60 protein-coding genes (2 of these 60 only partly in view) are annotated in these 54543 nt (G+C 61.9%); 32 read left to right on the top strand and 28 right to left on the bottom strand.

From position 1 onward, the window contains the following. The 6 genes from ATY76_RS25790 to ATY76_RS25815 all read left to right on the top strand — a co-directional run. A protein-coding gene (locus ATY76_RS25790) for a P-II family nitrogen regulator (RefSeq protein WP_003543684.1) crosses the window boundary here: on the top strand, positions 1-162 show its 3' portion. Its footprint begins 189 nt before the window's first position; 162 of the gene's 351 nt are visible here — the last part of the coding sequence; the start codon falls outside the window, past its left edge; its stop codon occupies positions 160-162. A gap of 28 nt (positions 163-190) precedes the next feature. Next, the gene (locus ATY76_RS25795) at positions 191-1615 is read left to right on the top strand and encodes an ammonium transporter (RefSeq protein WP_088677502.1); all 1425 of its coding nucleotides are present in this window, start codon (positions 191-193) and stop codon (positions 1613-1615) included. Between the two features lie 270 nt (positions 1616-1885). Further along, positions 1886-4567 carry a DNA translocase FtsK gene (locus ATY76_RS25800; protein ID WP_088677503.1) on the top strand — a complete coding sequence of 894 codons (2682 nt, stop codon included), beginning with the start codon at positions 1886-1888 and terminating at the stop codon, positions 4565-4567. A 140-nt stretch (positions 4568-4707) separates the two neighbouring features. Then, positions 4708-5373 (top strand): outer membrane lipoprotein carrier protein LolA, encoded by a 666-nt coding sequence (locus ATY76_RS25805; protein ID WP_088677504.1) that lies wholly within the window; start codon positions 4708-4710, stop codon positions 5371-5373. 124 nt (positions 5374-5497) lie between these two features. Beyond that, positions 5498-6301 carry an exodeoxyribonuclease III gene (locus ATY76_RS25810; RefSeq protein WP_088677505.1) on the top strand — a complete coding sequence of 268 codons (804 nt, stop codon included), beginning with the start codon at positions 5498-5500 and terminating at the stop codon, positions 6299-6301. Then, positions 6301-7086: an ATP-grasp domain-containing protein gene (locus tag ATY76_RS25815; RefSeq protein ID WP_088677506.1), complete on the top strand. Its 786-nt coding sequence runs from the start codon at positions 6301-6303 to the stop codon at positions 7084-7086. The genes ATY76_RS25810 and ATY76_RS25815 overlap by 1 nt, the downstream gene beginning before the upstream one ends. A 21-nt stretch (positions 7087-7107) precedes the next feature. Here the strand turns inward: ATY76_RS25815 and ATY76_RS25820 are convergent, their stop codons facing one another. Next, entirely contained in the window at positions 7108-7563 is a 456-nt protein-coding gene (locus ATY76_RS25820) for a cyclic nucleotide-binding domain-containing protein (protein WP_088677507.1), read from the bottom strand. 102 nt (positions 7564-7665) lie between these two features. Then, a complete protein-coding gene (locus tag ATY76_RS25825) occupies positions 7666-8349 on the bottom strand; it encodes a response regulator transcription factor (RefSeq protein WP_011427159.1) in 684 nt (227 codons plus the stop codon). A 167-nt stretch (positions 8350-8516) separates the two neighbouring features. Between ATY76_RS25825 and ATY76_RS25830 the strand changes: the two genes are divergently transcribed. Together ATY76_RS25830 and ATY76_RS25835 are read left to right on the top strand one after the other, a co-directional pair. Continuing rightward, complete coding sequence (locus ATY76_RS25830; protein ID WP_088677508.1) at positions 8517-9038, top strand: L,D-transpeptidase family protein; 522 nt, start codon at positions 8517-8519, stop codon at positions 9036-9038. Positions 9039-9170: 132 nt separating this feature from the next. Further along, entirely contained in the window at positions 9171-10001 is an 831-nt protein-coding gene (locus ATY76_RS25835) for an aldo/keto reductase (protein WP_088677509.1), read from the top strand. 105 nt (positions 10002-10106) lie between these two features. Here the strand turns inward: ATY76_RS25835 and leuC are convergent, their stop codons facing one another. The 9 genes from leuC to ffh all read right to left on the bottom strand — a co-directional run bounded on the left by leuC (position 10107) and on the right by ffh (position 18011). Next, positions 10107-11516 carry a 3-isopropylmalate dehydratase large subunit gene (gene leuC, locus ATY76_RS25840; RefSeq protein WP_088677510.1) on the bottom strand — a complete coding sequence of 470 codons (1410 nt, stop codon included), beginning with the start codon at positions 11514-11516 and terminating at the stop codon, positions 10107-10109. A gap of 257 nt (positions 11517-11773) precedes the next feature. Then, positions 11774-12592 (bottom strand): amino acid ABC transporter permease, encoded by an 819-nt coding sequence (locus ATY76_RS25850; RefSeq protein WP_088677512.1) that lies wholly within the window; start codon positions 12590-12592, stop codon positions 11774-11776. An 18-nt stretch (positions 12593-12610) separates the two neighbouring features. Beyond that, on the bottom strand, positions 12611-13408 hold the full coding sequence (locus ATY76_RS25855) for a transporter substrate-binding domain-containing protein (RefSeq protein WP_088677513.1): 798 nt from the start codon (positions 13406-13408) through the stop codon (positions 12611-12613). 138 nt (positions 13409-13546) lie between these two features. Then, entirely contained in the window at positions 13547-14083 is a 537-nt protein-coding gene (gene rplS, locus ATY76_RS25860) for a 50S ribosomal protein L19 (RefSeq protein ID WP_088677514.1), read from the bottom strand. A gap of 211 nt (positions 14084-14294) precedes the next feature. Then, positions 14295-14996 (bottom strand): tRNA (guanosine(37)-N1)-methyltransferase TrmD, encoded by a 702-nt coding sequence (gene trmD, locus ATY76_RS25865; RefSeq protein WP_088677515.1) that lies wholly within the window; start codon positions 14994-14996, stop codon positions 14295-14297. After that, a complete protein-coding gene (rimM, locus tag ATY76_RS25870; RefSeq protein ID WP_088677709.1) occupies positions 14996-15565 on the bottom strand; it encodes a ribosome maturation factor RimM in 570 nt (189 codons plus the stop codon). Before rimM ends, trmD begins: the two co-directional genes overlap by 1 nt. Positions 15566-15681: 116 nt before the next feature. Next, positions 15682-16053 (bottom strand): 30S ribosomal protein S16, encoded by a 372-nt coding sequence (gene rpsP, locus ATY76_RS25875; protein WP_037116834.1) that lies wholly within the window; start codon positions 16051-16053, stop codon positions 15682-15684. Positions 16054-16102: 49 nt separating this feature from the next. Beyond that, the gene (locus ATY76_RS25880) at positions 16103-16423 is read right to left on the bottom strand and encodes a chorismate mutase (protein WP_088677516.1); all 321 of its coding nucleotides are present in this window, start codon (positions 16421-16423) and stop codon (positions 16103-16105) included. Positions 16424-16439: 16 nt separating this feature from the next. Next, on the bottom strand, positions 16440-18011 hold the full coding sequence (gene ffh, locus ATY76_RS25885; protein WP_088677517.1) for a signal recognition particle protein: 1572 nt from the start codon (positions 18009-18011) through the stop codon (positions 16440-16442). 421 nt (positions 18012-18432) lie between these two features. Here ffh and ATY76_RS25890 point away from each other — a divergent pair, with 421 nt between their 5' ends. The 6 genes from ATY76_RS25890 (at position 18433) to ATY76_RS25915 (ending at position 23822) form a co-directional block, all read left to right on the top strand. Then, entirely contained in the window at positions 18433-18636 is a 204-nt protein-coding gene (locus ATY76_RS25890) for a hypothetical protein (RefSeq protein WP_088677710.1), read from the top strand. Positions 18637-18747: 111 nt separating this feature from the next. Beyond that, positions 18748-19653, top strand: coding sequence for a diaminopimelate epimerase (gene dapF, locus ATY76_RS25895; RefSeq protein WP_088677518.1), 906 nt, complete (start codon positions 18748-18750; stop codon positions 19651-19653). Further along, positions 19650-20921 carry a tRNA (N(6)-L-threonylcarbamoyladenosine(37)-C(2))-methylthiotransferase MtaB gene (mtaB, locus tag ATY76_RS25900; protein WP_088677519.1) on the top strand — a complete coding sequence of 424 codons (1272 nt, stop codon included), beginning with the start codon at positions 19650-19652 and terminating at the stop codon, positions 20919-20921. The genes dapF and mtaB overlap by 4 nt, the downstream gene beginning before the upstream one ends. Positions 20922-20937: 16 nt before the next feature. After that, entirely contained in the window at positions 20938-22515 is a 1578-nt protein-coding gene (ftsY, locus tag ATY76_RS25905) for a signal recognition particle-docking protein FtsY (protein ID WP_088677520.1), read from the top strand. 78 nt (positions 22516-22593) lie between these two features. Next, entirely contained in the window at positions 22594-23238 is a 645-nt protein-coding gene (locus tag ATY76_RS25910) for a septation protein A (RefSeq protein WP_088677521.1), read from the top strand. Continuing rightward, the gene (locus ATY76_RS25915; RefSeq protein ID WP_088677522.1) at positions 23235-23822 is read left to right on the top strand and encodes a DUF2585 domain-containing protein; all 588 of its coding nucleotides are present in this window, start codon (positions 23235-23237) and stop codon (positions 23820-23822) included. Before ATY76_RS25910 ends, ATY76_RS25915 begins: the two co-directional genes overlap by 4 nt. 7 nt (positions 23823-23829) lie before the next feature. Here ATY76_RS25915 and ATY76_RS25920 read toward each other — a convergent pair whose 3' ends face one another. From ATY76_RS25920 to ccmA, 5 genes are read right to left on the bottom strand one after another with little or no spacing between them, the layout of a single operon-like run. After that, positions 23830-24438 carry a DsbE family thiol:disulfide interchange protein gene (locus ATY76_RS25920; protein ID WP_088677523.1) on the bottom strand — a complete coding sequence of 203 codons (609 nt, stop codon included), beginning with the start codon at positions 24436-24438 and terminating at the stop codon, positions 23830-23832. After that, positions 24435-24602: a heme exporter protein CcmD gene (ccmD, locus tag ATY76_RS25925; RefSeq protein ID WP_088677524.1), complete on the bottom strand. Its 168-nt coding sequence runs from the start codon at positions 24600-24602 to the stop codon at positions 24435-24437. Before ccmD ends, ATY76_RS25920 begins: the two co-directional genes overlap by 4 nt. 3 nt (positions 24603-24605) lie before the next feature. Then, positions 24606-25367, bottom strand: coding sequence for a heme ABC transporter permease (locus ATY76_RS25930; protein WP_088677525.1), 762 nt, complete (start codon positions 25365-25367; stop codon positions 24606-24608). A 47-nt stretch (positions 25368-25414) separates the two neighbouring features. Beyond that, the gene (ccmB, locus tag ATY76_RS25935; RefSeq protein WP_088677526.1) at positions 25415-26074 is read right to left on the bottom strand and encodes a heme exporter protein CcmB; all 660 of its coding nucleotides are present in this window, start codon (positions 26072-26074) and stop codon (positions 25415-25417) included. 52 nt (positions 26075-26126) lie between these two features. Continuing rightward, on the bottom strand, positions 26127-26762 hold the full coding sequence (ccmA, locus tag ATY76_RS25940) for a heme ABC exporter ATP-binding protein CcmA (protein ID WP_088677527.1): 636 nt from the start codon (positions 26760-26762) through the stop codon (positions 26127-26129). 260 nt (positions 26763-27022) lie between these two features. Between ccmA and acnA the strand changes: the two genes are divergently transcribed. From acnA to ATY76_RS25955, 3 genes are all read left to right on the top strand, one after another. Next, positions 27023-29713 (top strand): aconitate hydratase AcnA, encoded by a 2691-nt coding sequence (acnA, locus tag ATY76_RS25945; RefSeq protein ID WP_088677528.1) that lies wholly within the window; start codon positions 27023-27025, stop codon positions 29711-29713. Positions 29714-29947: 234 nt separating this feature from the next. Beyond that, positions 29948-30688 (top strand): thioredoxin family protein, encoded by a 741-nt coding sequence (locus ATY76_RS25950; protein ID WP_088677529.1) that lies wholly within the window; start codon positions 29948-29950, stop codon positions 30686-30688. Between the two features lie 313 nt (positions 30689-31001). Further along, positions 31002-31403 carry a DUF2794 domain-containing protein gene (locus tag ATY76_RS25955; protein WP_064805507.1) on the top strand — a complete coding sequence of 134 codons (402 nt, stop codon included), beginning with the start codon at positions 31002-31004 and terminating at the stop codon, positions 31401-31403. A 4-nt stretch (positions 31404-31407) separates the two neighbouring features. Here the strand turns inward: ATY76_RS25955 and ATY76_RS25960 are convergent, their stop codons facing one another. From ATY76_RS25960 to ATY76_RS25980, 5 genes are all read right to left on the bottom strand, one after another. Beyond that, entirely contained in the window at positions 31408-31965 is a 558-nt protein-coding gene (locus ATY76_RS25960) for a GNAT family N-acetyltransferase (RefSeq protein ID WP_088677530.1), read from the bottom strand. Between the two features lie 107 nt (positions 31966-32072). After that, positions 32073-32393: a hypothetical protein gene (locus ATY76_RS25965; protein WP_088677711.1), complete on the bottom strand. Its 321-nt coding sequence runs from the start codon at positions 32391-32393 to the stop codon at positions 32073-32075. Positions 32394-32467: 74 nt separating this feature from the next. Beyond that, positions 32468-33196 carry a Bax inhibitor-1/YccA family protein gene (locus ATY76_RS25970; RefSeq protein WP_088677531.1) on the bottom strand — a complete coding sequence of 243 codons (729 nt, stop codon included), beginning with the start codon at positions 33194-33196 and terminating at the stop codon, positions 32468-32470. Between the two features lie 182 nt (positions 33197-33378). Then, the gene (locus ATY76_RS25975; protein ID WP_088677532.1) at positions 33379-35922 is read right to left on the bottom strand and encodes an ABC transporter permease; all 2544 of its coding nucleotides are present in this window, start codon (positions 35920-35922) and stop codon (positions 33379-33381) included. Next, entirely contained in the window at positions 35919-36626 is a 708-nt protein-coding gene (locus ATY76_RS25980; RefSeq protein ID WP_088677533.1) for an ABC transporter ATP-binding protein, read from the bottom strand. The genes ATY76_RS25975 and ATY76_RS25980 overlap by 4 nt, the downstream gene beginning before the upstream one ends. A 72-nt stretch (positions 36627-36698) precedes the next feature. Between ATY76_RS25980 and ATY76_RS25985 the strand changes: the two genes are divergently transcribed. Beyond that, complete coding sequence (locus tag ATY76_RS25985) at positions 36699-37343, top strand: arylesterase (protein ID WP_088677534.1); 645 nt, start codon at positions 36699-36701, stop codon at positions 37341-37343. Positions 37344-37411: 68 nt separating this feature from the next. Next, on the top strand, positions 37412-38005 hold the full coding sequence (thpR, locus tag ATY76_RS25990) for an RNA 2',3'-cyclic phosphodiesterase (RefSeq protein ID WP_088677535.1): 594 nt from the start codon (positions 37412-37414) through the stop codon (positions 38003-38005). On the opposite strand, the gene ATY76_RS25995 is transcribed toward thpR, so the two are convergent. Then, positions 37912-38412, bottom strand: a complete 501-nt coding sequence (locus ATY76_RS25995; RefSeq protein WP_088677536.1) for a low molecular weight protein-tyrosine-phosphatase — start codon at positions 38410-38412, stop codon at positions 37912-37914. The two genes, thpR and ATY76_RS25995, sit on opposite strands and share 94 nt — an antisense overlap. A gap of 35 nt (positions 38413-38447) precedes the next feature. Between ATY76_RS25995 and ATY76_RS26000 the strand changes: the two genes are divergently transcribed. Together ATY76_RS26000 and ATY76_RS26005 are read left to right on the top strand one after the other, a co-directional pair. Continuing rightward, entirely contained in the window at positions 38448-38753 is a 306-nt protein-coding gene (locus tag ATY76_RS26000) for a 4a-hydroxytetrahydrobiopterin dehydratase (RefSeq protein WP_088677537.1), read from the top strand. A gap of 66 nt (positions 38754-38819) precedes the next feature. After that, complete coding sequence (locus ATY76_RS26005; protein WP_088677538.1) at positions 38820-39212, top strand: YkvA family protein; 393 nt, start codon at positions 38820-38822, stop codon at positions 39210-39212. Positions 39213-39269: 57 nt separating this feature from the next. Here ATY76_RS26005 and ATY76_RS26010 read toward each other — a convergent pair whose 3' ends face one another. Beyond that, complete coding sequence (locus ATY76_RS26010; RefSeq protein WP_088677539.1) at positions 39270-39830, bottom strand: sigma-70 family RNA polymerase sigma factor; 561 nt, start codon at positions 39828-39830, stop codon at positions 39270-39272. A gap of 336 nt (positions 39831-40166) precedes the next feature. Between ATY76_RS26010 and ATY76_RS26015 the strand changes: the two genes are divergently transcribed. The 5 genes from ATY76_RS26015 to ATY76_RS26035 all read left to right on the top strand — a co-directional run bounded on the left by ATY76_RS26015 (position 40167) and on the right by ATY76_RS26035 (position 44987). Then, positions 40167-40676, top strand: coding sequence for an invasion associated locus B family protein (locus ATY76_RS26015; protein ID WP_088677540.1), 510 nt, complete (start codon positions 40167-40169; stop codon positions 40674-40676). 246 nt (positions 40677-40922) lie between these two features. Further along, a complete protein-coding gene (gene rlmN / locus ATY76_RS26020; RefSeq protein ID WP_088677541.1) occupies positions 40923-42152 on the top strand; it encodes a 23S rRNA (adenine(2503)-C(2))-methyltransferase RlmN in 1230 nt (409 codons plus the stop codon). A gap of 93 nt (positions 42153-42245) precedes the next feature. Continuing rightward, positions 42246-43199 (top strand): ABC transporter substrate-binding protein, encoded by a 954-nt coding sequence (locus tag ATY76_RS26025; RefSeq protein WP_088677542.1) that lies wholly within the window; start codon positions 42246-42248, stop codon positions 43197-43199. Between the two features lie 118 nt (positions 43200-43317). Beyond that, positions 43318-44196 (top strand): ABC transporter permease, encoded by an 879-nt coding sequence (locus ATY76_RS26030; RefSeq protein ID WP_088677543.1) that lies wholly within the window; start codon positions 43318-43320, stop codon positions 44194-44196. Next, positions 44193-44987 (top strand): ABC transporter ATP-binding protein, encoded by a 795-nt coding sequence (locus ATY76_RS26035; protein WP_088677544.1) that lies wholly within the window; start codon positions 44193-44195, stop codon positions 44985-44987. Before ATY76_RS26030 ends, ATY76_RS26035 begins: the two co-directional genes overlap by 4 nt. Positions 44988-45043: 56 nt before the next feature. Here ATY76_RS26035 and ATY76_RS26040 read toward each other — a convergent pair whose 3' ends face one another. Continuing rightward, a complete protein-coding gene (locus ATY76_RS26040; protein ID WP_088677545.1) occupies positions 45044-45685 on the bottom strand; it encodes a LysE family translocator in 642 nt (213 codons plus the stop codon). 184 nt (positions 45686-45869) lie between these two features. Beyond that, entirely contained in the window at positions 45870-46721 is an 852-nt protein-coding gene (locus ATY76_RS26045) for an SDR family NAD(P)-dependent oxidoreductase (protein WP_088677546.1), read from the bottom strand. Positions 46722-46897: 176 nt separating this feature from the next. Here ATY76_RS26045 and ATY76_RS26050 point away from each other — a divergent pair, with 176 nt between their 5' ends. Continuing rightward, on the top strand, positions 46898-48121 hold the full coding sequence (locus ATY76_RS26050) for an argininosuccinate synthase (protein ID WP_088677547.1): 1224 nt from the start codon (positions 46898-46900) through the stop codon (positions 48119-48121). Between the two features lie 92 nt (positions 48122-48213). Here ATY76_RS26050 and ATY76_RS26055 read toward each other — a convergent pair whose 3' ends face one another. Continuing rightward, positions 48214-49182 carry a DMT family transporter gene (locus ATY76_RS26055; protein ID WP_141105051.1) on the bottom strand — a complete coding sequence of 323 codons (969 nt, stop codon included), beginning with the start codon at positions 49180-49182 and terminating at the stop codon, positions 48214-48216. A gap of 269 nt (positions 49183-49451) precedes the next feature. Between ATY76_RS26055 and ATY76_RS26060 the strand changes: the two genes are divergently transcribed. Then, positions 49452-50366, top strand: a complete 915-nt coding sequence (locus ATY76_RS26060) for a LysR family transcriptional regulator (protein WP_088677548.1) — start codon at positions 49452-49454, stop codon at positions 50364-50366. A gap of 30 nt (positions 50367-50396) precedes the next feature. Here ATY76_RS26060 and ATY76_RS26065 read toward each other — a convergent pair whose 3' ends face one another. Then, positions 50397-50624, bottom strand: coding sequence for a DUF2798 domain-containing protein (locus ATY76_RS26065; RefSeq protein WP_088677549.1), 228 nt, complete (start codon positions 50622-50624; stop codon positions 50397-50399). Positions 50625-50878: 254 nt separating this feature from the next. On the opposite strand from ATY76_RS26065, the gene ATY76_RS26070 reads away from it, so the two are divergent. The 3 genes from ATY76_RS26070 to ATY76_RS26080 all read left to right on the top strand — a co-directional run bounded on the left by ATY76_RS26070 (position 50879) and on the right by ATY76_RS26080 (position 52566). After that, positions 50879-51286 (top strand): organic hydroperoxide resistance protein, encoded by a 408-nt coding sequence (locus tag ATY76_RS26070; RefSeq protein ID WP_088677550.1) that lies wholly within the window; start codon positions 50879-50881, stop codon positions 51284-51286. Positions 51287-51379: 93 nt separating this feature from the next. Continuing rightward, positions 51380-51820, top strand: a complete 441-nt coding sequence (locus tag ATY76_RS26075) for a DUF6130 family protein (protein WP_088677551.1) — start codon at positions 51380-51382, stop codon at positions 51818-51820. A 104-nt stretch (positions 51821-51924) separates the two neighbouring features. After that, positions 51925-52566: a LysE family translocator gene (locus ATY76_RS26080; protein WP_088677552.1), complete on the top strand. Its 642-nt coding sequence runs from the start codon at positions 51925-51927 to the stop codon at positions 52564-52566. A gap of 1 nt (position 52567) precedes the next feature. On the opposite strand, the gene ATY76_RS26085 is transcribed toward ATY76_RS26080, so the two are convergent. Beyond that, on the bottom strand, positions 52568-52999 hold the full coding sequence (locus tag ATY76_RS26085) for a hypothetical protein (RefSeq protein ID WP_088677553.1): 432 nt from the start codon (positions 52997-52999) through the stop codon (positions 52568-52570). A 227-nt stretch (positions 53000-53226) separates the two neighbouring features. Between ATY76_RS26085 and ATY76_RS26090 the strand changes: the two genes are divergently transcribed. Beyond that, positions 53227-54543 carry the 5' portion of a M3 family metallopeptidase gene (locus ATY76_RS26090; protein WP_088677712.1) on the top strand. The gene runs 771 nt beyond the window's last position, so the window shows 1317 of its 2088 coding nt (coding positions 1-1317); it begins with the start codon at positions 53227-53229; its stop codon lies beyond the right edge, outside the window.

Consider the following 54543-nt stretch of genomic DNA (forward strand, 5'->3'; position numbering starts at 1 on the left):
AAGATCGAAATCGCCGTTGCGTCCGAACTCGTCGACAGGGCTGTCGAAGCCATCGCGGCCTCGGCCAAGACCGGCCAGATCGGGGACGGCAAGATTTTCGTCTATTCGATCGACCATGCCGTGCGCATCCGTACGGGCGAAACCGATTCAGAAGCGCTGTAAAGAACGGCAGACCAAGGAGCTTTTTTCAATGTCGATCTCGAAGTTTTCCTCCACCTTTGCGCGGGTTTGCGCAGCAACGGCTGCGCTTCTCGCGCCGGCCGTCGCTTTTGCCCAGGAGGCTGCGCCTGCCGCTGCTGCCGCCGCTGCTCCTGCTCTGACGATGGAGAAGGGTGACAATACCTGGATGCTCGTCTCCTCGGCGCTCGTCCTTCTGATGACCATTCCGGGCCTCGCGCTCTTCTACGGCGGCCTCGTGCGCGCCAAGAACATGCTCTCCGTGCTGATGCAGGTTTTCATGATCACCGCCGTCGTGGCGCTGATCTGGGTGACCTACGGCTATTCGCTCGCCTTCACCGACGGCGGCTCGCTGAATAGCTTCATCGGTGGCTTCTCCAAGGCGTTCCTCGCCGGCGTCAACCCATCGTCACTCGTCGAGACCTTTTCGAAGGGCGTCGCCATTCCTGAATACACCTTCATCGTCTTCCAGATGACCTTCGCCTGCATCACGCCCGGCCTCATCGTCGGCGCATTCGCCGAGCGCATCAAGTTCTCGGCCGTCATGCTCTTCGTCGTGCTGTGGGTGACTTTCATCTACTTCCCGATGGCGCACATGGTCTGGTTCTGGGGCGGTCCGAGCTCCTACACCTCGCCGGCCGGCCTGATCTTCTCCTACGGCGCAATCGACTTCGCCGGCGGTACGGTCGTTCACATCAATGCCGGTATTGCAGGCCTCGTCGGCGCGATCATGCTCGGCAAGCGCACCGGCTACAAGAAGGAGATCATGGCTCCGCATTCGATGACGCTCACCATGGTCGGCGCATCGCTGCTGTGGGTCGGCTGGTTCGGCTTCAACGCCGGCTCCAACCTCGAGGCCAACGGCTACGCATCGCTCGCCATGATCAACACCTTCGTCGCGACGGCTGCCGCCGCCGTATCCTGGTGCATCGTTGAAAGCCTCGCCCGCGGCAAGGCTTCCATGCTCGGCGGTGCTTCGGGCGCTGTCGCCGGTCTCGTCGCCGTTACCCCGGCGGCAGGCTTTGCCGGCCCGATGGGTTCGATCGTTCTCGGCCTCGTCGTCTCGCCGGTCTGCTACTTCTTCGTCGATGTCGTGAAGAACAAGTTCAACTATGACGACAGCCTCGACGTCTTCGGCGTCCATTGCGTCGGCGGCATCATCGGCGCTCTCGGCACCGGCATCCTCGTCAACCCGGCTCTGGGCGGCGCTGGCATCGTCGATTATTCGACGCCCGATTTCGCAGCCACCTATGCCGGCACGGCAACCCAGGTCTGGAACCAGGCCAAGGGCGTGCTGACGACGCTGCTGTGGTCGGGCATCGGTTCGGCGATCCTCTACAAGATCGTCGACGTCGTCATCGGCCTGCGCGTGAGCGTCGAAGCCGAGCGCGAAGGTCTCGACCTTTCGACCCACGGCGAAGCCGCTTACCACTCCTAATACGAGCTTCGGGCGCCCTGCAGGGCGCCCTCCACAGCCCGTCGCGGCCTATCTAGAGCTTTTCCGGGTTAGACCCGGAAAAGCTGTCATAGACCGCATTTGGCCCGAACCCTCCAAGGTTCGGGCTTTTTTCTTTTTGTCGGCCGGAATGCGCTTCCGGGCATGCATGGTTAACATCGCTTTAACCGGGCTCTGATTAGGTGGAGCGGACGCATTTTGGCATGGCGAGTTTCGTGATTCGCGTGCCCAGGCATTGGACGGGTTAGACATATGGCAAGAAGCACGTCGCCGGTAATGGATGGCCGTCCGGATCGGTTCTCCTTCTCGGCATTCATGCTGCGGCAGATCCAGGCGCTGATCGGCTTTGCGATCTTTCTGCTCCTGGCGTTCGGCGTCGCGGCGCTGGCGACATGGAACGTCGCCGATCCCAGCTATTCCTATGCCACCGCCAACCTGCCGACGAATATCCTCGGTTACAGCGGGGCTGCGTTCGCCGATATCGTCATGCAGTTCCTGGGGTTGGCCAGCGTCGTTTCGATGCTGCCGGTCGTCGCCTGGGCGCTGGCGCTGATTTCGGGCCGCCGCTTCAGCCGCATTCCCGCCCGGGCCGGCGCCTGGCTTGCCGGCTCGGTGCTTTCCTCCGCCGTCATCGGCTGTTTTCCGCCGCCGCTCACCTGGCCGATCCCGAACGGTATCGGCGGCGTCGTCGGCGACATGATCCTGCGCTTTCCCGCGCTCTTCGTCGGCGCTTATCCCACAGGCACTTTCGCCATGGTCGTCGGCTGCATCTTCGCCCTGCCGACCGCGTGGATGATGCTGTTTGCATCAGGCCTCGTCGGCCGCAGCGATGCCGAGGACGAAGAAATCGAAGAGGATTATGCCAATACGGCGAGCAAGGCCCGCGTGGTCGGCGACGAGGACGAGGAGGACGAATCCCGCTGGGTCGCTTTCAGCGGTGCCGTGACGCATGCCTGGTATATGAGCCAGGGCCGTCTGCGCCGGATCTTCGGCATGGGACCGCGCAAGCGCCGCCAGGGCGATTTCGAATCGCCTTACGATTTCAACGATGACGAGTTCGGCACGCTCAATGAGCCGGTCCGCGCCAAGACGCCTGCCGTCCGCGGCGAACGCATGGAACCGTCGATGGAGCCATCGATGGGGGCAAGGGCGGCTTCGCCGCGTCGCGTCGTTTCCGCGCCGTCGCTTTCCGTCGACGACGATGATGACGACGACCTGCCCTTCGATGCCGACATGCCGCCCCGCCCGGCCGATATCCTGCCCGACGACGATGACGACGACTGGATGATCCGTGCCCCGGCAAAGGTTGCCGGCAAGCCTGAGCCGCGCGTCGTTCCCGCGAGCGCGCGTCCGAAGCCGAGTGCCCGTGTCGAGCGGGAAGCACAGGGTTCGTTCATCCGTCCCGAAGGTTTCCAGCTTCCGTCGATGCACCTGCTCGCCGAGCCGAAGAACGTGGTGCGCGATTCGACGCTTTCGGCCGACGCGCTGGAGCAGAATGCTCGCATGCTGGAAGGCGTGCTCGAGGATTTCGGCGTCAAGGGCGAAATCATCCATGTCCGTCCCGGCCCGGTGGTCACCCTCTACGAACTGGAGCCGGCGCCCGGCATCAAATCGTCGCGCGTCATCGGCCTTGCCGACGATATCGCCCGCTCGATGAGCGCGATCGCCGCCCGCGTCGCCGTCGTGCCCGGCCGCAACGCGATCGGCATCGAGCTGCCGAACCAGACGCGCGAGACCGTCTATCTCCGTGAACTCATCGCCTCGCGCGATTTCGAGGGCAGCAAGGCGAAGCTCGCCATGGCGCTCGGCAAGACGATCGGCGGCGAAGCCGTCATCGCCGATCTTGCCAAGATGCCGCATCTGCTCGTCGCCGGCACCACCGGCTCGGGCAAGTCGGTGGCCATCAACACGATGATCCTGTCGCTGCTCTACCGGATGACGCCGGAGCAGTGCCGGCTGATCATGATCGACCCGAAGATGCTCGAACTTTCCGTCTATGACGGCATTCCGCATCTGCTCTCGCCTGTCGTCACCGATCCGAAGAAAGCCGTCGTCGCGCTGAAATGGACGGTGCGCGAGATGGAAGAGCGCTACAAGAAAATGTCGAAGATCGGCGTGCGCAACATCGACGGCTTCAATACCCGCGTCGAGCAGGCTCTGTCGAAGGGCGAAGTGATCTCGCGCACGGTGCAGACCGGTTTCGATCGCCACACCGGCGAGGCAATGTACGAGACGGAAGAATTCGACCTCAAGCCGATGCCCTATATCGTCGTCATCATCGACGAGATGGCCGACCTGATGATGGTCGCCGGCAAGGATATCGAAGGCGCCGTCCAGCGTCTGGCGCAGATGGCGCGCGCCGCCGGCATCCACGTGATCATGGCGACGCAGCGTCCCTCGGTCGACGTCATCACCGGCACGATCAAGGCGAACTTCCCGACCCGCATCTCCTTCCAGGTCACTTCGAAGATCGACAGCCGCACCATCCTTGGTGAACAGGGCGCCGAACAGCTGCTCGGCATGGGCGACATGCTCTACATGGCGGGCGGCGGGCGTATCCAGCGCGTTCATGGTCCCTTCGTCTCGGATGTCGAGGTGGAAGAGATCGTCTCCTATCTGAAGACTCAGGGCTCGCCGCAATATCTCGACGCGATCACCGCCGATGAGGATGAAGACGGCGATTACGGCGGCGGCGGCCCGGCCGGCACGTCGAACCTTTCGGATTCGGAAGATCCCTACGATCAGGCCGTCGCCATCGTGCTGCGCGACGGCAAGGCTTCGACCTCCTATGTCCAGCGCCGGCTCGGCATCGGCTACAACCGCGCCGCTTCGCTGATCGAGCGAATGGAGAAGGAAGGCATCATCGGACCCGCCAACCATGCCGGCAAGCGAGAAATTCTCGTTCCGACAGAGGCGGACATCCTCGACCGCTGAAATAACAGCCATATATTTCCCATACGAGCGTTTTCGCGGGAAGCTGATAGCATGGAAGCCATCGCTTCTCGCGAGGATGATCGCGGCGCCTTGAAGACGCCGCCATTCGGCGGCATGCAGATAGCATAAAGGAGATTTAGATGAGTAACTCCGATTCCTTCCTCTCCAGCCTGACGACGCGCCGCGAACTGCTGGGCGCCTTTGCCGTAGCTGCCGTGGCGAGCACCCTTCCCCTAGGCGCCCTTGCGCAGGCGGCGGCCCCGGCTTCCGGCACCGCGCAGGCGATCGCCGACCATTTCTCCGGCGTCACGACGATGCAGGGGGAATTCGTGCAGTTCGGCCCGCGCGGCGAGCAGACCGGCGGCAAGTTCTTCATCCAGCGTCCCGGCAAGCTGCGCTTCAACTATGACGACCCATCGCCGATGCGGGTGATCGCAGACGGCAAGAATGTCGCCATCGGCAATATGAAGCTCAAGACCTGGGACCTCTATCCGCTCTCCAAGACGCCGCTCAGCCTGCTGCTGGCGCAGCGGATCGACCTGTCGGCCGGCATGGTGAAGGGTGTGAAGGAGGAGTCGGATCTGACGACGATCGCGCTCGGCAACAATACGGTGTTCGGAAATTCGACCATCACCATGATGTTCGACCCGAAGACCTACGACCTGCGCCAGTGGACGATCACCGACAACCAGGGCAAGGACACGTCGGTGATGATCTTCAACGTTAAAACAGGCGTGCAGTTCGACGACCGCGTCTTCCGGGTGCCTTATGAAAGCATTCCGGGCACGGCAGCCTCACGCGACTGACGGTTTTCGGTTGATCGCCTAAGGCTTTTGCACGCGGCCGGTTCCCTCCCGTCCGCCTTTGTTCTAAAGCCCTTTCATGAGAGCACGCCGCCTCGAAACCCGGTGTGCGGGAAAGGGCGTGGGCATGGGCTTTTCGATCACCACCTGGAACATCAATTCGGTGCGGCTGCGCATGCCGATCGTCGAGCAGTTCGTTCTCAAGCACAGGCCTGACATTCTCTGCCTGCAGGAAACCAAGGTGCCGAACGAGCTCTTTCCGGCAGCACCCTTGCGGGCGATGGGTTACGACCACATCATCATCCACGGGCAGAAGGGTTATCACGGCGTGGCGATCGCCTCGCGCATTCCGCTGACGGAGGATCACCGGCAGGATTATTGCGGCGTCGGCGATGCCCGCCACATATCGGCGATCTTCGAACACGGCAATCGCCGTGTCCGGCTGCACAATTTCTATGTGCCTGCCGGCGGCGACGAGCCGGACCGCACGATCAACCCGAAATTCGGCCACAAGCTCGATTTCATCGAGGAGATGAAGCAGCTGAAAGCCAATGGCGAGACCAACACCTCCGCCATTCTCGTCGGCGACCTCAATATCGCGCCGCTGGAACACGACGTCTGGTCGCACAAGCAGCTCTTGAAGATCGTCAGCCATACGCCCATCGAAACGGACGGGCTGCTGGAGGTGATGAAGCGCGGCGGCTGGCTCGATCTCATGCGCCATCACGTGCCGGCCAGCGAAAAGCTCTACACTTGGTGGAGCTATCGCGCCAAGGATTGGGAAGCTGCCGACCGCGGCCGCCGTCTCGACCACATCTGGTCGTCCTCCGATCTCGGGCCGCATCTCAAGCGGATCGAGATCCTGAAGGAAGCTCGCGGCTGGGAGCGGCCCTCGGACCATGTGCCGGTGACGGCGCGTTTCGATTTCTGATGCAATGGCTCCTCCAGGAATTCGAAGACACCCATAAGCTGGCCGAGGCGCTCGACCGGCTCGGTATTGCATACACCTGGCACAAGGTCGTCCCGTTCGTCGGCGAGCTCATCCCGGCACCGATCGTCACCGACCCTGGCTCGGTAATCATGTTCGGTTCCTACACGCTATGGAGAAACGCCGAGGCGAACGGTTACTGGCCGGGCATGTTCAAGCTGCGTCCTTTCGTCCAGGAAAAGGCGTGGCATCCCTATCTCCTGAATGGAGCTGACGCGCTGTTCCTCACTCTCCGAGACATTCCGACCCAGCTGACCGACGATGGGAGGGAATGGTTTCTCCGTCCCGTCGATGATAGCAAGGAGGAGCCCGGCAATGTCAAAACGACCGGCGAGATCATCCGCATGGCGGAGAGGGTTCTTACGCTTGACGAAGACGAAATCCCAGGCGGATCGCTTCGCCACGACACGCTTCTGATGCTCACCAAGCCTGTTCGCATCTTGCGCGAATGGCGTCTCTGGGCCGTCAACGGGCGGATCGTCACCTATTCGCTCTACAAGGACGGATCGCGTGTCGTCCACCGCCATGAGATCGACGAGGATGCACTGGCGTTTGGGCAGCGCATGGTCGATATCAATCCCGGCTATTCGCCGGCCTATGTCATCGATCTCTGCCGCACCGAAGAGGGGTTGAAGCTGCTCGAGACCAACTGTCTCAACGCTGCTGGGTTCTATGCCGCCGACCTCCTGAAGCTCGCAGTGGCAATCGACGGCCTCGTCCGCGACTGACGCCTTTCTTATCGCTATTTGTCAGCTGAAGCGGTGGAACTGGCTTGCGGCCTTGGCCGCAAGTTCGGCGAGGTTGTCGCGGATGCGATTTTCGATCAGGCGGGCCGCGTCGGGATATTCTTCCAGAAGCCGGTGGAAGAGGGCGCGGGTGATGCGGATGATGCTGGTGTCTTCGCGCGCGATCGCGGTGAATTTGCGCTCCACCAGCGTGACCAGTGCAAGCTCCGAAATCAGCGTTCCCGGCCCGGCGACGGCCTCGGCCCGTTGCATGCCGTCGCTGCTCGTCGTACTCAGCTCTAGGCTGCCGCTGAGGACGACATAGGCGCTCTCGGCCGGCGAGCCCTGGCGAAACAGCAACTGGCCGGCGGCAATCACGCGGCGGTCAGCACCGAAGGCGATCAGCCGCAGCTGGTCCTCGCTCATGTCCTTGAACAGCGGAAGCTGAGAGAGCAGATGAATGTCGTCGGTCAGCGCCATTGGGGCTTTTCGCCTTAGAGCAATTCCAGCAAAAGCGCGGAACAGTTTCTCGTGAAAACAAAGAGATAGAGCATTTCCGTCAATCGGAGAACCGGAAACGTTCTAGGGTATGATCTTGTAGCCGCCGTTTTCCGTCACCAGGATTTCGGCATTGGAGGGATCGCGCTCGATCTTCTGGCGCAGCCGGTAGACGTGCGTTTCCAGCGTGTGCGTGGTCACGCCCGAGTTATAACCCCAGACCTCTTCGAGAAGCACGTCGCGGGTGACGACCTTCTGTTCGGCGCGGTAGAGATAACGGATGATCGCCGCTTCCTTTTCTGTCAGGCGAATCTTCTGGCCGTTGTCGGTGGTGAGCAGCTTCTGGCTCGGCTTGAAGAGATAGGGGCCGACGGTGAAGGTGGCGTCCTCGCTCTGCTCGTGCTGGCGCAGCTGCACGCGGATGCGCGCGAGCAGCACGGCGAAGCGGAAAGGCTTGGTGACGTAATCGTTGGCGCCGGCTTCGAGGCCGAGGATCGTGTCCGAATCGGTATCGTGACCGGTCAGCATGATGATCGGCGCCTTGAAGCCGCCTTTGCGCAGCAGCTTCACCGCTTCGCGGCCGTCCATGTCAGGCAGGCCGACATCCATGATCAAGAGGTCGACCGGCGTCGACCGGGCGGTCGCAACACCCTTGCCGGCGTTGGCTTCCTGCAAAACCGTGAATTCCTCATAAAGCGACAATTGCTCCGTCAGCGTCTGCCGAAGGTCCTCGTCGTCGTCCACCAGAAGAATGGTGCGTGCGGTCATGCCGTTGCGTCCTCATGTTAGGTCCCCTAGTCCTACGCCAAATTGCGGGTTTGGCAAGGATCGGCCGGCGGAGCTGTTGCCGGGCAGGTTTTCATATGATTTCAATCAAAGCCTCAAGCAATGCAAGACTTGCGAGAAAAATGGAAAAAGCAAGGCGGAGCCGGGGGATGAAACCGTCCACGGTCGTGGTGCGTCCGGCGCCTGGAAAGAAGAGCCGCGCGATCGTCAGCATCGGCGCAATCACCGTTCAAGCTGCCATCGGGCGCTCCGGCCGCACCGTGATGAAACGCGAGGGCGACGGAGCCACGCCGATCACGTCGATGAGGCTCATATCGGGCTTTAGGCGCGGTGAGCGGAACGGCCGGCTCGTGACTTCGCTGCCGCTTCGCCGCATCCGCGCCGACATGCTGTGGTGCGATCAATCCGGAAATGCCAACTACAATTGCCTCGTCAGGGCGCCGTTCGGCGCCGGTCATGAGGAGATGCGGCGCAGCGACGGGCTCTACGATATCTGCCTGGTGATGGACTGGAACATCTCCTCGCGGGCGCGCAACCGCGGCTCGGCGATCTTCTTCCATCTCATCCGGCCGGGCTACGAGCCGACGGCCGGCTGCGTGGCGGTCAGTCTCGCCGATATGCGCCGCCTCCTGCCGCACCTTCGCAAGGGGACGATTGTCCGCGTGCTCTGATTGTTTTGTGAAGGCGGGCGCCTATATGCTTTCGGTGACCGGACGCGCGGGCTGAGATGCGTTCAGGGACGCTCGCGGAATGCGGGTGCAATCCATGCCTCGTCCAATTCTTCAAACTTCCGGAGACATATTGTGACCGCTCAACCCATCATCACTTTCCATGACGGACATTCCATTCCGCAGGTCGGCCTCGGCGTCTGGCAGACGCCGCAGGAGATTGCCGCGCCGACGGTGCGCACCGCCATTGCCGCCGGCTATCGCCATATCGATACGGCGTCCGGTTACGACAACGAAGAGGGTGTGGGTGAAGGCATCCGCTCCTCCGGCCTCGACCGCAAGGATATTTTCGTCACCACCAAACTCAGGAACACCGATCAGGGTTACGACAATACGCTGCGCGCCTTCGACGGCAGCTTGAAGAAGCTTGGTTCCGACTACGTCGATCTCTATCTCGTTCACTGGCCGTCGCCGCATCGCGGCCTCTACACGGAGACCTGGAAGGCATTCGCGCGCATTCGGGAAGAGGGCCGGGCACGCTCGATCGGCGTCTCCAATTTCTATCCCGAACATCTGGAGCGGATCATCGGCGAAACCGGCGTGGTTCCCGTCATCAACCAGATCGAGCTGCATCCCGACTTCCAGCAGAAGGCGGCACAGGAGGCTCACAAGAAGCTTGGTATCGTGACCGAATCCTGGAGCCCGCTCGGCCAGGGCAAGTTCATCTCGAACAAGATCATCGGCGAGATCGCCAGGAAACACGGCAAGACGCCGGCCCAGGTCATCATCCGCTGGCATATCGAGACCGGCCTCGTCGTCATCCCGAAGTCGGTCACGCCGTCGCGCATCGAGGAGAACTTCCAGGTATTCGACTTCAAGCTCGACGCCGATGACATGGCTGCGATCGCCAAGCTCGATAGCGCCGGCGCCCGCATGGGACCGGATCCGATGACGGCGTCATTCTGACCGGACGAACCGACCGGCAGTCGTCTGTTACATCAGGAGATATACGAAACCGCCCGATGCGTCCTCAACGCGTCGGGCGGTTTCAATTTCATCCATTGAGACGGATCAGTTCCACTCGCGGATATCGACGAAGTGGCCGGCGATCGCGGCGGCGGCGGCCATGGCCGGCGAGACCAAGTGCGTGCGGCCCTTGAAGCCCTGGCGGCCTTCGAAGTTGCGGTTCGAGGTCGAGGCGCAACGTTCGCCCGGCTTCAGGCGGTCATCGTTCATGGCGAGGCACATGGAGCAGCCCGGCTCGCGCCAGTCGAAACCGGCGGCCTTGAAGATCTTGTCGAGGCCCTCGGCTTCCGCCTGTTCCTTCACAAGACCGGAGCCCGGAACGATCATGGCGTTGACGGTGGAAGCAACGGTCTTGCCCTCGACGACCTTGGCGACGGCGCGCAGGTCTTCGATGCGACCGTTGGTGCAGGAGCCGATGAAGACCCGGTCAATGCTGATGTCGGTCATCGGCGTGCCTGGCTTGAGGCCCATGTACTCGAGCGCGCGCCACTTGGAGGCACGCTTCGTCTCGTCCTGGATTTCATCAGGATTCGGTACGATGCCCTGGACCGACACGACATCCTCAGGCGAAGAACCCCAGGAGACGATCGGCGGCAGTTCGGCGGCGTTCAGCTTGACGACGCGGTCGAAATAAGCGCCTTCGTCTGACTGCAGCGTCTTCCAGTAGGCGATCGCTTGTTCCAGCGCTTCGCCCTTCGGCGCGCGCGGCTTGCCCTTGATATATTCGAAGGTGATTTCGTCGGGGGCGATCAGGCCGGCGCGGGCGCCGCCTTCGATCGACATGTTGCAGATCGTCATGCGGCCTTCCATCGACAGCGCACGGATCGCTTCGCCGGCATATTCGATGACGTAGCCGGTGCCGCCCGCGGTGCCGATCTCGCCGATGATGGCAAGAACGATGTCCTTGGCGGTGACGCCTGCCGGCAGCAGGCCGTCGACCTGCACCAGCATATTCTTGGCCTTCTTCTGGATCAGCGTCTGGGTGGCGAGCACGTGCTCGACCTCAGACGTGCCGATGCCGTGGGCGAGCGAACCGAAAGCGCCGTGCGTGGAGGTGTGGCTATCGCCGCAGACGATCGTCATGCCCGGCAGGGTGAAGCCCTGTTCCGGCCCGATGATGTGTACGATGCCCTGGCGCTTGTCGTTCTCGGAATAATATTCGACGTTGAATTCGGCGGCATTCTTGGCGAGCTGCTCGACCTGGATGCGGCTTTCCTCGTTCTTGATGCCGAGATGGCGATCCGGCGACGTCGGAACGTTGTGGTCGACGACGGCGAGCGTCTTTTCCGGCGCGCGAACCTTGCGGCCGCTCATGCGCAGGCCTTCGAAAGCCTGCGGCGAGGTGACTTCGTGGACCAGGTGACGGTCGATGTAGAGAAGACAGGTTCCGTCGGCCTGTTCGTCGACCAGATGGTCGTCCCAGATCTTGTCGTAGAGGGTACGCGGTGCGCTCATGGCGTTAAGTCCGTTTTTGGAAGCTTTGGAAAATCGGAAAAAGCGGATCAGGCTCCGCCGGCCGTCATTCGATCAACGAAGTCGGCTGTTGAGCGCACCGGATACGCACGCGAAGAACCGTGCCGGCAGGCGATAATGGTCCTGCAGCACGAAAACATGCGCGCCAGTGCATCTGAACTTGGATTCCATGGCGCTGGATATAGCGATTTTTGATCGAAACGGCAATTCGAATCGTACGGCCCCTGAAGCGCATCGCGCTAGCGCCGCGGCATCTGTTTCATCTTCTTCTCGACCCGCCGCAGGAAGAGCGACAGGCCGATCGTCAGGATCAGGTAGATATAGGTGACGATCGAATAGGTCTCGAAGAAGCGGAAGGAGCCGGAAGCGTAGACCTTGCCCATCTGGGTAATGTCGGCGACACCGAGGACGGAGACGAGGGACGAGTCCTTCACCATCGAGACGAAGTCGTTGGAGAGCGGCGGGAAGATGACCCGGATCGCCTGCGGGAAGACGACGAGCCGGAAGCGGCGGTAGCGCGACAGGCCGAGCGACTTCGCAGCCTCGATCTGGCCGAGATCGACTGACTGGAAACCGGCGCGGAAGATTTCCGCAATGAAGGAGGAGTAGCCGATCATCAGGGCGAAGATCGCGCGCCACATCAGCGACAGGTCGCGCACGAGGATCGGCTCGGCAATGCCCGCCTGCACGAGTGGCGTGATCATGAAGTTGTAAGCCGCTACAAGACCGGGCGCGCCGACGAAGGCGATGTAGAAGAGCAGCACCAGGATCGGGATGCCGCGGATGATCTCGATATAGAAGCGGGCGATCTGACGCAGCACGATACTGTCGGACAGGCCGAGCAGCGCGATGCCGAGACCGAGCACAGTTGCGAGCACGAAGGCCACGAGCGTCACGAAGACGGTAATGCCGGCGCCATTCGCCACGGTCCGGAAGACCTGCGCGTAAATGTCGTTGGTGACGATGACGACGGCGAGAATGATACCGATCAGGACTAGGACGGCCAGCCACCAGGGGCGGTCGTCCTTCTCTTGTCGCGGGGATGGTTGTGGCGCCATCTGCGATCGCTCGGGGAATTATTCGCCCATCTTGTAGTCGAGGAACCACTTCTTGTTCAGCGCATCGAAGGTGCCGCCCGCCTTCAGCGCGGCGATGGCGGCGTTGACCGGGGCGACGAGATCGGACCCTTTCGGGAAGATGAAGCCGAAATCCTCGGTGCCGAGCGGCTCGCCGACCACCTTCAGGGCGCCGTTCGAGGAATCGACATAGCCCTTGGCGGCGACGCTGTCGGTCAGCACGAGATCGACGTCGCCTGTTTTCAGGGCCTGAACGGTTGCGCCGAAGGTCTCGAAAAGCTTGATGCGCGGGTTCTGTTCGTTGCCATCGAGAATTTCATAGACTGCGGTGTAGAAGGGCGAGGTGCCGGGCTGCGCGCCGATCAGGCCGTCGCTGAAGGCGCCGAAGCTCTTGGCGTCGGTGAAGCGCTTCTCGTCGCCACGCACCAGCATGAACTGCTGCGAGCGCATATAGGGATCGGAGAAATCCACCTTCTCCTTGCGGTCGTCCTTGATGGTGATGCCGGTCATGCCGATGTTGTACTGGCCGTCGGAAACCGCCTGGATCATCGCGTCCCAGCTGGTGTTCTGGTATTCGACCTTGAAGTTCAGCCGCTTGGCGATCTCGTTCATCGCATCATATTCCCAGCCGATCGCCTTGCCGGATTTCGGATCGACGAACTGCAGCGGCGGGTAGGCATTCTCGGCGACGACGACGACGCTCTTGCCGCCGAGATCGGGCAGCTCGGCAGCCGCTGCGGCGAAGGGCAGAAGAGAAAGGGCGGCAAAGCTCGCAAGAACGGTACGACGAAACAGCATGGAACAGCTCCAGAATTGAAAGCGAAAATTGTCACGGAAAATAGGCTTGAGGCAAGGCCGCCGGCTGCATGGGCGCCGAAAAAATAGAAAAGGCGATCCGAAGACCGCCTTTCCAAGAAACAGAATTTTCTGCAGATCTTATTCTGCTGCCTTCTCGGCTGCTGCGGCGGCTTCGGCAGCGGCCTTGGCTTCCGCAGCTTCTGCTGCTGCCTTCTCGGCGGCGAGCGCCTGGGCTGCTGCAACCTTTTCGGCTTCGATGCGTGCCTTTTCCTCGGCAACGGCGGCGCGCTCGGCGTCGTTGAGCTTGCGGGCGCGGACGCCGGTGTCTTCAACGATACGGGCGGACTTGCCGCGACGGTCACGGAGGTAATAGAGCTTGGCGCGACGGACCTTACCGCGGCGAACGACGTCGACGCTTTCGATCATCGGCGAGTATACCGGGAATACGCGCTCGACGCCTTCGCCGTAGGAGATCTTGCGGACCGTGAAGTTTTCCTGCAGGCCGCCGCCGGAGCGAGCGATGCAAACGCCTTCATAGGCCTGAACGCGGGTACGGTTGCCTTCCGTGACCTTCACGTTGACGCGGACGGTGTCGCCCGGGGAAAATTCGGGAAGCGTGCGCTTGGCTTCGATCTTGGCGGCCTGTTCGGCCTCGAGCTGCTGAATGATGTTCATCGTCTTAACCTTTGGTTCTTCTGAAACAGCCAGAGCGCTCGACACTGATCCTTTGGGCTAGCCTCAGGATTTTGCCCTTGCGGACGGGAGCGGATTCGCCATTCTTTGTTTGCTGGCAGACGGGGCTAACCCCATTTCCGCGTGCGCCAATACACGAAAGGCCGGGGCTTGTCATCCCTCGCACGACATTTTTGTGAAAAGGCCGGCGGAATCAGCCGTTTTTCTCGTTTTTCGCCTTTTCGAGCAGATCCGGCCGGCGCTTCTCGGTCAACTGCACGGCCTGCTGCCGGCGCCATTTCTCGATGGCGCCGTGGTTGCCGGAGGTGAGGACCGAGGGAATTTCGCGGCCCTCCCACTCCTGCGGCCTCGTATAATGGGGATGCTCCAGCAGCCCGCCTTCGAAGCTTTCGTGCAGGCCGGAAAGATCGTTGCCCATGACGCCGGGCAGGATGCGGATGATCGCGTCGAGCAGGATCAGCGCGGCCGGTTCGCCGCCCGACAGCACGTAGTCGCCGATCGAGACTTCTTCCAGTCCACGCGCCTCGATCACCCGCTGGTCGACGCCTTCGAAGCGGCCGCAGACGATGATGACGCCTTCACCGGCCGCAAGCTCGCGCACGCGCTCCTGCGTCAGCGGCCGGCCGCGCGGGCTCATCAGCAGGCGCGGGCGGGCATCGTTTTCAGAGACGTTGTCGATCGCGCGGCCGAGAACGTCCGGTTTCAGCACCATGCCGGCGCCGCCGCCGGCGGGGGTGTCATCAACCGTTCGGTGTCTGTCGGTGGCGAAATCGCGGATCTGTACCGCGTCGAGCGACCATTGGCCGCGCTCCATCGCCTTGCCGGCGAGGGAAAAACCCAGATGCCCCGGAAACATCTCCGGATAGAGCGTCAGCACGCTTGTCCGGAAAGCCATCACTTCTTCTTTTTCGGCTTGTCGGGAGCGAATTTCGAAAGCTCTTCCGGGTCGTCGACCAGTCCTGCTGCCAGCGGGTCGATCAGCAGCGTGCCGGCTTCAATGTCGATTTCCAGCACTGAGGCTTCCGAGAAGGGGATCAGCACCGGGCGTTTGCCCGGACCTTTCAGTTCAAGCAGGTCACCTGCGCCGAAATCGAAGACGCCGGTGACAGTGCCGTAGCTGACGCCCTTGTCGTCCCGCGCTTCGAGCCCTTCGAGATCGGCATAAAAGAACTCGTCGTCCTCCAGCTCCTCGTCGGGCAGGTTGTCGCGCTCGATGTAGAGTTCCAGCCCGTTCAATGCCTCGGCGGCGTTACGGTCGTTGATGCCGCGGAAGCGGACGACGACCATGTTCTTCATCTCGCGGATTTCGAGGACTTCGAAGCTGCGTCCGTCCATGCTGTGCAGATGGCCGTAATCGCCGAGCGCGGCCGGGTCGGCCGTATAGGCCTTGGCGCGAACTTCGCCGCGCAGCCCCTGCGCGCCGCCGATCGTCGCCATCAGAACGGGGTTTTCAAGCTTTGTCATGGGTTCCTTCATGTGAAGCCGGAAAGACAGGCCTCTCATAAACGAAGTGCGGGCGATTGGAAACGAAAACGGGCGGCATGTTGCCATGCCGCCCGCCTGGTAGGGAAAGGTCCCGATTATTCCGCGGCGTCGGCAGCAGCAGCTGCAGCGTCAGCGGCCTTCTGAGCCTTTTCGGCGGCGCGTTCCTGGGCGCGCTTGCCCGGCTTTGCCTTGACCGGGTTGTTCTTGGCTTCGCGCTTGGCAACGCCGGCTTCATCGAGGAAGCGCAGAACGCGGTCGGTCGGCTGGGCGCCGTTGTCGAGCCAGTGCTTGATGCGCTCGGCGTTCAGCTGAACGCGCTTCTCGTCGTCCTTGGCGAGCATCGGGTTCCAGGAGCCGAGGTTTTCGAGGAAGCGGCCGTCACGCGGGCTGCGCGCATCGGCGAGAACGACGTGGTAGTACGGACGCTTCTTGGAGCCACCGCGGGCGAGACGAATTTTCAGTGCCATGTTCTTTACTCCTTAGGCTTTTCTTGACCGCTTCGTGAGGCGGTAATGGTTATCGGGCTGCGGCGCTCTGTTCAGCGTGATCCGCAGCGATCTGCTCATGATGCCGGATGACTTCCTTGATGACGAAGTTCAGGAACTTCTCGGCGAAATCCGGGTCCAGATTGGCGGCTTTCGCCAGCTGGCGAAGGCGTTCGATCTGGTATTCCTCGCGCGCCGGGTCGGCCGGCGGCAGATTGTATTTGGCCTTCAGCACGCCGACCTCTTTGGTGCAGCGGAAGCGTTCGGCCAGCATGTGCACGAGAGCGGCATCGATATTGTCGATCGACTGGCGATAGCTCGCGAGCTGGGCTTTGACGGCTGGATCAATCATGGGGCAAGCGATCCTTTCACTTCTTCTTCGGCAAGCCGGGCAATCCCGGGAAACCACCTCCGAGACCCGGCAGCTTGGCGCCGCCAAGGCCCGGCAAACCACCCGGCAGGCCGCCGAGACCGGGCATACCCCCACCCGGCTTTCCCAAACCCGCGGCTTCCGCCTGCTTCTGCAGCGCTTCGAGCTGTTTCGGGTCGATGTTCGAGAGATCGGGCATGCCGCCCATGCCGCCAAGCCCCATCTTGCCGGCAAGGCCGCCCATCATCTGCTTCATCATGCCGCCTTTGCCCTTGCCGCCCATCATCTTCATCATGTCGGCCATCTGGCGGTGCATTTTCAGAAGCTTGTTGATGGCGGCGGCATCGGTACCGGAGCCGGCGGCGATGCGCTTCTTGCGCGAATGCTTGAGCAGGTCGGGATTGGCGCGCTCGGCCTTGGTCATCGACTGGATGATGGCGATCTGGCGGCCGAAAAGCTTGTCGTCGAGGCCGGCGGCGGCCATCTTGTCCTTCATACCGGCCATGCCGGGCATCATGCCCATGATGCCGCCCATACCGCCCATCTTCTGCATCTGGCGCAGCTGATCGGCGAGGTCGTTGAGATCGAACTTTCCCTTGGCCATCTTGGCGGCCATGGCGGCCGCCTTTTCGGCGTCGATGTTTTCGGCGGCGCGCTCGACGAGCGAGACGATATCGCCCATGCCGAGGATGCGGTCGGCGATACGGCGGGGATGGAACTCCTCGAGCTCGCTCATCTTCTCGCCGACGCCGATCAGCTTGATCGGCTTGCCGGTAACGGCGCGCATCGAAAGGGCGGCACCGCCGCGGCCGTCGCCGTCCATGCGGGTCAGCACGAGGCCGGTGATGCCGACGCGTTCGTCGAAGTTGCGGGCGAGGTTGACGGCGTCCTGGCCGGTCAAGCTATCGGCGACCAGCAGGATTTCGTGCGGGTTCGACTTCTTCTTGATGTCGGCCATTTCGACCATCAAGGGCTCGTCGATATGCGTGCGGCCGGCGGTGTCGAGGATGACCACATCATGGCCGCCGAGCCTGGCCGCCTGTACGGCGCGGGCGGCGATATCGGTCGGCGACTGGCCGGCGATGATTGGCAGTGTGTCGATGCTGGCCTGGGCGCCGAGCTGGCGAAGCTGCTCCTGGGCTGCCGGACGGCGCGTGTCGAGCGACGCCATCAGCACTTTCTTCTTCTCGCGCGTCGACAGGCGATTGGCGATCTTGGCCGTCGTTGTGGTCTTGCCGGAGCCCTGCAGGCCGACCATCATGACGACGACGGGGGCGGGCGCATGCAGGTCGATGCCGACGCCTTCGCCGCCCAGCATCTCGATCAACTCGTCATGGACGATCTTGACGACCATCTGGCCGGGCTTGATCGACTTCAGAATCTCGGCGCCGACGGCCTTTTCACGCACGCGGTCGGTGAAGGAGCGAACGACGTCGAGGGCGACGTCGGCTTCCAGCAGCGCACGGCGAACCTCACGCAGCGCTGCGGAAACATCGGCTTCCGAAAGCGCGCCACGGCCTGTCAGTCCATTCAGAATGGATCCAAGACGGTCCTGGAGGTTTTCAAACATCGGCTCTTCCTTGATACGTTTCGGACGGGTTCGATCTGCCCGAAACGTCGTGCTTTTCCTTGACGAAAACAAGACGCAAAGCCAAAAAGCACCCGAGGGCGCATCGCGCTGTCGGGTGTTGACCTCCGGGATCTCGAAGTCCCGGTCGGCGGCTCGGAGTCATGCGGCTCGTCGCGGATTGGGCGCGATAAACAGGAAAGCGCCGGGAAAGTCAAGGCGAATACGCGGAATGACCGCATGGCGGGCTTTTCAGACGCCGCACGAAGTGGGCGCGACGCACTAAAAATTCCAGTCCGCAGTCCAAATCGCTGTAGAGGCCAGTTGCAAAATATTCTGCTTGTGATTCTACTTTCTCCTTAAGTGCATCCTGTAAAATGATTCGTGAATATCCTTGATGCCGGATGATCCGGCGGAGATATCGATGATCAATGCTGATATTGAAAGCTGGGCGCTGGCACGGGCCCATCATATTGTTCTGAACGAAGGCCTGAATCTGGCAAAGGCGGCACAGGATCTGGATCGCAAACGGTCCCGCTCCATGGTCTACGAGCTGAGAAAGGTCATCACCGCCGCGATCGTCGAGGCGCATGCGGGGTCCTTCGAAGCCGAAGGCGGGCAGCGGTAGAAGCCGGGCGGTTTCAAGACTCAGCCGGCTGCAGCGCCTGCGCGGTACTCACCCACTGGTAATTCCTTCGCATTTCCGCCATATACAACGGAAAGACGGACGGAATATACCATGAGCGCAACAGTCGAATTCGCAAGGATGAACGGGCTTGGCAACAAGATCCTGGTCGTCGACATGCGTGGGCGGCCGGACAGGGTGACACCCGTAGCGGCGGTCGCGCTCAATGCGGATCCTGAGACCGAGTTCGATCAGATCATGGCGATCCATGATCCGAAGGCTGACGGCACCGATGCCTTCATCGATATCCTGAATTCCGACGGGTCGAAGGCGCAGGCCTGCGGCAACGGCACGCGATGCGTCGTGCAGGCGCTGGCCGCCGAGACCGGCCGGAAGACCTTCACCTTCCAGACCGTCGCCGGCATCCTCAATGCCGTCGAGCACGAGGACGGGACGATTTCCGTCGATATGGGCCGGCCGGTTTTCGATTGGGACAAGATCCCGCTCTCGGAAGAATTCCACGATACCAGCCGCATCGAGCTGCAAATCGGCCCGATCGACAATCCGGTGCTGCATTCGCCTTCCGCCATGTCGATGGGCAACCCACATGCGATCTTCTGGGTGGACAAGGACGTGATGTCCTATGATCTCGCCCGCTTCGGGCCGCTGCTGGAAAACCATCCGATGTTTCCGGAGCGCGCCAACATCACCTTGGCGCAGGTGACCTCGCCGACGTCGATGACGACGCGCACCTGGGAGCGCGGCGCAGGACTGACGCTCGCCTGCGGCTCGGCCGCTTGTTCCGCCGCCGTCAGCGCCGCGCGCACCGGCCGCACCGGCCGCACGGTGACGATCAACGTGGCGAGCGCCAAACCGCCGGCGACACTTTCGATCGAATGGCGCGAGCGCGACGATCACGTCATCATGACCGGTCCGGCCGAATGGGAATGGTCTGGCAGGCTCGATCCTTCGACCGGCTTATGGTCGCGCGATGCGGACCGGGGAGCCGAGGCGCAGTGAGCGGCATCGAGGTCATTACCTTCGGCTGCCGCCTCAACACATATGAATCCGAAGTGATGAAGGCGCAGGCCGAAAAGGCGGGGCTCAACAATGCCGTCCTCGTCAATACCTGTGCCGTGACCGGCGAGGCCGTGCGCCAGGCCCGCCAGGCGATCCGCCGGGCGCGGCGCGACAATCCGCATGCCCGCATCATCGTCACCGGCTGCGCCGCGCAGACGGAAAAAGAAACTTTTGCCGCCATGGCGGAGGTCGATGCCGTGCTCGGCAACGAGGAGAAGCTTTCGAGCGCATCCTATCGCAGCCTGCCGGATTTCGGCGTTGCGGCCGAAGAGAAGCTGCGTGTCAATGACATCATGAGCGTCAAGGCGACGGCGCCGCAGATGGTCAGGCACATCGACGGCCATGTGCGCGCCTTCATCCAGGTGCAGAACGGCTGCGACCACCGCTGCACCTTCTGCATCATCCCCTATGGCCGCGGCAATTCCCGCTCGGTGCCGATGGGAGCCGTCGTCGATCAGGCCCGCAAGCTTGTCGACAGCGGTTATCGCGAGATCGTCCTGACCGGCGTCGACGCCACCAGTTACGGCGGCGATCTGCCGGGCGCGCCGACGCTCGGGCTTCTGGCTAAGACGCTGCTGAAACAGCTTCCGGATATAAACCGGCTCAGGCTTTCGTCGATCGACAGCATCGAGGCCGATGCCCATCTGATGGACCTCATCGCCGACGAGCCGCGTTTCATGCCGCATCTGCATCTGTCGCTGCAGCATGGCGACGACATGATCCTGAAGCGGATGAAGCGCCGGCATTCGCGCGCCGATGCGCTACGCTTCATCGAGGATGCGCGCCGCCTGCGCCCCGAAATGAGCTTCGGCGCCGATATGATCGCCGGCTTCCCGACGGAAACGGAAGAGATGTTCGGCAATGCCGTGCGGCTCGCCGAAGAGGCCGGCATCGCGCATCTGCATGTTTTCCCCTACAGCCCGCGTCCCGGCACGCCGGCCGCCCGCATGCCGCAGCTCGACCGGTCGCTGGTCAAGGATCGCGCTGCCCGGCTGCGCGCCACTGGACATAAGCTCCATCAGTCCCATCTCGACGGCATGGTCGGAACCCGGCAATGGCTGCTTGTCGAAAACAACGGCCTGGCGCATACGGAGAACTTCACGCTGGTCGCAGCCGCCGGCCTCCGCCCCGGCGAACTTGTGCCGGCCACCATCACCGGCCACAATGGCAAGCATCTCGACATGCAATTGATGGCCGCAGCGGCCTGACTTTCACGGAATTCTCATGGCGCTCAGTTTCATCAAAAAGGTCTTCACCTTCGGCAAGCCGGCTGAAGAGCCCGTGCCCGATGCGGTCGACAAGGAGCTGGAGCGGCGTTCACACGATGAAGATCTGCCGGTCGCGGATGATCCGGTTCTGCCCGAGGAAATGGATACGGCTGGCCGGCCGGCGGCGGATGTCGATGAAGCGTGGCTAGAGCCGGAATCTGTCGACGCCGAAACCGAAGTGCTGCCGCCGGCCGATCATCTGGGCGACATGGGCGTCGTGCCGTTGTCGCTGCTGGAGGCTGAGGCGGAGGCGGAGCAAGATGCCCCCCCTACCCTGCCGGGCGTCCCCCCCACAGGTGGGGGGACTGAGCAGTTGGATGCCGCTCGCCAATCAATAGATTTAGAGAGTGCGCCCGCAGATGTGGAGAGTGAGCCGGCTGCTGCGGATGATGCCGTCAATGTGGCGGAGGCCATCGCCGCTAGTTTCCCCCCACCTGTGGGGGGGGTGCCCGGCAGGGTAGGGGGGGAAGCCACAGATCGCGAGCTTTCCGCCGAAACGCCCCTGCCGCCATCGGAGCCGATAGAGCCGGCGCCAGCCGTCGAGCCCATCCTCCCAAAAGGCTTCGCCACTGGCCCTGCAGTCGTCGAACCGCAAGCTGTAGTCCCGCAGGCGAAACTCAGCTGGTTCCAGCGGCTGCGCAACGGCCTTGCGCGCACCTCCTCGCAGCTGACCGGCCAGATCACTGCGCTCTTTACCAAGCGCAAACTCGACGACGAGACGCTGCAGGATCTCGAAGACCTGCTGATCCAGGCCGATCTCGGCGTCGAGACGGCGCTGCGCGTCACCGATACGCTGGCTTCCGAGCGCTACGGCAAGGACGTCACCGGCGAGGATGTCAGCCGCATCATGGCGTCCGAAATCGCCAAGGTTTTGAAGCCGGTCGCCAAGCCGTTGCAGCTCGACCTCTCGCACAAGCCGCATGTCATCCTCGTTGTCGGCGTCAACGGCACCGGCAAGACGACGACGATCGGCAAGCTCGCGGCGAAGCTTTCCGGCGCCGGGTTGAAGGTGATGCTGGCAGCCGGCGATACGTTCCGCGCGGCGGCGATCGAGCAGCTGAAGATCTGGGCCGAGCGGACCAATTCCGAATTCATCGGCACCAAGCTTGGCGCCGATGCTGCCGGCCTTGCCTATGATGCCTTCGAGCAGGCGAAGGCCCAAAAGTGTGACGTGCTGATCGTCGACACGGCCGGCCGACTGCAGAACAAGGCCGAGCTGATGGCCGAGCTCGAGAAGATCGTGCGCGTGCTCGGCAAGCTCGATCCCGATGCGCCGCATACGGTGCTGCAGACGCTCGACGCCACGACGGGCCAGAATGCGCTGAGCCAAGTCGAGATCTTCCGCAATGTCGCCGGCGTCAACGGGCTGATCATGACCAAGCTCGACGGCACGGCGCGGGGCGGCATTCTTGTGGCCATCTCCGCCAAGCACAAGCTGCCGGTCTACTTCATCGGCGTCGGCGAGGGTGTCGACGATCTGGAGCCGTTCGAGGCCGAGGATTTCGCCCATGCCATTGCCGGGCTTCCCCAATGATGCCACAGATAAGCCGCCGAAGGCCTGCAAGGGACGCTCGGGAAACGAATTTTTAGAAGTAGCAGGTTCGAAGAACGCATGACCACCGAAAGCGATATCACGCCGAGCGCGGCCGACCGCCATCATCCGATGCTGAAACTGGCGCTGGAACTCGGGCCGCTGATGATCTTCTTCTTTGCCAACCTGCGCGGTCAGTGGCTGGTGGAGAAATTTCCGGCTCTCTCCGAACTGGGCGGCCCGCTCTTCGTCGCGACCGCGCTCTTCATGGGGGCGACGGTCATTTCGCTCTCCGTTTCCAAGGTCGTGCTCGGCCATCTGCCGATCATGCCTTTCGTCTCAGGCATCGTCGTCGTCATCTTCGGCTCGCTCTCGATCTGGCTGCAGAACGAGACCTTCATCAAGATGAAGCCGACTATCGTCAACGCGCTTTTCGGGGTCGTCCTGCTTGGCGGGCTCGCCTTCGGCCGGTCGCTGCTCGGCTATGTCTTCAACGCCGCCTTCCAGCTCGATGCCGAAGGCTGGCGCAAGCTGACCATCCGCTGGGGCGTCTTCTTCCTGTTCCTCGCGGTACTGAACGAAGTCGTCTGGCGCAATTTTTCGGACGATACCTGGGTGGCCTTCAAGGTCTGGGGCACGATGCCGATCACCATCATCTTCACCCTGGCGCAGATGCCGCTGGTGCTCAAGCATAGCCTCAACCCGGAGACGGACGGCGAAAAATGAGCACTGCAGAAGCCGAATATCGTGTGAGACACCAGAGCTTCTGGTTCGTCGCCTGCCTCGCAGTGCTGGTCGCCCAGATCGTCGCCGAATATATGATGGGCCGCGTGCCGATCTGCGCCTGCGGCTATGTCAAGCTGTGGGAGGGCGGGGTCAATACCAGCGGCAATTCGCAGCATCTGTCGGACTGGTACACGCCGTCGCACATCATACACGGCTTCCTGTTCTACGGGCTCAGCCACCTAGTCCTGCGCCGCAAACCGCTGGCGGCAAAGCTGTTGATGGCGCTGTTCATCGAATCCGCCTGGGAACTCCTGGAAAATTCACCTCTCATCATCGACCGCTACCGGACGGCGACGATCGCGCTGGATTATTACGGCGACAGCATCCTGAATTCGGCAATGGACACCGCCTTCATGTGCCTCGGCTTCTTCTTTGCCTGGCGCGCACCGGTGGCGCTGACGGTGGCGATTGCCATCTTCTTCGAGATTTTCACCGGTTATGTAATCCGGGACAATCTGACGCTCAACGTGGTGATGCTGATTTGGCCGATGGAGGCGATCAAGGTCTGGCAGGGTGGGCTATAGGTGATAATTACGAAGCCGGCTTCCCCAGCGCTTTTTCCATCGCTGGAAACAGCCCTTCCTTCAGGCTGATGTCGTCGAAGGGGCCGACGCGTTTGTAGAGGATCCTACCATCGGGGCCGACGAGGTAGCTTTCCGGAATGCCGTAAACGCCCCAGTCGATCGCCGCCTTGCCATTGGGATCGACGCCGATCGCCTGGTAGGGATTGCCGAGTTCGCCGAGGAAACGCAGGGCGTTCTCGTTCTTGTCCTTGTAATTGATGGCTACGATGTTCAGCCGCCCGTCTTTCGCCAGATCCTTCAGAATAGGATGTTCGTCGCGGCAGGGAACGCACCATGAGGCGAAGACATTGACCAGCGTCAGCTTGCCTTTGACCGCGGCGTCGGTCAGCGCCGGCAGGTTCGAACCGTCGAGCGGCGCAAGGTTCAGCGACGGCGCCTTGGTGCCGATCAGGGCGGAAGGGATTTCGGCGATGTTTTTGCCGTGGAAATCCTGGTCGTAGAGCATCTTGGCGGCCGTCGCCGCAATGCCGCCGAAGACGAGGAGCGGAAGAAGCGCCAGCGCATAGCTGGCAAATCCACGCGGCTTGGTGGTCTTGGTTTCAGGCGTCTCGCTCATTCGCCGTCCCTTGCGCGCGCCGAGCGGCGGCGGATGCCGGCGGCTTCGAGGGCTGCGAGTTCCCGGCGGCGCGCCCGGCCGTCTGCCCAGGTCCACAGGATGACGGCGGCCACGACGAGCGCTGCAAAGCCGTAGGATGCGTAGACATAAAAGGCATGCGTCACAGCCTATTCCTCCCGGCTGGCCATGCGGGCGGCGAGACGGCGCTGGGCGGCGATGCGGCGGCGCCAGATCTCGTTTCTCATTGCCATGACGTGCAGCGTGAAGAAGAGCAGCGTGAAGGCGATCGCCATGACGAAGAGCGGGCGAAGAAATTCCGGATCGATCGCCGGCCCGTCGAGACGCATGACGCTTGCCGGCTGATGCAGGGTGTTCCACCAATCGACCGAGAATTTGATGATCGGGATGTTGACGAAGCCGACGAGGATGAGCACGGCGGAGACGCGCGCGGCCTTCGACGGATCGTCGATGGCGCGTCCGAGCGCAATCAGGCCGAGATACATCAGGAAGAGGATGAAGACGGAGGTCAGCCTGGCATCCCAGACCCACCAGGTGCCCCACATCGGCTTGCCCCAGAGCGAGCCGGTGACGAGCGCGAGCAGGGTGAAGGCGGCGCCGAGCGGTGCTGCGGCCTTGGCGGAAACATCGGCGAGCGGATGGCGCCAGACGAGCGTGCCGATCGCGGAGATGCTCATCACCGTGTAGCACATCATCGAAAGCCAGGCGGCGGGAACGTGGACATACATGATGCGCACGGTCTCACCCTGCTGGTAATCGCCTTCGGTGGCGAAGCTCAGATAAAGACCCACTGCGAAACAGAGGGCGGTGATGCCGGCCATCCAGGGAATGATGCGCGCCGCCAGCGCCAGAAACCGCGTCGGGTTGGCGAGATCGCTGAATTTGCTGATGGCAAGGCTCGTTTGGCTCATGAGCGCTTCCTTACCTTGATCCGGCTTTTCCCGCAATCGAATGCCAATCAATCCGCCGTGTTTCGTAGTGCAAGGGCGGCGGCGGCCGGGCCGACGACCGCGAAGAAGAGTGTGAGCGCGATGAGGATCAGGAAGGGCGGCAGGAACGGCGCCGGCTCCTCGACCGCGGCATAGGTGGCGCTGACGCCGAAGATCAGCACGGGGATGGTCAGTGGCAGCACGAGGATCGAGACCAGCAGGCCGCCGCGGGGCAGGGCGACGGCGACGGCAGCGCCGACGGCGCCGATGAAGGTGATGGCAGGCGAGCCGACGAAGAGGGTCAGCATGGTGGCGCCGATCGCCGTCTCGTCCATGTTCATGAACAGGCCGAGCAGCGGCGAGGCGATGACCAGCGGCAGGCTGGTGGCCGTCCAGTGGGCGAAGCATTTGACGAGGATGGTGAGGACGAGCGGCGTTTCCTGCATCAGCATCAGATCGAGCGAGCCGTCGTCGCGCTCGGCCTGAAACAGGCGGTCGAGCCCGAGAAGGGCGGCAAGCAGCGCGCCAATCCAGACGATGGCAGGGCCGATACGGGAAAGCAGCTTGAGATCGGGGCCGACGCCGAAAGGGATGACGGCGACGACCGTCAGGAAGAACAGCACGCCGATCAGCGCACCGCCGCCGGCGCGGATCGAGAGCTTGAGATCGCGGAGGAAGAGGGCGGTCATGCGGAGTGGCTCTCTGCGTGCGTGGTGGAGGGGGTAGCGACACCGACAACCATCATCCCCACATCCCCTGATCCACACCCGCAAAGCCCGTCATCTTCAATTCCCGCGCATTTTTCAGTCCCAGCGGCTGATGTGTCGCTGCCAGCACGATGCCGCCCCTTGCCAGATGCGCCTCGATCAATCCTGCAAATAGCCTGTCGGCGCTGGCATCCAGTGCCGCTGTGGGTTCGTCGAGGATCCAGACGGGGCGGTGGGCGACGAGGAGCTTGGCGAAGGCGAATCGGCGCTGCTGGCCGGCGGAGAGATAGGCGAAGGGGAGATGGGTGATTCCGGAAAGGCCGACAGCCTCGGCGGCGTCCTCTGTGGCGAGGCCGGCATTGCCGAGAAAGCTCCGCCAGAAATCCAGATTCTCTGCAACTGTAAGTTCATTCTTCATTGCATTTCGATGGCCGAGGTAGTGGCTGACCTCGCCGGGACGACGGCCCTGCGGGCTCTCTTCGTCATGCAAGATCACCGTGCCCATTTCCGGCCTGAGAAGACCGGCGGCAACGCGCAGTAAAGTGGACTTTCCCGATCCATTTTTGCCGGTCAGGACAAGCGCTTCTCCTGCCGCCAAGTGAAAGGAAACGTTAACGAAAATGAGATCTTCACCGCGCCTTGCAGCCAGATTTTCGGCGGTGAGATGCATGCGTCTGCTCTTTCTTCGTTGCGGCTTCCGGCGGGGTCAAAAAATGTCCGTTTTGATCGTGCTCGGGTATGGCAAGTTTTTAGGAAATTATCTATAAGACCGGCAACCACGCCAGCGGTCGGCGTGAATTTCATCCTTGCGCCGAACTTGGAGCGTCTGTTCCACGTGCGGACAGCGGAAATGGCCGTACCCGCATCCTGATGTGCATTAAGTGCATAGGCGTTCGCACGACTGTGTTGGCTATCAGAACGGGGTTTCTCGTGTCTAAATCTCTTGACAGTTTCAATTGTCGTTCCACGCTTTCCGTGAACGGGAAGGCCTATGTCTATTACAGCCTGCCCAAGGCTGAGGCAAACGGTCTGGCCGGCGTATCGAAGCTCCCTTATTCGATGAAGGTGCTGCTCGAAAACCTGCTGCGCTTCGAAGATGGCCAGTCGGTCACCAAGGAGCACATCCAGGCCGTTGCCGAGTGGCTGAACAACAAGGGTGCGGTCGAAAACGAAATCGCCTATCGCCCGGCGCGCGTGCTGATGCAGGACTTCACCGGCGTTCCCGCCGTCGTCGACCTTGCCGCAATGCGCGACGCGATGGTGTCGCTCGGCGGTGATCCCGAGAAGATCAACCCGCTCGTTCCCGTCGATCTCGTCATCGACCACTCCGTCATCGTCGACGAATTCGGTACGCCGCAGGCTTTCGCCAAGAACGTCGAGCTGGAATATCAGCGCAACGGCGAGCGCTACCGCTTCCTGAAGTGGGGCCAGCAGGCCTTCAAGAATTTTCGCGTCGTTCCTCCCGGCACCGGCATCTGTCACCAGGTCAACCTCGAATATCTCGGCCAGACCGTCTGGACCAAGGAAGAGGACGGCGAGACGATCGCCTATCCCGATACCTGCGTCGGCACCGACAGCCACACGACGATGATCAACGGTCTTGGCGTTCTCGGTTGGGGCGTCGGCGGTATCGAAGCGGAAGCGGCCATGCTCGGCCAGCCGGTTTCGATGCTTCTGCCTGAGGTCATCGGCTTCAAGCTGACCGGCAAGCTCAAGGAAGGCGTCACCGCGACCGACCTCGTTCTGACCGTCGTGCAGATGCTGCGCAAGAAGGGCGTCGTTTCCAAGTTCGTCGAGTTCTTCGGCCCGGGCATGGACAACATGCCGCTCGCCGACCGCGCGACGATCGGCAACATGGGTCCGGAATACGGCGCCACATGCGGCTTCTTCCCCGTCGACGGCGAAACCATCAACTACCTCACCATGTCCGGCCGCACGCATGACCGGATCGCGCTGGTCGAAGCCTATTCGAAGGCCCAGGGCATGTGGCGCGAAGGCGACGGTTCCGATCTCGTCTTCACCGATACGCTGGAGCTCGACCTCTGCGACGTCGTGCCGTCGATGGCCGGCCCGAAGCGTCCGGAAGGCCGCATCGCGCTCGAAAACATCGCTTCCGGCTTCGCCGGTTCGATGGATGCCGACTACAAGAAGCCCGGCCAGCTTGCCAACCGCTATGCGGTCGAAGGCACGGATTTCGATCTCGGCCATGGCGACGTGGCGATTGCCGCCATCACCTCCTGCACCAACACGTCGAACCCGTCGGTGCTGATCGCCGCCGGCCTTCTCGCCCGCAACGCCGTTGCCAAGGGCCTGAAGACCAAGCCGTGGGTCAAGACCTCGCTCGCCCCGGGATCGCAGGTCGTCGGTGAATATCTTGCCAAGTCCGGCTTGCAGGCCGATCTCGACAAGCTCGGCTTCAATCTCGTCGGCTTCGGCTGCACGACCTGCATCGGCAATTCCGGCCCGCTGCCGGCGCCGATCTCGAAGACGATCAACGACAAGGGCCTGATCGTATCAGGCGTGCTCTCCGGCAACCGCAACTTCGAAGGCCGTATCTCGCCTGACGTCCAGGCGAACTACCTCGCTTCGCCGCCACTCGTCGTCGCTTATGCGCTCGCCGGTACGGTGCAGAAGGACCTGACCAAGGAACCGATCGGCGAAGACCAGAACGGCAAGCCGGTCTATCTCAAGGATATCTGGCCGACCTCGCACGAAGTGCAGGAGTTCATCCAGAAGTACGTCACCCGCGAGCTCTATGAATCCAAGTACGCCGACGTCTTCAAGGGCGACGTCAACTGGCAGGCCGTTCAGGTTCCTCCGGGCCAGACCTATGCCTGGGATGATAATTCGACTTATGTCCAGAACCCGCCTTACTTCGTCGGCATGGGCAAGAAAGGCACCGGCGTGTCCGATATCAAGGGCGCCCGCGTCCTCGGCCTGTTCGGCGACAAGATCACCACCGACCACATCTCTCCGGCCGGTTCGATCAAGGCAGCATCGCCGGCGGGCGCCTATCTCATCGGCCATGACGTCGCGGTGGCCGACTTCAACCAGTACGGCACGCGCCGCGGCAATCATGAAGTGATGATGCGCGGCACCTTCGCCAACATCCGCATCCGCAACCACATGCTCGGCCCGAACGGCAAGGAAGGTGGCTACACCATCCACTATCCGTCGAAGGAAGAGACCTCGATCTACGACGCCGCCATGCAGTACAAGTCCGAAGGTGTGCCGCTCGTCATCTTCGCCGGTGTCGAATATGGCAACGGCTCGTCGCGCGACTGGGCTGCCAAGGGCACCAACCTGCTCGGCGTCAAGGCGGTGATCGCCCAGTCCTTCGAGCGTATCCATCGCTCGAACCTGGTCGGCATGGGCGTCATCCCCTTCGTCTTCGAAGAGGGCACGACCTGGCAGAGCCTCGGCCTCAAGGGCGACGAGCTCGTCACCATCGAGGGCCTGGACAAGATCAAACCGCGCGAGCGGAAGATTGCCAAGATCACCTATGGCGACGGCTCCGTGAAGGAAGTTCCGCTGCTGTCGCGCGTCGATACGCTCGACGAGGTGATCTACCTCAACAATGGCGGCATCCTGCAGACGGTTCTGCGCGATCTCGCTGCCTGATTGTTAACAGCTTGCTATGATAATGGCCGCCGGAGAGCAATTTCCGGCGGCTTTTCTTTGCGGCAACAGTATTCGGGCAGGCTCACGATGATTTGTTTCAAGCGCATTCCCGCCGAGCTACGTCTCACCCGTTCGTGACTTTTCGTTTGGACCCGGAAGGATTATTCGTACGTTCATATGTCAGGGCCTCCGGCTCCCAACACGCCGGCGACGCTGAAAAAGAGGTGCAGGTGAATGTCCCCCCGTTTTTTGATTCCGCTGATCGCCGGCGTTGTTCTCGCAGGCTCGCTGCATGCCGAAGACGGCACGCCGAAAGGCGTCGTCGAACTTTTCACCTCGCAGGGCTGCTCCTCCTGTCCTCCCGCTGACGCCGCCTTCCGCAAGCTGGTGGACCAGGGCGACGTCATCGCGCTCGCCTACCACATAGACTATTGGAATTATCTCGGCTGGGCCGACACGCTGAGCTCGAAGGAAAACACCGAGCGGCAATATGGCTATGCCAGGGCCATGGGCCGCAGCAACGTCTATACGCCGCAGGCCATCGTCAATGGACGCGGTCATCTTGCCGGCGCCGATCTCAACGGCATCAACAGCAAGATCGACAGTTACAGCAGCGAAGGCAATGGGCTGACCATTCCGATCAGCGCCGCGATGCGCGGCGACGAGCTGGAAATCAAGATCGGTGCGGGGCAGGGCAAGGCCAATGTGGTGATGGTCTATTTCGACAAGGAAAAGACGATCGACGTCGAAAAGGGCGAGAACAGCGGCAAGAAAATCTCCTACCTGCACAGTGTCACGAATGTCGAAACGGTCGGCATGTGGGACGGCAAGGCGACCAATCTGACGCTGCCGGCCACTGTCCTGCAGCGGCCGCAGCTCGAGGGCTGCGCGATCCTGCTGCAATCGGCGACCGCTGACGGCGATCCGGCCGAGATCCTTGGCGCGACAGTGGTGATGGCGGGAAAAAACATCTGAGATTTCATCCCGATAGGGATGAAGTGCCGGGCGGCCCGGCCGAGCGTATTCGGGGCTGGGGTTAAGGTCGATACGCTCCGCCGGGCCCTTTGGCGCGCTGGCGCCAAACCGGGATGCATAAATCCCCCGCAAATGAGGCGCTGTTTTGACTGAAATGCGGCGCTGCCGAGAAAGCGTCGGCTCTCCCCAGGGCATTGCGCTCGCATACGCGAGACTGCGGTGCGGCCGAATGTGACGGGCAGCGGTCTTGCAATTTGTGACGGCTCGGGCAAACTGTCACTCTCCTGTCACAAGCGGAGGCCTTGGGAGACTGATGACAGATCAGCCGGATTTGCGACACGGCGAAAGCCGCTCCGTCGACAATAGTTCCTCAGTCGTCGTCGATCTCAGGGAATACAAACAAAGCAAGGACCCGCTTCCGGTGACCTTCCACCGGCGCGAGCTGGACGCGATCCTCTGGATCTACGGCCGCATGGTCGGCGAGGGGGAATGGCGCGATTACGCCATCGATCATCTAAAGGACAGGGCGGTGTTTTCCGTCTTCAAGCGTTCCGGTGAAATGCCGCTCTTCCGGATCGAAAAGAACCCGAAGCTCGCCGCCAAGCAAGGCGCCTATTCCGTTATCAACGTCAACGGCATGATCCTGAAACGCGGGCACGAGCTGAACCAGGTGCTCAAGGTATTCGACAAGGCCTTGAAGCTGGTCGACAAGTAAGTCCTCAGCCTGCGAACAGCGTGCCGGGATAGGCGGACGGATCCGGATCGGTCGTCATGCCCTCGCCGAGACTGCGCTGCATGAGCATCGTGTCGAGCCAGCGGCCGTGCTTGTAGCCGGTGCCCTTCATCAGGCCGACCTCCACAAAACCCGCCTTGAGATGAAGCGCGATCGAGGCAGGGCTTGCGCCGCCGATGACGGCCACCATCTGACGAAAGCCGAGGGCGGTGCAGCGGTCGATCAGCTCATTCATCAGCGCCTTGCCGATGCCGCGGCCTCGAGCTTCAGGCGCCAGATAAATCGAATCCTCCACCATCCAGCGATAGGCGGGGCGGGTGCGGAAGGCCGAAGCATAGGCGTAGCCAAGGAGGTTTCCGTTCGTATCGGCTGCGGCGATGTAGGGATAGTGCTGGCCGACGATCGCTGCGAAACGCTGCATCATCTCGGCCTTGGAGGGTGGTGCGATCTCGTAGCTCGACGTGCCGTTCAGGACGGATTCACGATAGATATCGGTAATGGCGGGGATATCGGCTTGCGAGGCGTCGCGCAGAAAGAAAGACATCGGGCGGCTGGTCCAGCGGCGGGGCAGGCTCCTCTAAAACCATTCCTGCGAAACCAGTGCAACAAAAAAGCCGACGCAAACCGAGGTGCGATATGCCCATTCTGCGGCTATTCGAGAATCTTGATCCTCAAGCTTTCGGCTTGCTTGCGCGCCTTGCGCCTCACATACATGATCAGCAATGGCGACAAGACGAAAGCCATGACGACGTGCACCACACCAGAGAGCACCAGGTCATTTCCCGTATGCGGGTCGATCGGTACCAGCTGCCAATAGCCGATTGCCAGAACCCCTAAAATTGCGCCGGCCAAGGCGGCAATGACGGCGCTGAGCCAAGCAATGACCGAATAGATCAGGCTATCCGGCAACCCTTTCGCCAACAGTACGGCAACGACAAAGCACGGGATGAAAACAAATCCTTGAAGCAGCATGCCTAACCCCTTCGACATTCGTCACGACAAAAAAGGCGGCCGAAGCCGCCTTTTCGATCTCGATCTGCCCCTGCTTATTTACGGTTGCCCATGAACTGCAGCAGGAACATGAAGAGGTTGATGAAGTCGAGATAGAGCGTCAGCGCACCCATGATCGCCTTGCGGCCGGCCACAGCGACATCATCGGCTTCGTAGTAGAGTTCCTTGATGCGCTGCGTGTCGTAGGCGGTAAGGCCTGCGAAAATCAGCACGCCGATCACCGAGATCGCGAACTGCAGGGCGGACGAACCCAGGAAGATGTTGACGATCGAAGCGATGATCAGGCCGAAGAGGCCCATGATCAGGAACGAGCCCATTGCCGACAGGTCACGCTTCGTCGTGTAGCCGTATAGCGACAGCGCGCCGAAGGAGGCGGCGGTGACGAAGAACGTCTGAACGACGCTTTCGCCCGTATAGACCAGGAAAATCGACGAGAGCGACAGGCCGACCAGGGCTGCATAGACCCAGAAAGTCGTCTGCGCGGCGGCCACGCTCATGCGATTAATGCGGAAGCTCAGGAAGAAGACGGCCGCAAGAGGCGCAAGGATCACGACCCAGCGCAAAGGCGACCGGAACAGAAGCTCGCCGAACTGGGTGAGCTGACCGTCCTGAACGGCGAAGTTGAATCCGAGATATGCGGCCACACCGGTGATCGCCAGACCCAGCGCCATCAGGTTGTAGACCTTGAGCATATATGCGCGCAGGCCTTGATCAATCATCTCGCCGGTCTGAGCGCGGCTTTGATAGTTACGAAGATCAGCCATAGTTTCCTCTTACAAGCTCCGATGAAGATACGGTGTCGGGTTTTCGACCCGGGCGCCGCTGCGGAGCTCCAGCATGCCTGCAGACAATATGAGGCTTTCGCCCATTGTAAACAAGGGGCTTGCAAAGGGTCGGCCGGGTTAAATCGCCGTAAGGTGAAGGGCTTCTGGAGGCCGCTGCCTCGTCAAAGTTCGCGCAGGACGGGCGCTGCCTTCTGCCCCAGGATGCGCCAGGTGCCTATGAGGCCGATGCCGACAGTCAGGACGAGCGCGGTGACGAGCGTCAGCCCCGCCACATCGGGCAGGAAGGTGGAAGGCAGGCGCATGATGCGGGCGACGATGAACCAGGCGGCGGCCGCGCCGGCGATCAGCGAGAAGATCGCGGTCGCCAGTCCGAGGATCAGATATTCGTAGCTGAAGGCGCGGATCAGCATGGCGCGGGTGGCGCCGAGCGTCTTCAGCACCACCGCGTCATGAGTGCGCGCCCGGTTGCCGGCGGCGAGCGCACCGGCAAGGACGAGGATCGAGGCGATGAGGGCCACCGACGCTGCGGCACGGATCGCCGTCGCAAGCTGGGCGACGAGCTGGTTGACGATATCGATCGCATCCTTGACGCGGACGCTGGTGATCGTCGGATAGGTGTTGGTGACGGATTTCAGGATCGCCGCATCCTCGGCCGGCGTCGAGGAGGGATCGGTCAGCGTCGCGAGCCAGGCATGCGGGGCGCCGCGGAAGGTATTGGGCGAGAAGACCATGACGAAATTGATCGACAGCGATTCCCACTCGACACGGCGCAGATTGGCAATCTTCGCCGTGATATTGCGTCCGAGCACGTTGACGGTGACTGTATCGCCGATCTTCAGGCCGAGTTCGTGCGCCTCTTCGGAGGAGAAGGAGACGAGCGGTTCGCCGCTGTAGTCTTTGTCCCACCAACTGCCTTCGGTCAGCGCCGCATTTTCCGGCAGGGTGTCGGCATAGGTGATGCCGCGATCACCGTTCAGCACCCAGCGGCCGGCCTCCGGTACGTTCATCCTGGTGACGTCTTCCCCGTTGAAGGCGACGATGCGGCCCCGCAGCATCGGCACCTCCATGAGCTTGCCGTTCGGCGCCTGCGCCTGGACGAGATTCCGGAAGGCATCGACCTCAGCGCTCTGGATATCGACGAAGAAGAAGTTCGGCGCACCTTCGTTCATGCGGCCGGTCAATTGCCGGCGCAGGTTGCCGTCGATCAAGGTCAGCGTCACCAGCAATGCCAGGCCGAGACCGAGCGAAAGCACGACCGAGGGCGTCAGCGCACCTGGCCGGTGGATGTTGCCGATCGCAAGTCTCAGCGCCGGCGAGTTGACGCGCGGGCTGCGGCGCGCAAGCCAGGCGATCCCTGCTGCGACGAGGCGCAGGACGACGAAGGCGAAGACGATCGCGCCGACGAAGACGACGGCGATGAAGCGATCGTAAGCCGTGAGGATGGCGAGGCCGGCAAGGGCCGCCATGAAGAGGGCTGCCAGCAGGACATAGGGCCAGGACGGCAGGTGGCGTGCCTCGAAGCCCTGCTCGCGGAAGAGCGCCGTTGCCGGCACTTCACGGGCATGGCCAAGCGGCAGGATGGCGAAGGCGAGCGTCGTCAGGATGCCGAAGAGGGTCGCAAGCAGCAGAGCGCCGGGGTAGAGGGCCGGTGCGGTCGAGACCGGCAGGAACTGGGCGAGGAACTGCGCCGCAAATATCGGCGACAGGGCGCCGATGACGAGGCCGGTCATGATGCCTGCGAAAGCGATGATGGCGATCTGGAAGAGATAGATCAGAACGACGGTGGCAGCGGGCGCGCCGAGACATTTGAAGGTGGCGATGGTGGTGCGTTTGGAATCCAGGAAGGCGCGCACGGCATTGGCGACGCCGACGCCGCCGACGATCAGCGCGGTCAAGCCCACAAGGGTCAGGAATTGCGAGAAGCGGGTGATGTTTTCCGTGAGCGAGGGTGCGGCGCGGTCGCTGGTGCGGATCGCCCATCCGGCGGAGGGGAATTCCCGGGAGGCGCGCGCCTGGATGCCTGACATGGCGTCCCTGTCTTCCAGCCGGACCTTATAGGCGTGTTCCACCAGGCTTCCGGTCTGGATCAGCCCCGAGGCTTCGAGCGCTCGGCGGCTGACGAGCAGGCGCGGCGCAAAGCCGAAACCTTCCGACAGCGCATCCGGCTCGGTTTTAACGGTGCCGGTGATGCTGAGCTTGACGTTGCCGAGCAGCAGCTCGTCGCCGACCGAAATGCCGAGCCGGTCGAGAAGCAGCGGTGCTGCCACAGCGCCGTAAGTGCCGCCTTCGCCGGACAAAAGCGCCGCGAGGGAGTAGTTCGGCTCCGCCTCGAACCGGCCGTAGAGCGGATAGGCGTCGTCGACCGCCTTGACCTCGACCAGCGCCTGGTCCGAACCGTCGGGCTTGCGGGCCATCGAACGCAGGCCTGTGGAAACCGAAACCTTGCCGAGACCTTCGAGGAAACTCATTTCCTCAGGCGTGGCTTCGCGGTTGTTGAGCTCGAAGCGGACGTCGCCGGCCAGCAGCTCCTGGCCCTGCGAAGCGATCGTATCGGTGATCGACTGCGAAACAGAATTGACGGCGGCGATCGCCCCCGTGCCGAGCGCGATGCAGGCAAGGAAGATGTAGAAGCCGCGAATGCCGCCGCGCAGCTCGCGGAGCGCCAGGCGAAAAGCGAGCGAAACACGCGGCGTGATGATCCTCATGCGAATGCCGCCTCGCTGTGGCGGGCGGCGCTGTCGCCTTCGATCCTGCCGGAGCGGACACGGATCTGGCGCGAGCAGCGGTTTGCCAGCGACACATCATGGGTGACGAGAAGCAGGGTCATGCCGCGTTCGGCCTGCTTGGCAAACAGCAGGTCGGCGATCTGGCGGCCGGTCTCGGTATCGAGATTTCCGGTGGGTTCATCGGCGATCAGCAAAGCGGGCGAGGGAGCGAGCGCCCTGGCAATCGCCACGCGCTGCTGTTCGCCGCCGGAAAGCTGGCCGGGATAGTGGTTCAGCCGCTGCCCGAGGCCGACCGAATTCAGCTCGCGATGGGCAATGTCGAAGGCATTGGGAACATTGGCGAGTTCCAGCGGCACGGCGACGTTTTCCAGCGCCGTCATGTTGGCGATCAGGTGGAAGGACTGGAAGACGATACCGATGTTGCGGCCGCGGAAATCGGCGACCTGATCCTCGCTCAGGCTGTGGAGCGGCGTGTCGTTGATGTTGATTTCGCCGCTGTCGAGCTTCTCGAGCCCGGCAAGCACCATCAGCAGGGTGGACTTGCCGGACCCGGAAGGGCCGACGATGCCGACGGATTCGCCTGCTGCTATATCGAGATCGATACCCTTCAGCACATGGACGGAGGCCGCGGCGCTGCCAAGGGTCAGATCGGCGCTCTTCAACTCGATGATGGTTTTTGCCAACGGAAATCGCCCTATATAAGCCCGTAATCAAATTGCCGCATAACGGCACCCCGCCAATCTAGGGAAAGCAGGATGAGATTTAAAGTTGCCGTCCTTCAATTCACCGTCATTGCCCTCTCACTGATCTTTGCCTCCGGTGCCAATGCGCGGACGATCAATCTCGTCGGATTCGGGGACAGCCTGATGGCAGGCTATCAGCTGCCGCCCGGCGACGGCTTTCCCGAAAAGCTGCAGGCGGCTCTGAAGGCGAAGGGGCTCGACGTCGCCATCACCAATGCCGGCGTCTCGGGCGATACGACGACAGGGGGGCTGGCCCGCATCGACTGGTCGGTGCCTGACGGCACCGACGGCGTCATCCTGGAACTCGGCGCCAACGATGCGCTGCGCGGCATTCCGCCCGAAGAGAGCGAAAAGAATCTCGACCAGATGATAACGCGGCTCAAGGAACGCGGCATTGCCGTGCTCCTCGTCGGCATGATGGCGCCGCCCAACATGGGCGCGGATTATGCCGCACGCTTCAATCCGATTTACCGGAAACTTTCGGAGAAACACGGAGTTCGGCTTTATGCCTTCTTCCTTGACGGCGTGGTGCTCGATGCGGGGCTCAAACTCGGCGACGGCATGCATCCGAATGCGAAGGGCGTGGATGTCATGGTTCAGAAGATGGAAGCCGATGTCACAAATTTCGTCGGGACGATTTCTTCTGTGAAGAAATAGGGGCTTGCGCGGTCATTGATTGCGTGATTCCGTGTAAGCACCTGCAAAAGATTCGGGGAGTGCTCGTTATGCCGAGACTGTTTACCGCCCTCGAAATTCCGCGCAATGCGGCGATGAGCCTTTCATTGCTGCGCGGTGGCCTCCCCGGAGCACGATGGATCGATGTGGAGAACTACCACATCACGCTGCGCTTTATCGGTGATGTCGACGGCCGCACGGCCGATGAAATCGTCGAACGGCTCGACCGGATCGACCGGCCGGAATTCCAGTTCCGCCTCGAAGGCATCGGTTCCTTCGGCTCGAAGAAGCCGCATTCGGTCTGGGCCGGTGTTTCGCAGTCGCCTGAGATGTACGCCCTGCAGGGTGAGATCGAGCGCATCTGCCAGCGCATCGGGCTGCCGCCGGACCCCCGCAAATTCACCCCGCATGTGACGCTGGCAAGGCTCAAATCCTCGCGGCTCGACGATGTCGTGCAATATCTGGCCGGACGCGGCAATTTCCATACCGCGACCTTCACGGCGCCGCGCTTCGTGCTGCTGTCGTCGCGTGAATCCGTCGGCGGCGGCCCTTACCTCACCGAGGAAGTGTTCCCGCTGCACGAGGCGCGCTCGACGCCGAGCGTCTCGAGCAGGCTGCTGCAGCCGGTCAAGAGCCTGGTGTAGACCAGCTCGAAACCATCAGCGCCGCCATAATAGGGATCGGGAATATCCTCTCCCGTTGTAAGTGCGGCATCGCCGAAGAGCCGGATATTGGCCTTGGGCGACGCAACCTTGCCGAGCGCCGCCAGATTGTCGCGGTCCATGGCGAGGATCAGATCGAAACTGTCGAAATCACTTGGCCGGATGCGGCGAGCGCGCTGTCCTGATATGTCGACGCCGTGGCTTTTCGCGATGGCGATCGAACGGCGATCGGGTTGCGCGCCTTCATGCCAGCCGCCGGTGCCGGCGGAATCGATCGTGAAATGGCCGGCCAGGCCGGCCTCAGCGACCAGATGGCGAAAGATTCCCTCCGCGAGCGGAGAACGGCATATATTGCCCATGCAAACGAAGAGGATGCTGATGCGTTTCATCGGTAGGCCTGTCGGATAGATAAGAGGACCATGGCATGAAACGGGAAAGACTGGAACGGGCGGCGGCAGAGGCAGAACTAAGGGCGCTTCCGGGCTGGACGCTCAATGACGCCGCCTCCTCCATATCGAAAACGTTCAAGTTTTCGAATTTCATCGAAGCCTTCGGTTTCATGACGGAGGCCGCGATCACTGCCGAGAAACTCAACCACCATCCCGAATGGTTCAACGTCTATTCCAAGGTGGATGTGACGCTGAACACGCACGACGCCGGCGGACTGACGGAACTGGACTTCAAGCTCGCCACAGCGATGGAAAAGGCGGCTGCGCGACGCGCCGGCTGAAGGCGTGCCGATTGAAAGCGGAACCGCCATCACCATATGTTCGCTGGGACGGAAAGGGAATCAGGGATGGACGACGTCAAATTCGGGGAAATCCTGCTGCCGGGCGACGAAGATACGCAGAGCCGACGGGAGAAGACGGTGCGGCAGAAATTCTGGCCGACCTTCCGGCGGGCGGTGCGGCAGATTCCGTTTTCGCGCGATGTCGTCGCCGGTTTTTACTGCGCGCTCGATCCGCAGACGCCGACCAAGGTGCGGGGCGTGCTGCTCGCAGCCCTCGCCTACTTCGTCATGCCGGTCGATATCGTCCCGGATATTTTCGCCGTCATCGGCTTTTCGGATGACATCGCCGTGCTCTCGGCCGCCTTCGCCATGGTGCGCGGCAATATCCGGCCGCGCCACTATGAATCGGCCGACCGCGTTCTTGCCGATGGGCCAGAGGAAGCGATGAAGACGATCTAAGGGCGCGGTCTGCGCTTCCGCATAAGCCCCCGCTGCCGGAGTTCCGGGCAGCGCGCTTCAAGCGTTCTCCTGCTCCAGCACCTTGCGAAGCTTGGCGAAAGCGAGCCGGATACGCGATTTCACCGTGCCGAGTGGCAGTCCGGTCGCCTCGGCGATCTCGGAATGCGATTGGCCGAGGAAGAAGGCGGCGCGCAGCATGTCGCGCTGCTCTTCCGGCAGTTGGCCGACGGCGGCGCGTATCTTGGCGTCACGGTCGTCATTGGCGATCATTTCGTCCGCGCCGATCCCGGCCGGCGGCTGCAGGGTCGGATCGGTCTCGTCGAAGACGCGGATGCTGGTGCGGCGCTGCAGATCGATCCGGCGGTTGCGGGCGATTCGGAAAAGCCAGGTCGAAAGCGAAGATCGCGTCGCGTCGTAGAGGCCCGCCTTGTGCCAGAGCACGATCATGATCTCCTGGACCAGTTCCTCGGCTTCGCCTGCCGTCATTCTCTGGCGCATCAGCCAGGCCTTCAGGCGGGGCGCGAAATAGTCGAACAGGACGGAAAAGGCCTGCTGGTCGCGGTTGTCCGCGACGGCCTTCGCGAGGGCAGCGAAACGCTGTCTTTCCTCGGCATCCATGTCCTCTCACGAGCCCCCTGCGGCGAAAATTTTGTCCCGAATTTCCAAGTGTTAATGAGGTACAACGGAATTGAGAAAGGTCAAACTCTTGCCTGAATCTTTGTGTCTTAAATTCAGCCGAACGCACGGCCGGTGGCATCAGGACATGGTGTCACGAACGAGACCGTCAAAGGGGCGAAAGTTGATACCCGAGCTGAAATGACACAGGCCAATACAAATTGCAGCTATTGTTGACCATTTGGTAACCTGAATTAAGTCAAAATAAAGCAGATCGTGATTATGCGGCGCCCGCTATGATCGCTTCGGGCCTTGAATCGCAAGAACCGGCAGGAATCCATGTTTGTAAAAAGTATCGTATCCGCCCTCGCACTCACCCTTGGTATGGCCGGAGTGGCGGCAGCGCAGCAGGCCGCGCCGAACCGCATCCAGCAGTTCCAGGCCTGGGGTGCTTATTCCTACAAGTCAGGCAACAGCACCGTCTGCTACGTGCTGTCCGTTCCGACGGCAAAGCAGCCGGCGAGCGTCGATCACGGCGACAATTTCTTCATCGTCTCGCAGCGTCCAGGCCAGAACATCTCCTACGAGCCGCAGGCGATGATGGGCTATACGGTGAAGGAAAATTCGAAGATCAACGTCGTCATCGACAACAAGACCTTCGTGATGTTCACCAAGGACAAGGCCGGCTGGGTCGAGAACGCGGCACAGGAGCCGGCGCTCGTCGCCGCGATGAAGACCGGTCACTCGATGACGGTGAACGCCACTTCGCGCAAGGGCACGGGCACCTCCTACAGCTATTCGCTCTCGGGCATTTCGGCTGCGCTGAAGCAGATCGAAACTTGCAAGTAAGCGACATCTCGTCTGAGAAGTTTCAGAGGGCCGGCCTTGCGCCGGCCCTCATCATTTCTATCTCTAGTGACGCGCGGGCAAAATGATGCTAAAGCCCGCGCCAACAGCGGACAGATCGCGATATCAGTCGCCGTTCCGCCATTCAATTTCTGCCAATGTGCCGTCATGCGCCCCACGTCTTCCGGCTTAGCCCTGAGGTCCGCGGCTTGCGGAACGGTTACGTGTTCGAATTCGGGATGAATGCCTATGTCCGTCATGGATGCGATCGTTGTCACCAAGCCTGAGACGCCGCGCGCCTCTTCCGGCGTCGAGAAGCCGTCCCTGATCGGGCTTTCCCGCGAGGAGATGGCGGCAGCGCTCAGGGAAAAGGGCGTGGCCGAGAAGCAGATCAAGATGCGCGTCGCGCAACTCTGGAACTGGATCTATGTGCGCGGCGTCTCCGATTTCGATCACATGACGAATGTCGCCAAGGACATGCGTGAAATGCTGAAGCAGCATTTCACCATTGCGCGTCCTGAGATCGTCGAGGAGCAGGTTTCCAACGACGGCACCCGCAAATGGCTGCTGCGCTTTCCCGCGCGGGGCGCCGGCCGCCCGGTCGAGATCGAAGCCGTCTACATTCCGGAAGAGGGCCGCGGCACGCTCTGCATTTCCAGCCAGGTCGGCTGCACGCTCACCTGTTCCTTCTGTCACACCGGCACGCAGCGGCTGGTGCGCAACCTGACGGCGGAGGAAATCCTGTCGCAGCTGCTACTCGCCCGCGACCGGCTCGGCGACTTCCCCGATCGCGAAGCGCCGCAGGGCACGATCATGCCGGCCGAAGGCCGCAAGGTCAGCAATATCGTAATGATGGGCATGGGCGAGCCGCTCTATAATTTCGATGCCGTCAAGCAGGCGCTGCTGATCGCCACGGATGGCGACGGCCTGTCGCTGTCCAAACGCCGCGTGACGCTCTCCACGTCGGGCGTCGTGCCTGAGATCTTCCGCACCGGCGAGGAGATCGGCGTCATGCTGGCGATCTCGCTGCACGCGGTGCGCGACGACCTGCGCGATATTCTGGTGCCGATCAACAAGAAGTATCCGCTGAAGGAACTGATCGACGCCTGCAAGGCCTATCCCGGCCTTTCCAATGCGCGGCGCATCACCTTCGAGTATGTCATGCTGAAGGATGTCAACGACAGCCTGGAAGATGCCAAGGGGCTGATCAAGCTCCTGAAAGGCGTGCCGGCTAAGATAAACCTCATTCCGTTCAATCCCTGGCCCGGCACCAACTATCAGTGTTCCGACTGGGAGCAGATCGAGAAGTTCGCCGATTTCATCAATTCGGCGGGTTACGCTTCGCCGATCCGTACGCCGCGCGGCCGCGACATTCTTGCCGCCTGTGGCCAGCTGAAATCCGAATCCGAACGCATGCGCAAGACCGAGCGCCTGGCCTTCGAGGCGATGATGATCGCCAATCACGGCGCCGACGACTGATCAGCAAGTTTGATCCACGCTACAATTCTCCTGCATTGATTTAAGCATGCGCTTTTCCTAATAGTGCCGCCAAAATCAATCAGGAGGAAACCCATGCGCCCGATTCTGCTCGCTCTTGCCGCCACTTTGGCGCTTTCCCTGCCCGCCAAAGCCGATAACGTGACCGTTGCCGTAACGGCCATCGTCGAGCATCCGGCGCTGGATGCCGCCCGCAAGGGCGTTCTCGATGTGCTGACGGCCGCCGGTTACAAGGAAGGCGAGAACCTGAAATTCGTGTTCGAATCGGCGCAGGGCAATCCCGCGACGGCAGCCCAGATCGCCCGCCAGTTTGCCGGTGACGAGCCGAATGTCATCGTGCCGATCTCCACGCCGTCGGCCCAGGCCGTCGTCTCCGCAACGCGCGACATTCCCGTCGTCTTCACGGCCGTCTCCGATCCGCTTGGCGCCCAGCTCGTGAAGAACATGGACAAGCCCGGCGGCAACGTCACCGGCCTTTCCGATATGTCGCCGGTCGCCGAGCACCTGGCTCTGATCAAGGAAATCCTGCCTGACGTGAAGACGATCGGCTATCTCTACAATTCGGGTGAGGCGAATTCGGTTTCGCTGCTGGCCGTGCTGAAGACCGAAGCCGAAAAGGCCGGCCTGACGGTCGTGGAATCGGCTGCCACCAAGTCGGCCGAAGTTCAGGGTGCGGCCCGCGCCCTCGTCGGCCGCGCCGATGCGATCTACATTCCGACCGACAATACGATCATCTCGGCGCTCGAAGGCGCCGTCGCGGTCGCCGAGGAGAGCAAGCTGCCGCTCTTCACCGCCGATACGGATTCGGTTTCGCGTGGTTCGGTCGCTGCCCTCGGCTTCAATTACTATGATGTCGGCAAGCAGACGGGCGAAATCGTCGTGCGCGTGCTGAAGGGTGAAAACCCTGGCGATATCGCGGTCAAGACCGCCGCCGGCAGCGATCTCGTCGTCAACAAGGCTGCTGCGGCAAAGATGGGCGTTACCCTGCCTGAGAGCGTGCTTTCGCGCGCCAACAAGGTCATCGAATAGTCGGCCGCAGGTCCATCGACCATTCACATTCAGCCGCTCCCGTTTGCGCGGGGGCGGCTGAAGTATTACAAGGCGGTTTCGCGACGGGCGGAACGGTAACAAAAAGGGGCTGAAAGCCTTGAGCCAAATCGCATTCTGGGGGGCCGTCGAGCTCGGCCTGGTCTATTCCTTCGTCGCTCTCGGCGTCTATCTCGCCTTCCGCGTCCTCGACTTTCCCGACTTGACGGTCGACGGTTCCTTTCCGCTCGGCGCGGCGGTGACCGCGGTGCTGATCATCGCCGGCGTCAATGCCTGGCTTGCGGCGCTGATTGCGATGGCGGCGGGTGCGGGCGCGGGCATGGTGACGGCGCTGCTCAACGTGCGCTTCAAGATCCTCAACCTGCTCGCCTCGATCCTGACGATGATCGCGCTCTTCTCCGTCAATCTGAGGGTGATGGGCAAACCCAATGTCGCCCTCATCAATGCCGATACGATGATCAGCCCGTTCTTCGGCCACGGCCTTCGCGATTTCTATGTGCGGCCGCTCTTTGTCGGCGTTCTCGTTGTCGTCGCGCTCATACTGGTCTGGCGCTTCCTTGAAAGCGACGCCGGGCTTGCCATGCGCGCGACCGGCGCCAATGCGCGGATGGCCCGCGCCCAGGGCGTCGACACCAGCCGGCAGATCTATCTCGGCATGGCGATCTCGAATGCGCTGGTGGCTTTTGGCGGCGCCTTGTTTGCCCAGACGAACGGCTTTGCCGACGTCACCTCGGGCGTCGGCACGATCGTCGTCGGTCTTGCCGCCGTCATCATCGGCGAGACGCTGCTCGGACGTCGCGGCCTGTTGATCGCGCTCATCGGCTGCGTGCTCGGCTCGATCCTCTATCGCATCGCGATCCAGCTGGCGCTGTCGAGCGACGTCATCGGCCTGCAGGCCTCCGACCTCAATTTCGTGACGGCGGTGCTGGTGACCTTCGCGCTCATTCTTCCCCGCCTTCGCAGAGGTGCCGCATCATGATCAGCGTCAAGGACATCAAGGTCGTCTTCGGACGCGGCACGCCGCTGCAGAAGCAGGCGCTGAACGGCGTCAGCCTGACCATCGAGCAGGGCTCCTTCGTCACCGTCATCGGCTCCAACGGCGCCGGCAAATCGACGCTGCTCGGTGTGCTCGCCGGCGACGTCCTGCCGAGCGAAGGGCAGGTTCTGATCGGCAAGAGCGATGTGACGCGCAAATCGACGGCGGCGCGCGCCGGCCTAGTGGCGCGTGTCTTCCAGGATCCTCTGACGGGAAGCTGCGGCTCGCTGTCGATCGAGGAGAACCTTGCCCTGGCCGCCCGGCGCGGCGAGAGGCGCGGGCTCGTGCCGGCGCTCGGTGGCAAGCGGCGCGACTATTTCAAGGAGCGGATCGCCGAACTTAATCTCGGGCTGGAAAACCGGCTGAAGGACCGCATGGATCTGCTCTCCGGCGGGCAGCGGCAGGCCGTTTCGCTCGTGATGGCGACACTTGCCGGTTCGGAAGTGCTGCTGCTCGACGAACATACGGCCGCCCTCGATCCCGGGATGGCCGAGTTCGTGATGAACCTGACGCAGAAGATCGTTGCCGAGCGCAAGCTGACGACGATGATGGTGACGCATTCCATGCGCCAGGCGCTGGATTACGGCCACCGCACGATCATGCTGCACGGCGGCGAGATCGTTCTCGACGTAGCGGGCGACAACCGAAAGAACCTGCAGGTCGAGGATCTGATCGCGATGTTCCGCAAGATGCGCGGTCAGACGCTCGATGATGATGCTTTGTTGATCGGCTAGCCCTCGGCCGGTTTTGCCGGTCCGCCCGCATGCGGATCGACTATGCCGACCGCGATTTATTTCGCCTGGGTGAGCAGGATCTTGGCTGCGAAGAGCGAGAAGACGCCGGCAAAGGCATAGTCGATGCCGCGCAGCACCTTCCTGTTGTTCTGGAGCCAGGAGGAAAGCCAGTCGGCGGCGAGGATCACGCCGGCATTGACGGGCATACCGATCACGATGAAGCAAAACCCCAGGAAAAGCAGCTTCTGCGTGACGGCGGGATCGCCGGCGCTGACGAATTGCGGCAGGAAGGTCATGAAGAAGATGATGACCTTCGGGTTCAGAAGATTGACCCAGAAGCCCGACGAAATGTTCGCAAGCGCCGTGCCCTTCTGCGTCTCGACATTGGCGACGGTGAGCTTCGAGCCGAAGCGGATCGCCTGCACCGCCAGCCAGAACAGATAGGCGGCGCCACCGGTTTTCAGGATCAGGAAGGCGGTCGGCGAGGCGGTGATCAGCGCCGATATGCCGAAGGCGACCAGCATGGTATGGACAACGATGCCGAGGCTGGTGCCGACGACGACGAAGAGGGCGGCATTCTTGCCCTGGGCGAGCGCGCGGCTGATCGACAGCGTCATATCGGGACCGGGGGTCGCCGCGAGCAGCAGCGTGGCGGCGGCAAAGCCGAGAAGCGTCGGCAGGCTGGGCAGGAAATCCATGGCACACTCCGAAAGCCGGAAAGACCTGACGATCTCTTATCCGGCTTTCGAAAAATTACCAATCAAACCTTCTCATGCCAGTCGCACTAAACTTGATTCATGCGACGCGCATTCGCTGTCTGTTTTGTGCATGTCGTCATCCCGGAACCGCTGCAGGCTGTCGGGCGACATGCAGTGCCAGCCATTACTTCTGGTCGAGGAAGGCCTTGAACTTGTCGGCATAATCCTTGTGCCAGCGCGAGAGCGGCGGGCGGTTCTCGATGATGTCGCCGGCAGCCCAGGCCATGCGGCGTTCGTCGACCGGTCGGGCAACGTCATTGTCGGGGCAGAGGATGTAGAAATCGCCGCGCTCGAGGCTTTCGACCATGAAATCGACAGTCTGCTCCGGGGTCCAGGCGCCGGCGGGCTTTTCCGCGCGGTCGCCCTTGGTGAGACCGGTGAAGACGAAGCCGGGGATCAGAAGATGCGCCGAGATCTTCCCGCCTTCGATGTTGCGAAGCTCATGTTCCAGGGCTTCGGTAAAGACCTTCACGCCTGATTTGGAGATGTTGTAGGCGGGGTTGCCGGGCGGGGTGGTGATGCCCTGCTTGGAGCCGGTGTTGATGATGAGGCCGGGCTCGCCATGCGACAGCATCTTCGGGCCGAAGGTGCGGGTGCCGTTGATGACGCCCATCAGGTTGACGGCGAAGATATGGTCCCAGTTTGCCTGGGGGCTGAAGATCGAGGTTTCCGGGCCGATGCCGGCATTGTTCATCAGCACGTGCACGCGGCCGAAACGCTGCAGCACGGCGCGTTCGAGCGCTTCCAGGGAATCGCGGCTCGCGACGTCGGTCTCGACAGCCATTACCTTTTCTTCGCCGGCGATGGCCTTGACTTCGTCCGCAGCATTTGCCAGCCGGTCGCCGCCGAGATCGGCGATGACGACACTCATGCCACGGCCGGCGAAATATTTCGCCGCGGCAAGACCGATGCCGGAGGCGCCGCCGGTGATGACCGCGACATTGGACTTCTTGAAGATGTCTTGAATATTCGTCATGGGCAGCCCCTCCTCGGACATTGTGCGGACGCAGCCGAATATGGGTTGCGCATTCGCGCTGTCAAACGCTATCGCCGCTGCCAGCCGCTGTACTTGCCCTTGCGTCACGCGTCAATCTCGCTAAAAGTGCCGCGACACCGGGTTTACGCCGGGTTTATGTAACGGACCTCATCACCATGGCATCATACAAAGACGTGAAGAAAGTCGTGCTCGCCTATTCCGGCGGCCTCGACACCTCGATCATCCTGAAGTGGCTGCAGACGGAACTCGGCGCCGAAGTCGTCACCTTCACCGCCGACCTTGGCCAGGGCGAAGAGCTGGAGCCGGCGCGCAAGAAGGCCGAGATGCTCGGCATCAAGGAGATCTATATCGAGGACGTGCGCGAGGAATTCGTGCGCGATTTCGTCTTCCCGATGTTCCGCGCCAATGCCGTCTACGAAGGCGTCTATCTGCTCGGCACCTCGATCGCCCGGCCGTTGATTTCCAAGCATCTGATCGACATCGCCCGCAAGACCGGCGCGGATGCGATCGCCCATGGCGCGACCGGCAAGGGCAACGACCAGGTTCGTTTCGAGCTGTCCGCTTATGCTTTGAACCCCGACATCAAGATCATCGCGCCGTGGCGCGACTGGGCGTTCAAGAGCCGCACCGACCTGCTGGCCTTCGCCGAGCAGCATCAGATCCCGGTCGCCAAGGACAAGAAGGGTGAAGCGCCGTTCTCCGTCGACGCCAACCTTCTGCATTCCTCCTCCGAGGGCAAAGTTCTCGAGGATCCCGCCCAGGAGGCGCCGGAGTATGTGCATATGCGCACGATCTCGCCCGAGGCCGCGCCCGACAAGGCGACGGTGATCAAGGTCGGCTTCCGCAAGGGCGATGCCGTCTCGATCAATGGCGTCGAGATGTCGCCGGCGACGTTGCTGGCCACCCTCAACACCTATGGCCGCGACAACGGCATCGGCCGTCTCGACCTCGTCGAGAACCGCTTTGTCGGCATGAAGTCGCGCGGCGTTTACGAAACGCCCGGCGGCACGATCCTGCTCTCGGCGCACCGCGCTATCGAATCGATCACGCTCGACCGCGGTGCCGCCCACCTCAAGGACGAGATCATGCCGCGCTACGCGGAGCTCATCTACTACGGCTTCTGGTTCTCGCCGGAGCGCGAGATGCTGCAGGCCCTCATCGACAAGAGCCAGGATCATGTCGAAGGCGAAGTGACGCTGAAGCTCTATAAGGGCAACGTCATGGTCATCGGCCGCGAAAGCGAAAAGTCGCTCTATTCCGACAAGCTCGTCACTTTCGAGGACGACCAGGGCGCCTACGACCAGAAGGACGCGGCCGGCTTCATCAAGCTCAACGCGCTGCGCCTACGCACGCTCGGCAAGCGGAACCTCGCAAAGTAATCGCGTTTCGCTTTCGAACAAAGATAAGCCCGCCGGCATCGCCGCGCGGGCTTTTTCGTGTTTCCTGAGAGCACTCGAGATGACCGCAGAGGTCACTCCTGTGCAAACAATGTCCTGCCCGATGCAAATTGGCGATCGTAGAAAATTCGCACCGACAGAACGACGCCGGCGATCAGGACAGCCACCCCAGCGACTTCGATCGAGGTCGGCCAGCGGGCGTGCACGACAAGTCCTCCGATGACGCCGAAGGCTGTTTCCGAAACGATCAACTGCGCGGCCAAGGCGACGGGCAGGCTGCGTGACGCAATGTTCCAGGCCCAGACGCCGCCTACGGTCGCCAGCAGCGCGAGAGATGTACCCCAAACATACAAGCTGCCGGCGGCATTCCAGCCAAATCCCAATGCCGGGAGCTTGAAGAGGTCCATCGCGGCACCGAGGGGATAGAAGGCCAGCATCAAGACGCCACCTCCCACCAGTATCAGCGCCGACCACACACCGGAGGGCATTTCCGGCCGGGCGGCGAGTGCAGCCTGATTGGCAAGAGCGAACCAGACCCAAAGTCCCACGGCAGCGAGCGCCAGCGGTATGCCGACCCATAAGGATCCGACCGAATTCAGTCCTTCAGCCGTGAATGCCGTGCCATTGATCAGAACAAAGCCGATCAGCACCAGCGCCAAAGGTGGCATAAGGGATCGCCATGGCAAGGAGCCCTGCCGCTGATTGCCAATGACCATCAAGACGATCGGTACCAGACCGAGAAAGGCCGGCGCGATGACGGGGCCGGCAAAGATGGCCGCTCCGGTTACCGTGAGGAAGTAACCGACATATCCGACGAAGGCGAGCCAGAGGGCCTGCAGAACGTTCCGAAGCGTGAGATGGCGTGCGACGTGCTTCTCCGAAAACAGGATGAACAGGCCGACGAGAGCTGAGACGAGATGACGGATGAGAGCAAAATCGAAGGTGGAATAGTCGCCGATGATGAAGGGCACGACAAAGTTGAGCGAAAAGGCAAAGGCCGCAAAGAGAGCGGCCGACACGCCGATATAGAAGGATCTGTCCATAATCTTCACCCCTTTGACGTTGCGCGCGCGCCCCGAGCTTTTGCCTCCGTGACGCCGAACGTTTTGATCGAGTAGCCGAAACTTACTTGCCGAGAGCCTTGGCCGGTACTCGGTGAAAATGAGAGCCACCCTCTCGATGCTCATCGATTTCTCGAGGCCTTGCGCAACGCCCGAGCGGCCATCGCGTCGCCGAGACAGCTGTACCGCCTATTCAGCAGAACCGATTTTTCATATCCTCCGACATCGCGGCTTCTAATCGTCGGGGCGTTATGGATCGGCTTGATGCAATGCGGGTTCTGCTTGCGGTGGTGGACGCCGGAAGCTTGTCGGCGGGCAGTCGGAAGCTGAACGCGCCGCTGCCGAGCGTCAGCCGCAAGGTCGCAGATCTGGAGCGATACCTCGGCACCAACCTCATCATCCGAACGAGCCGCAACCTCCAGCTCACCGATGCCGGGCGCGACTATGTCGAGGCGGCGCGAAAGATCATCGCCGATCTGGAGGAGGTCGAACGCAGGGCGTCGGGCGAATATCAGATGCCGCGGGGGCTGCTGACCATCACGATGCCGATCGAATTCGGCCACCGCTATGTTCTGCCGATCGCACTCGACTTCGTGAACAGGCATCCGGAGGTGACGCTGAACGTTCTTTCGCTCGACCGCTCCGTTCATCTGGTCAATGAACAGGTCGATGTCGCCATCCGGCTTGGTGAGTTGGTCGACAGTTCGCTCTACGCCGTCAAGGCCGGCGAGTTCCGTCTACTGACCTGCGCAAGCCCGGCCTATCTGGAACGGCATGGCGTTCCCCAACATCCCACCGAGCTCGCCGATCACGATGGGATCATGTTTCACAAGCGGTCGTTCTTTTGGAGTTTCGAGATCGGGGGGAAGCCTGTCGAAGTCATGCCACGGAGCCGGATCGAGGTGAACACGGCCGCCAATTGCGTTGCCGCCGCGCTGAATGGGGTCGGGATTGCCCGCCTCTTCGATTACCAAGTTCCGGAGGAGGTGTCCTCGGGCGCGCTCGTGCAGATCTTGAAGGACTACGACGGCGAACCCAAGCCGATCCACATCGTCTATTCGCGTCAGGGCTTACTCGCTTTGAAGGTGCGCGCCTTCATCGATTGGACGCTCCCCCGGCTTCGCGCGGCTTGCGGCAGCTATGGCGATGCGCCGTCACCGGAATGAAGCGCCTCTTCTTTGTAAAATCACCCTGTTCTAGACGTCACGGATGACGCGGTCGATCTGCGCCTGAAGGCGAGGACCGATCAGCAGGATGGCGGGGATGACGATGAGATAGGCGATGCTCCACGAGCGCAGCCATGTCAGGACGAACCCCTTCGAGAAGCCCTGATTAAGCGCGAGCAGCGTGAAAGAGATCAGTCCTGTCGTCACGACGCCCATCGACAGAGCGAAGACAATCTTGCGTTTGAAATGCGTGTTCATGTCGGTCTCCCGGACGGGTGTGAAAGCGGATCGCTTCAGCGGTCGCGATTCGGTTGGTGCCCTGAAGATCGCGTAACTCCGGCACCGGCGGTAGCGAGAGAAAATGAGAGGCTCACTCTCGCTTCTGCTCGCTACCGGACCGGCCTTGCGAAGCTCATCTTCCCGTCATCGCAGCCCAAAGCCCCATTGATCCTGGGCGGCGCGTGCCAGCCGCGGCTATCTCAGCCGGCTGAAATCCAACAAGGAGTATCCGAATGTCGACAGTCATCTACACAGGCAAAACCAGTACCACCGGCGGGCGTGACGGCGCGTCGCGCAGTTCCGATGGACGTCTCGACGTGACATTGTCCCCGCCCGGTTCCTCGGGTGCAGGCACCAATCCCGAGCAGCTCTTCGCCGCGGGCTGGTCCGCCTGCTTCCTCGGCGCTATCGGAAGAGCGGCCGCGGAGCGTCAGCTTCGCGTGCCCGCCGACGCTGCCATCCATGCCGAGATCGACCTGGTCTCGAATGACGGCGGCTATGTGCTGCAGGCACGGCTGAATGCGAAGCTGCCCGGCATCGAGGCGGATCTCGCCAGGTCCCTGGTCGAGCGGGCTCATCAGCTCTGCCCTTATTCCAAGGCCACCCGCGGCAATATCGCCGTCGAACTCAACGTCGCCTGATCGGTCTCCGATCAAGGCCTTCCAACCCGATATCGCGCCGGCGTCCGGAGGAAATGCCGGTCCGGACCGGCGCGAACACCAGAGGATATTGTCATGACCACGATCGCAAGAGCCCTCGCGGCGGCAGCTTTGTTGCTTGCCGCCGGCACGCCCATCCACGCGGAAACGGCGACGCAGTTCCTTCCCATCAAGAACGAGCCCGCACCCAAACTCGTCGTGGATCAGCCCCTTGCCGGACCGCTCGCCAGCCGAGCGGTGGCCATCATTCCCTATCGAACCGAGAATTTCCGCATCCTGCCGATCTTCGGCGCCAGCGCCAGCGGCGTCTCGCCGAGGGCCGGTCACCTTCATGTCAGCATCGACGACCTGCCCTGGCGGTGGGCCGATGCGGGCGGCACCGGCGCTATCGTCCTTACCGCGCTGCCGCCAGGCGAGCACAAGGTGCTCATCGAAATGGCCACGCCGGAACATGAAGTACTCGGCGGAAAAGTCGTGACGTTTACCGTACCGGCAATCGGCAGCGCGCACCACTAAAGGGCCAACTCGGAAACTTCCGCTTTGAGCCGGAAGCCGCCGCCATGCCCTTGACGGATACCGGGGATGACTTACTCTGCCGCGATTATCCTCGGAGCTTTTCCATGACGCAGTCCCTGCTCTTCGGCGCCTTCCTGGCGGCGCTTTTCTACGTGCTCATTCCCGGGCCTGCCTTCCTGCAGCTTCTCGGCATCGGCGCGGGGCAGGGCCGCAAGGCCGGCGCTTTGTTCATGATGGGGCATCTCGTGGGGGACATCATCTGGTCCTCCCTGGCGCTGATCGCGATCGTCGGGGCGAAGACGATCGGAACCTTCGTCTTCGATCTACTCGGCCTTGCCTGCGGCTTTTATCTCGCCTGGATCGGCTGGAGCGCCGTCAATGCCAAGCCGAAAGCGGATGGTCAGGCGCTCGTCATGGTCGAGCGGCCGTTTCGCCGCGGCCTGATTTTCGGCGTCACCAATCCGAAGGGTTATCCGGTCGCTCTCGCCACCTTCACCGCGCTGGTCGCAGGCTCTGCCGGCGCGCTCGATTTCGAGGCGCTGCCGGTGCTTCTCGCCGTGTCCTTTCTGGGCTTCGTCACCGCCGACATTATCCTGATCGGCGTCATCGGCGCCGGTGCGGTGCGCCGCTTCTATCGCGCCCATGAGCGGCTGATCGTGCGCACATCAGGCGTGCTTTTCATGGGTTTCGCGGTCCAGGCGCTATGGCACGCGACGCCCGGCCTGCTCGGCTGGCGCAAGGCTTAACTCAGCCATCCAGGAAATTGACGATCGATTTCAGGGTCTGGACGTCATGAGGATCGCCGATCGACATGGCGATCTGCAGCTGGTTTCGGTAATAATCGAGGAAATTGAAGCTCGTGCCGTCGGTGACGCTGGAGAGGTCGATCACGTTGCCGAGCGGATCGATCGCATGCATCGGCAATGGCTCGGAGATCGCGGCGTAGGTGGTCTGATCGATCACGCCGCTGTCGAAGCTTTGGCGCGCGTAAGTGCGCAGCTCTCCGGGGCTGACCGCAGTAAAATCAGGCCCTTCATCGAGGCTGTCTTCGATCTGGAACGAGGCGGGGGCCGGAGCCTTGGTCTCGATGTGAATATCGGCAGTCTTCGAATTTTTTGCGTTATTAGGGTTGTTTTTAAATAGCAAACTCTGAGAAGACCGCAGGGAAAAAATTTCCATGGCGCATGTCCCCTGGCAGGAAGATCACTAGGAAACTAGCGCTTGTGCCTGATTCGCGTCAATCGTTAACAAATGGTTAATTTTCACGCGTCAAAATTTGTCCACCAGATTTTACGGATGTCCACCGGATTTGGCGGGCGAGGCAAAAGGCCCTGCCTGCGACATACCAATTCCGCGGCCGCTCTCCTATATTGACGATCCATTCGCATGCCAAAAAGGATTCTCCGATGCCTTCTCCACATGATTTCAATCCGGCGCTGGTCAACTGGGACGGCCTTCACGGCCTGCCGCGCTTCGACGCCTTGAACGACGGCGATTTTGCCGCCGCCTTCGAGGCCGCGCTCGCCGAGCATGAAAGGGAGATCGACGCGATCGCCGGAAACGGCGATGCGCCGACATTCGAGAATACGATCGTCGCGCTCGAGATCGCCGGCGATGCGCTGTCGCGCGTCTCGTCGCTATTCTGGAACAGGGCGGGAGCCCACACCAACGACGTGATCCAGGCGCTGGAGCGGGAGATCTCGCCGAAAATGTCGCGCCATTATTCGAAGATCGGAATGAACGCAGCGCTGTTTGCCCGTATCGATACGCTCTGGGAGAACCGCGAGAACCTTGGACTGACGCTCGAACAAACGCGCGTGCTGGAACGCCATTGGAAAGGCTTCGTCAAATCGGGCGCCAAGCTTGAGAAGGCCGAGCAGGAGCAGCTCGCCGCGATCAACGAAAAGCTCGCCGGTCTCGGCACGCAATTCGGCCAGAACGTGCTGGCCGACGAGAAGGCGTGGGCGCTCGTGCTCTCCGAAGGCGCCGAGCTCGACGGTCTTCCGGAATTCCTGCGCGATGCGATGGCGGCGGCGGCGCGTGAACGGGGCGAAGAAGGCAAATATGCCGTAACGCTGTCGCGCTCGATCATCGAGCCGTTCCTGACTTTCTCTGAGCGCCGGGACCTGCGCGAACAGGCCTTTAAGGCATGGGTGGCGCGCGGCGCAAACGGCGGGGAGACGGACAACCGCGGCGTCATCAAGGAAACGCTCGCCCTGCGCCACCAGGTGGCGAAGCTGCTCGGCTACGGGAATTTCGCCGAGCTGAAGCTCGACAATACGATGGCCAAGACGGCCGATGCGGTGAACGACCTGCTTAAGGCCGTATGGGCGCGGGCGGTGAAGCGCGCCGGCGAAGAAGAGATCGACATCGCGGCGCTAATCGCCGAAGAGGGGCGGAACCATGAGGTGATGCCCTGGGACTGGCGCCACTACGCCGAAAAGATCCGGGCGCGGAAGTTCGATTTCTCCGAGGCCGAACTGAAGCCCTATCTGCAGCTCGAGAAGATCATCGATGCCTGCTTCGATGTGGCGGGAAGGCTGTTCGGCATCCGGGCGGTCGAGAAGAAAGGCGTGCCGGCCTATCATCCCGATGTCAGGGTGTTCGAAATCAGGGACCGTGACGACAGGCTGGTCGCCCTCTTCCTCGGCGACTATTTCGCCCGCAGTTCGAAACGGTCCGGCGCCTGGATGAGCTCGCTGCAATCGCAGCACCGGCTGGAG

This window comes from Rhizobium sp. R339, from assembly GCF_002211395.1.
GTDB lineage: Bacteria > Pseudomonadota > Alphaproteobacteria > Rhizobiales > Rhizobiaceae > Rhizobium.

Coding starts and splice junctions, on each gene's coding strand:
- ATY76_RS26085 (WP_088677553.1), bottom strand. CDS start 52,999: ATGGAAATTTTTTCCCTGCGGTCTTCTCAGAGTTTGCTATTTAAAAAC.
- ATY76_RS25960 (WP_088677530.1), bottom strand. CDS start 31,965: ATGTCTTTCTTTCTGCGCGACGCCTCGCAAGCCGATATCCCCGCCATT.
- ATY76_RS25820 (WP_088677507.1), bottom strand. CDS start 7,563: ATGGCGCTGACCGACGACATTCATCTGCTCTCTCAGCTTCCGCTGTTC.
- ATY76_RS26075 (WP_088677551.1), top strand. CDS start 51,380: ATGACCACGATCGCAAGAGCCCTCGCGGCGGCAGCTTTGTTGCTTGCC.
- rplS (WP_088677514.1), bottom strand. CDS start 14,083: ATGAACATCATTCAGCAGCTCGAGGCCGAACAGGCCGCCAAGATCGAA.
- ATY76_RS26035 (WP_088677544.1), top strand. CDS start 44,193: ATGATCAGCGTCAAGGACATCAAGGTCGTCTTCGGACGCGGCACGCCG.
- dapF (WP_088677518.1), top strand. CDS start 18,748: ATGAGCGCAACAGTCGAATTCGCAAGGATGAACGGGCTTGGCAACAAG.
- ATY76_RS25825 (WP_011427159.1), bottom strand. CDS start 8,349: ATGACCGCACGCACCATTCTTCTGGTGGACGACGACGAGGACCTTCGG.
- ccmB (WP_088677526.1), bottom strand. CDS start 26,074: ATGACCGCCCTCTTCCTCCGCGATCTCAAGCTCTCGATCCGCGCCGGC.
- ATY76_RS25970 (WP_088677531.1), bottom strand. CDS start 33,196: ATGGCTGATCTTCGTAACTATCAAAGCCGCGCTCAGACCGGCGAGATG.
- ATY76_RS26070 (WP_088677550.1), top strand. CDS start 50,879: ATGTCGACAGTCATCTACACAGGCAAAACCAGTACCACCGGCGGGCGT.
- rlmN (WP_088677541.1), top strand. CDS start 40,923: ATGTCCGTCATGGATGCGATCGTTGTCACCAAGCCTGAGACGCCGCGC.
- ATY76_RS26015 (WP_088677540.1), top strand. CDS start 40,167: ATGTTTGTAAAAAGTATCGTATCCGCCCTCGCACTCACCCTTGGTATG.
- ATY76_RS25915 (WP_088677522.1), top strand. CDS start 23,235: ATGAGCACTGCAGAAGCCGAATATCGTGTGAGACACCAGAGCTTCTGG.
- ATY76_RS26065 (WP_088677549.1), bottom strand. CDS start 50,624: ATGAACACGCATTTCAAACGCAAGATTGTCTTCGCTCTGTCGATGGGC.
- ftsY (WP_088677520.1), top strand. CDS start 20,938: ATGGCGCTCAGTTTCATCAAAAAGGTCTTCACCTTCGGCAAGCCGGCT.
- ATY76_RS25800 (WP_088677503.1), top strand. CDS start 1,886: ATGGCAAGAAGCACGTCGCCGGTAATGGATGGCCGTCCGGATCGGTTC.
- ATY76_RS26005 (WP_088677538.1), top strand. CDS start 38,820: ATGGACGACGTCAAATTCGGGGAAATCCTGCTGCCGGGCGACGAAGAT.
- ATY76_RS26000 (WP_088677537.1), top strand. CDS start 38,448: ATGAAACGGGAAAGACTGGAACGGGCGGCGGCAGAGGCAGAACTAAGG.
- ATY76_RS26045 (WP_088677546.1), bottom strand. CDS start 46,721: ATGACGAATATTCAAGACATCTTCAAGAAGTCCAATGTCGCGGTCATC.
- ATY76_RS26050 (WP_088677547.1), top strand. CDS start 46,898: ATGGCATCATACAAAGACGTGAAGAAAGTCGTGCTCGCCTATTCCGGC.
- ccmA (WP_088677527.1), bottom strand. CDS start 26,762: ATGCATCTCACCGCCGAAAATCTGGCTGCAAGGCGCGGTGAAGATCTC.
- ATY76_RS25850 (WP_088677512.1), bottom strand. CDS start 12,592: ATGGCGCCACAACCATCCCCGCGACAAGAGAAGGACGACCGCCCCTGG.
- ATY76_RS25985 (WP_088677534.1), top strand. CDS start 36,699: ATGAGATTTAAAGTTGCCGTCCTTCAATTCACCGTCATTGCCCTCTCA.
- ATY76_RS26060 (WP_088677548.1), top strand. CDS start 49,452: ATGGATCGGCTTGATGCAATGCGGGTTCTGCTTGCGGTGGTGGACGCC.
- ATY76_RS25855 (WP_088677513.1), bottom strand. CDS start 13,408: ATGCTGTTTCGTCGTACCGTTCTTGCGAGCTTTGCCGCCCTTTCTCTT.
- ATY76_RS25920 (WP_088677523.1), bottom strand. CDS start 24,438: ATGAGCGAGACGCCTGAAACCAAGACCACCAAGCCGCGTGGATTTGCC.
- ATY76_RS25805 (WP_088677504.1), top strand. CDS start 4,708: ATGAGTAACTCCGATTCCTTCCTCTCCAGCCTGACGACGCGCCGCGAA.
- ATY76_RS25975 (WP_088677532.1), bottom strand. CDS start 35,922: ATGAGGATCATCACGCCGCGTGTTTCGCTCGCTTTTCGCCTGGCGCTC.
- ATY76_RS25815 (WP_088677506.1), top strand. CDS start 6,301: ATGCAATGGCTCCTCCAGGAATTCGAAGACACCCATAAGCTGGCCGAG.
- ATY76_RS26080 (WP_088677552.1), top strand. CDS start 51,925: ATGACGCAGTCCCTGCTCTTCGGCGCCTTCCTGGCGGCGCTTTTCTAC.
- rpsP (WP_037116834.1), bottom strand. CDS start 16,053: ATGGCACTGAAAATTCGTCTCGCCCGCGGTGGCTCCAAGAAGCGTCCG.
- rimM (WP_088677709.1), bottom strand. CDS start 15,565: ATGACAAAGCTTGAAAACCCCGTTCTGATGGCGACGATCGGCGGCGCG.
- leuC (WP_088677510.1), bottom strand. CDS start 11,516: ATGAGCGCACCGCGTACCCTCTACGACAAGATCTGGGACGACCATCTG.
- ATY76_RS25795 (WP_088677502.1), top strand. CDS start 191: ATGTCGATCTCGAAGTTTTCCTCCACCTTTGCGCGGGTTTGCGCAGCA.
- thpR (WP_088677535.1), top strand. CDS start 37,412: ATGCCGAGACTGTTTACCGCCCTCGAAATTCCGCGCAATGCGGCGATG.
- trmD (WP_088677515.1), bottom strand. CDS start 14,996: ATGGCTTTCCGGACAAGCGTGCTGACGCTCTATCCGGAGATGTTTCCG.
- ffh (WP_088677517.1), bottom strand. CDS start 18,011: ATGTTTGAAAACCTCCAGGACCGTCTTGGATCCATTCTGAATGGACTG.
- ATY76_RS25810 (WP_088677505.1), top strand. CDS start 5,498: ATGGGCTTTTCGATCACCACCTGGAACATCAATTCGGTGCGGCTGCGC.
- ATY76_RS25830 (WP_088677508.1), top strand. CDS start 8,517: ATGAAACCGTCCACGGTCGTGGTGCGTCCGGCGCCTGGAAAGAAGAGC.
- ATY76_RS25955 (WP_064805507.1), top strand. CDS start 31,002: ATGACAGATCAGCCGGATTTGCGACACGGCGAAAGCCGCTCCGTCGAC.
- ATY76_RS25880 (WP_088677516.1), bottom strand. CDS start 16,423: ATGATTGATCCAGCCGTCAAAGCCCAGCTCGCGAGCTATCGCCAGTCG.
- ATY76_RS26010 (WP_088677539.1), bottom strand. CDS start 39,830: ATGGATGCCGAGGAAAGACAGCGTTTCGCTGCCCTCGCGAAGGCCGTC.
- ATY76_RS26025 (WP_088677542.1), top strand. CDS start 42,246: ATGCGCCCGATTCTGCTCGCTCTTGCCGCCACTTTGGCGCTTTCCCTG.
- ATY76_RS25950 (WP_088677529.1), top strand. CDS start 29,948: ATGTCCCCCCGTTTTTTGATTCCGCTGATCGCCGGCGTTGTTCTCGCA.
- ATY76_RS25965 (WP_088677711.1), bottom strand. CDS start 32,393: ATGCTGCTTCAAGGATTTGTTTTCATCCCGTGCTTTGTCGTTGCCGTA.
- ATY76_RS26040 (WP_088677545.1), bottom strand. CDS start 45,685: ATGGATTTCCTGCCCAGCCTGCCGACGCTTCTCGGCTTTGCCGCCGCC.
- ATY76_RS25995 (WP_088677536.1), bottom strand. CDS start 38,412: ATGAAACGCATCAGCATCCTCTTCGTTTGCATGGGCAATATATGCCGT.
- ATY76_RS25910 (WP_088677521.1), top strand. CDS start 22,594: ATGACCACCGAAAGCGATATCACGCCGAGCGCGGCCGACCGCCATCAT.
- ATY76_RS25930 (WP_088677525.1), bottom strand. CDS start 25,367: ATGAGCCAAACGAGCCTTGCCATCAGCAAATTCAGCGATCTCGCCAAC.
- ATY76_RS26055 (WP_141105051.1), bottom strand. CDS start 49,182: ATGGACAGATCCTTCTATATCGGCGTGTCGGCCGCTCTCTTTGCGGCC.
- ATY76_RS25890 (WP_088677710.1), top strand. CDS start 18,433: ATGATCAATGCTGATATTGAAAGCTGGGCGCTGGCACGGGCCCATCAT.